Source organism: Nostoc sp. FACHB-133, from assembly GCF_014698055.1.
Taxonomy (GTDB): Bacteria; Cyanobacteriota; Cyanobacteriia; order Cyanobacteriales; family Nostocaceae; genus Nostoc.
The window spans coordinates 1-57,671 of record NZ_JACJSH010000002.1; the positions used below are offsets into that span (position 1 = coordinate 1).

Here is a 57,671-nt window from a genome sequence, read left to right on the forward strand (position 1 = left end):
ATACCCTTAAACGGCTGCCCATATACCTGTTACCGTGGTAGATACATTATGTGTATTTACTTATCTTTACACAATTTGGTTTTTTCACCCTGTCCTACTTATTACGAAAGATTAAGCTTTATAGTTGAATCTATTCCCTAATGCCAACAAGAAGAAGGGTAAAAATCTTGCCAATACTCCATAATCAATACTTAAACTACCTGCTCTAAAAATGGAAAAATTGCAGGACACAATTCAAAAATAATATTTAACGGTATTACAAGGAGTACTTTTTAGGTAAATGCAGGGAAATTTAAGTGAAATTGATATTTGCAGTATCCTGCAATTGATTGCGTTGGGACAGCGAACTGGGCAACTTTGGGTAGAAGCTCATAGCTCTCACCATAACAACAAGCTGAGTGGAGAGAGAGCAAACATTTATCGCCCAAAACAACAGTCTTGGTTCGTCTTTTTCCTCAATGGTCAAATTATCTATTGCCGAGAAGGTGAGAGTAATTTATCCAGAATTAATGATTATTTACGTCATTATCGAGTCGAGATCCGACTCACCGACAAACAGATTGCCTCTCTACCATCAACCGACTCACCAGAGTATGCCTATCTGTGGGCACTTTTGGAGCGGAATATTATCAACCCCAAGATAGCTGGTAGTATCATTCACGGCTTGGTGCATGAAACTCTCTTTGATCTGCTGAGTTTACACCAAGGAAACTTCATTTTCCATCAGGGTGCGGCACTTACCCCACAATTAAACACTTTCGAGATTGCTCCATTTGTTACAAAAATTATGAAGCAGGTGCAAGAGTGGAAGGAACTCTATCCGCACATTCAGTCTCCCGAACAATTGCCAGTACTATCTGACAAAGTTCAGCTACAATCATCGCTACCAGAAGCAACTGTAGAGAAATTACAACATTGGGCTGATGGTAAAACATCCTTGCGTCAACTGGCTCGCTATCTCAACCGAGATATTTTGACAGTTGCTAAGGCAATATATCCTTATGTACAACAGAGTTGGCTACAACTAGTATATTCAGTCACAACTAAACCAGATACCCACAATGACAACTGGGAATTCAAGGGAAAACACAGAGGGCGGATAGTATGTATTGACGATGCGATCGCCATCGGTGAGACTATAAATTCGATCTTACAACCACAAGGCTATGAAGCGATCGCTCTCACCAATCCCTTAGAAGCACTGAGTCTGGTTTTTCAACTCAAACCCGATTTAATTTTGTGCGATATAGCCATGTTGGAATTGGAAGGGTACGAGGTTTGCGCCATGTTGCGACATTCCACAGCATTTCGGCTCACACCGATTATCATGCTTACTGGTAAAGATGGATTTATTGATCGAGTCAAAGCTAGTATGGTCGGGGCAACAGATTATTTAACAAAACCATTTACAGACACTGAATTACTCATGATTGTAGAGAAATATCTCAAAATAGAATTCTATGAAAATGGCGAGTAGGGAATAGGGAGTAAGGGCTGGAGGAAAACATAACTTGTTGATCTACTAAAAGATCAGTTAAAAGATGTTATCACAGAGTCAGCTAACTCAGTGAAACCTCAATATCCAGGAAAATAGTGAGAACATACAATTAATTTATACAGTTAATAATTGCGGAGGAATCAGGGAATGTTCCAAATAGGAACGTCTACATCAGGAGGTAAATAGACATTTATGAGTACAGTTCTGATTGTGGAAGACAGTATCGCGCAAAGGGAGATGATTACAGACCTCCTAAAAGCAACTGGCCTAACAGTTACCCATGCCAGCGATGGATTAGAAGCATTGGAGGCAATCCAAATAGCACCTCCCGATTTAGTGGTGTTAGATATTGTCATGCCCCGGATGAACGGCTACGAAGTTTGTCGGCGGTTAAAATCCGATCCCAAAACCCAAAATGTCCCGGTGGTGATGTGTTCTTCCAAAGGCGAAGAATTTGATCGCTACTGGGGTATGAAGCAGGGTGCAGATGCCTACATAGCCAAACCGTTTCAACCAACCGAGTTGGTAGGAACAGTCAAACAACTGCTGCGAGGATAAGGATAAAAGCAATATGGTCAGCAAACCGGACTTTTTAAGTGGTAGCGGTCAAGACCACTTCCGACCAGAATTACAAGTGGAAAGTCCTGAAGGTGAGTTACATTTGAGATTTTACATTCCCTCGCATCAGGAGTTTGCACTACAAGCAACTGGCATCCGGGAGGTAATTGAACTAAGTCCTGATAGAATCACCCCGATTCCTAATGCTTCTCCTTTACTTTTGGGTACTCTAAATTTACGAGGTCGAGTTATTTGGGTGGCTGATTTGGGTCAATTTCTGGGGGAAGCAAGTGCATTAAACACGGATAGAGCGGAAATTTCGGTGATTGCCATTGAAGAGCAAGACACAATAGTGGGTTTAGCAGTAGAGGAAATCGGTGGTATGGACTGGTTGGATGTCCAGAATCTTATGCCACCAACTAGTGTTCCAGATACTATGGTTCCCTTTCTACGTGGAGAGTGGTTGCTAAGTGCTAAAAAAAATCAGTGTTTACGACTGCTCGATCAAATGGCAATTGTACGGAGTGCTAGGTGGGCAGGATGAAATTGGAGGAGGAAATGGCAGCAAGTATTGATAATTACGAACCAACATATCAACAGGCGATGACCGCCTATGTTCAAAGGAATTATGAGGTTGCCGCCACTTTAGTTGATCAAGTGGTGCAAAATCTACCAAATGACCCCAACACTCATTTGTTAAGGGGTCACATCTACTATGTTTTGCAACAGTACGATGTTGCAAAAGAAGAATATCAACAGGTATTAAGCTTGACTAACGAACAAGAAATTATTGGTTTTGCCAATAATGGAATTGAAAATATCAATCAATATTTACAGTCATTCGGTGGACAGATTGATACATCAGGAAGTCAAGAGCAGATAAATTCCTCAGAGATGTCCGATCCACTGGCATATAGCGAACCAGAATTAGAAGATTTGGGCGCTAGTGAGGAGTTTGACAGTAATAACCTTGATTTGAATTTTTTTGGAGAGCATCAAGAAAGTGTGGATGGGGTTACAGAACCATCTTCAAATAGTCCATTTGACATCCCCACAGAAGATAGTATTGGAATGGGAAAAATCTCAGATTCTTCTATAGCTTTTGGTGACGACCCTTTTGCTTTGGATGAAGAATCAGAGGAACAAAATTTAAATAGCAGTAGTTATGAGGAAAAAACAGAATTAGATTTGCCTGCTTTTTGGCAGGAAGATATTTCCGAAGAGAGCCATGAAGAGTCATTAGTAAATAATCAATTTTCAGAGAACGAGATAAATCGCGATCATGGAAATTCAGCTATTGACAATAATAATTCTTCATCTTTTAATTCACAAACTAGTGATAGCGAAAATAATTTCTCTGATTTGTTGAGTGAGCCAAAGTCTTCAGAGCCTAGGATTGAGAATTTAGAATATAATAAATCTAATTTTGGAGACGAGACTTTACTTATTGTTGTTGAAGAACAACTTATAAATAGTTCGACAACTACAAATAACAATAGTAGATATGATTTGCCTGAAACCGAAGCACATGATTGGTTGAAGTCACAAGATTTGGAAGCAGAGCAAGAGTTTCAACCAGAATCATCTGATAATTATTCATCTTTTAAGAGCGATATCCCTCTGAAAGAAAAGCAGATGAAATCAAGTGAAATCATCAGCAAAAATAGCTTTGATGATGAAAATTTTGATATGGAAGCATTTGAGTCTGCCTTTGGCTCAGATGGTTTAAGTTCTTATGAAGACTCAAACAATATACTGAATGGAGAAAGTTCTAAGAGCAATATTGACTTTTTAGATGACTTTGAGGAATTTGACGATTTAGGAAACATTCCAGGATTTGACCTGATCGAAGAAAATTCTAACTTCGGTGATGCAGCAATGTATTCTGCTCCAGCAGAAACTAGTGGCAGTGTACGTCAAAGCACGGATACTTCTGGAAGCAATGCAGCCGATCGCGAAGAGGAACTATTTTCGATGACTGGTTCCCATGAAGGAGTTCCAGTTTTTAGCCAAACAGATGTCTCGAAACTAGAACCCAACGTTAGCGTCGAGCAAGGCTGGTTAGCACCATTAGAAAATGCTTCCATAGAACGCAAACAATGGTTGATTGCTGGAAGTGTGGGCATTGTCTCAGCGCTAGTTGTAGCCACAGTTAGCTTTGTCGCCACCACATTTTCGCCAGCCCAACAACGTGAATCAGTACGAAACACAGGTTGGGCAATGTCCCTAGCAGCCGGGATTGCCGGTTTTACCACCGCAGGCTTTATGGGAAATCTTGCACTCAAACAAATTCGGCGTACAACCAATGATCTGCAAGCTCAGTTTGAAGCTGTACGCCAAGGAAATTTGAATGCTCAAGCCACAGTGTTTTCTGAAGATGAATTGGGGCATTTATCCACTGGCTTTAATGAAATGGCGCGGGTAATTTTCACAACGACAAGTGAAGCCCAACGGAAAGCCGATGAACAAGAGGAAGCCAAGGAAAACCTGCAACGTCAGGTGATTCGCCTTTTGGATGATGTGGAAGGAGCTGCTAGAGGCGATTTAACAGTCCAAGCTGAAGTGACAGCCGACGTACTAGGAGCCGTAGCCGATGCTTTTAACCTGACAATTCAAAACCTGCGAGATATTGTGCAACAGGTTAAAGTGGCAGCGAAGGATGTAACAAAAGGTGCAACCAACTCTGAAACCTTTGCTAGAGCCTTATCTAGTGATGCTTTGCGTCAAGCAGAAGAGTTAGCAGTAACGCTGAATTCTGTACAGGTAATGACCGACTCGATTCAGCGAGTTGCAGAGGCGGCGCGGGAAGCTGAAACCGTTGCTCGTGATGCTAGTACAATCGCTCTCCAAGGTGGTGAAGCGGTAGAAAATACCGTTGCAGGTATTTTAGAAATTCGAGAAACTGTTGCCGAAACCACTCGCAAAGTGAAGCGGTTGGCGGAATCTTCTCAAGAAATTTCTAAAATTGTGGCGTTGATTTCGCAGATTGCTTCCAGAACCAACTTGTTAGCACTCAATGCTAGTATTGAGGCGGCAAGAGCGGGAGAAGCTGGACGCGGGTTTGCGATCGTAGCAGACGAAGTGCGCCAGTTAGCAGATAAATCTGCCAAATCCCTCAAGGAAATTGAACAAATTGTGATGCAAATCCAAAGCGAAACAGGTTCTGTAATGACCGCGATGGAAGAAGGCACACAACAAGTAATTAAAGGGACAAAATTGGCAGAAGAAGCCAAGCGATCGCTCGAAAATATTATTCAAGTGGCGAATCGTATTGATATTCTTGTGCGCTCTATTACCAGTGATACTGTAGAACAGACTGAAACCTCCCGCGCTGTCGCTCACGTAATGCAATCAGTAGAACTAACTGCACAAGAAACTTCCCAGGAAGCACAGCGAGTTTCAGGTGCCCTACAACACTTAGTAGGTGTATCCCGTGACTTGATCGCCTCCGTTGAACGTTTCCGAGTGGAAACAATGGAAACCAGATAAAAAAGTTAGGAGTTAGGAGTGAGGAGTTAGAACTAAAAATCACAACTCACTACTTGAAATAAAGTTAGGAGTTAGGAGTAAAAAGTTAGCAATAAAAATTACAACTCATAACTCATAATTCATAACTCATAACTCATAACTCATAACTCACAACTAACAACTAACAACTCATAACTCATAACTTTTGCTATGCTGCCGGAACAACAACAGCGGATTTTGGGTTACTTTATCGAAGAAGCCAGGGATCACCTGAATACCATTGAGCAGGGGTTACTGAATCTAGAAGGTACCTTGAACGACCCGGAAATGATCAGTGAAGTCTTCCGGGCGGCTCACTCCATCAAAGGGGGAGCGGCGATGCTTGGATTGACTAGCATCCAGCATACCTCCCACCGTCTGGAAGATTGTTTTAAAGTTCTTAAAGATAATCCGGTTCAGATTGACCAAAAGTTAGAGTCTTTATTTCTTGGTGTATCTGATACCCTGAAATCGCTGTTAGAGCATTTGAGCGGGCCTTACGGTCTTTCTGAAGATGCAGCGAATACTTTGATGTCAGAAACGGAGCCAGTCTTTCAATGGCTGTATGAACATCTAGAATTACTGGTACAACAAGGAAAAAGTGGAGTATCTAGCAATCCTGACGCAACAGAGCTACACACAACCTCTGTAGAGAATGTCTCCACACTGACAGGACTTTTCCTGCAACGAGATATTCCTAGTTTGGTAGAAGACACTCATCAGGAATCTCCAGAAATATCTGTCTCAGTAGCACCTCAGCAGGTGCGAGACGCTCGCGGACTCGCTAACGCTGCGCTATCGCCAGTCACCGCTAAAGAACATAATAATTGGGGCGAATTTCAAGCCCAAGTGCTGCAAACACTGCGAGAAATGTTGCAACTGTTTAAGCAAACCACAACACCCTCAACTCGGCAAAACCTTCAACAATGCTGTTACCAGTTAGTCAAACTTGGTGTGACTTGGAATTTGTCCAAGTGGTGTGGTTTGTGTCAAGGAGCAGCCAGTGCGATCGGCAATCCTGAAAATAGTTATCTGACTTTAGCTAAAACTGTCATTACCGAAATCAAGCAAGCTCAAGAATTAGTCCTGCAAGGTAGAGAAGCCGAAATTGCAATTAGTCAGCAACTAGAAACACTTTTGAGCTTGGCAGAAATTGATCTGTTAGAAGTTACTCCTGATTTATTTGATGAACAGTCTGCGGCTTTGACAGAATCATCAATTACGTCAGAGCCAAGTTTATCTGACAACACCGAGCAGTTAGACCTAGCCCAAACAACCGAGGAACTTGATCTAGATAAGGATACTAGCGATAGTACAGCATTAGTGAGTGGCTACGCCAACGTCAAGGGCGATCGCCCCTATGTTCAACAAGGGACATCACTCAACGCTGCAACTCACACTAGTTTTTCTTTCACCACACATGACGAAGCACATCCAATAAGTAACAATCTTGACCCCAATGGGCCAGAGGTAGGAATAGCTGAGTTAAATACCCTTGCCGATTTATTTGCAGGTGAGACTCCCGAACTAGATGAAAGTTGGCATCAAGAAGAAACTTTAGATATTGTTGCCAGCGATGATTTTGGAATTGATTTCAGCAACACTGACGCTGAGGATGCTCATAGCGATTTATCTGATTTACTCTCCTTGGATCAAGTAGAAACTACAGCCACGACGGAAGATTTATCTTTGTTATTTGGCGACAATTTCCTAGAAAAAGAGAATTCAGAACCGCAACATCAAGAAACATCTGCTACGATTCCAGAGTTAAGTTCTATTAACGTACTTGATATAAATTTAGACTCTTCTTCCGAAGATTTACAAGAATTTATTGATATTCCTAGTGAGACAAATCAGCTTGCTAGTGTTAACAAAAACGATGTAGTTGAAGATTTATTGACACTGGCGCTAGATAATGATACAGAAATATTGCCTACAGACGAAGTGACTCAACCAGAAACTGAGGCATTTGCCAGTGTGGAACTATCGACCAATCAGCCAAATAGTTTTGATAACTTATTCTCAGAAACTAGAAATGCAAATTGGGTAGAAGAAATTACCCCTAGTGACTATATAGAATTACCCCAAGAAACAGGCTTCTCTTCAGACAATCTGTTTGCTGAAATGGAAGAAGAGACATTACTGCCTACAAGTGAATCAGAAATCGTTGATTTATTTGATATATCTACAGTGACAACACCTGAATTCTCTCAATCAGAAAATGATCTGAGTAGCTTCTGGAATCAGGAAATTACAGAGGAACAGGACGATTTCAATTCCTTAATTGAGCAGAATGTAGAAAGAGCGTTAGAGGAGAGTTTGTTTGCTACGACTGATGATATTTTTAGCGACAGTCAGCAGCCTATACCTTCTGATATGGCTAGTTTTGACTTGGAAGAATTGGATATCAATTTCCAGCAAGAAGAGCAGCTAGATTTGATATTCTCATCAGATTCTGGAGATGATTTATTTGGTAAATTAGCACAGAGTGACTCAAGTATTTCCTCGGTAATCAGCAATACCTCCACGCCGGAAACGCCTTTTTTCACACAGCATATAGGGGAAGAAACTCTCAGACCGCAACAACCAGAAGCTTTAGATTTTGCTCCAGAATTTACTCATCAGCCCCCAGAAATATCTGCTGTTGATCTGGAACTTGATTCATTCGGCTCTTTCGATGAAAATTCACAACTGCTATTTGAAGATGTAGCTACATCAACCTATATTCAGATGGAAACCACAGAGAATACTGTGGATGAACTATCTCTTACAGGAACTTTAGATTCAGCCCAAGCACAACCAGATGAATTGTTCAGCTCTTTCGATGAAAATTCACAACTGCTGTTTGAAGATGTAGCTATAGACTCAACCTATATTCAGATGGAAACCACAGAGAATACTGTGGATGAACTATCTTTTACAGGAACTTTAGATTCAGCCCAAGCACAACCAGATGAATTGTTCGGCTCTTTCGATGAAAATTCACAACTGCTGTTTGAAGATGTAGCTATAGACTCAAACTATATTCAGATGGAAACCACAGAGAATACTGTGGATGAACTATCTCTTACAGAAACTTTAGATTCAGCCCAAGCACAACCAGATGAATTGTTCGGCTCTTTCGATGAAAATTCACAACTGCTGTTTGAAGATGTAGCTATAGACTCAAACTATATTCAGATGGAAACCACAGAGAATACTGTGGATGAACTATCTCTTACAGAAACTTTAGATTCAGCCCAAGCACAACCAGATGAATTGTTCGGCTCTTTCGATGAAAATTCACAACTGCTGTTTGAAGATGTAGCTATAGACTCAACCTATATTCAGATGGAAACCACAGAGAATACTGTGGATGAACTATCTCTTACAGGAACTTCTTTAGATATTAGTTTTGGTGAAACTTCAGGTTCAGCCCAAACAAACTTAGAAAATTTAGGAACGGAAGAGAACAATAACTTAGAAACTGCTTTTGAATTACCAGAAAACCCGAATTTGGAAGAAGACACACATCTGGGTTTTGCAAATGCTTTATTTTTTACAGAAACTGCTCTATTAGAAGCAACAAACCAGGAACAATTAGAAGAAAACACGGCAACAATTGATTCGCAAAATGTCAATGATTTCACACAAACGATTATTCAGGAAGATGTAGAAACCGATTTATATGATTTAGGAGGAATATCTGAATCTGTAACAGGGTCAGAGGACGAAAATGCTATTGTTGCCTCAACTGAAGAATTGGTAACTACAGAAACCGTTGAAGTCGTTGCTCCAGAAGATGATTTTGCAGACTTGGAAGCATTACTAGGAGAGGAAGTAGCACTTAACCCCAAAGCTACCTCAATACCAGAAGTAGATTTTGCAGCCCTGGAAGAATTGCTCGGTACAGATAACGACAGCAATGTCCAAGACGGGCTACGCCAACGTCAACCCTTCAATACTCAACCAGTCTTGGCGAAAAATGACGTTCCATCACCAGCTATAGATGAATTTGGTGATTTGGAAAAGTTGTTGGCAGAAGCAGATCAAACAATATCCCATTCACCAACAGCAAAATCGAACACCAGCAAACCTCCCCGTCCCTCTACTCGTCGGGCTGCAAGATTTGAAGAAACGATGAAGGTTCCAGTTAAGCAACTGGACGATATGAGTAATTTAGTCGGGGAGTTGGTGGTAAATCGCAATACCTTAGAGCAAGATCATGAACGGCTACGGCAGTCATTAGATAACTTGCTGATTCAGGTACAACAACTCTCTGATGTGGGCGCAAGGATGCAAGAGTTGTACGAGCGATCGCTTCTAGAAGCTTCTCTATTAGCTGGACGCAAACAGAAAGACTCTGGCTTACAAGCGCCTGATTCCAATGCCGATAGGGGGTTTAGCGAGTTAGAAATGGATCGTTTTACTCCCTTCCATACACTCTCACAGCAGATGATCGAGCGCATTGTGCGAGTCCGTGAGTCGGCAAGTGATATTGATTTTGTCACCGAAGAAACCGAGCGAGTCGCAAGGCAGTTCCGCCAAGTAACCACCCAGCTACAAGAGGGATTAACAAGAGCGCGAATGGTTCCTTTTGCCCAAACTATTGATCGCTGGCGGCGAGGAGTGCGCGACAACGCCATCAAGTGTGGCAAACAAGTGGAGTTGGTAATCGAAGGTGGCGATACCTTAATTGACAAGATGATTTTGGATCATCTGACCGATCCATTAACTCACATGCTGAATAATGCGATCGCTCACGGTATTGAAACGCCAGAAGAACGACAAGCTGCTGGTAAACCACCTGTGGGAATCATTACTATCCGTGCCTTCTACCAAGGCAACCAAACGATCATTTCTGTAGGCGATGATGGCGCAGGTATCGATTCCGCCAAGGTTAAGGCTAAGGCGGTGAAGATTGGCATGATTACAGAAGCGCAAGCAAAAGCCATGTCTCGCCTGGAAGTCTACGATCTGCTATTCCAGTCTGGTTTTACAATCAAAGACCAAGCAGATGAAATTTCCGGTCGTGGTGTCGGTATGGACGTAGTGCGTTCTGAGATTAGCGAAATTCGGGGGACAGTGAACACCGATTCTGCGATCGGTAAGGGAACCACCTTCACGATTCGTCTACCACTGACTTTGAGTATTTGTAAAGCTCTCTGCTGCGTCTCCGATCGCTCCAGGATCGCCTTCCCGATGGATGGTGTAGAAGATACGCTGGATATACCAGTGAAAAATATTCAGCACGATGCCAATGGACAATCATTTATTTCCTGGCGCGATACGGTGCTGCCATTCCGACCCCTGAAGGAGCTTTTAACCTTCAATCGTCAAATCAGTCGCGGTAATGTCTATGGCGGTACGCGAGATGATGATATGGTTTCTGTGGTTGTGGTGCGATCGGCAAATACCTTGATTGCTCTACAGATTGACCTGGTGTTAAGCGAACAAGAAATTGTAATTAAGCAATTTGAAGGCCCAGCGCCTAAACCCATTGGTGTAGCTGGTGCTACAGTCTTGGGTGATGGTCGGATTATGCCTATTGCTGATGTGCTGGAAATAATTGACATCTTCCAGGGACGGATTTCTACACAAATGGGTGGCAATTCTTGGCAACAGAAAGGGGCTCCCATAGACACCTCTCCTGCGAAGATTGACCCGACAGTGCTGATCGTCGATGATTCGATTACAGTCCGAGAATTGTTATCCCTGACATTTAACAAAGCCGGTTATCGCGTAGAACAGGCGCGTGACGGACAGGAAGCTTGGGATAAACTCCGCTCCGGTCTGCCTTGCGATATCGTATTTTGCGACATCGAAATGCCCCGTTGCGATGGTCTGGAATTACTCTCTCGCATTCAGAAAGACTCTAACCTCAACCACCTACCGATCGCTATGCTCACCTCGCGGGGTGCAGACAAGCATAGACAAATTGCAGCTCAACTCGGTGCTAGTGGCTACTTTACCAAGCCCTATCTCGAAGAAGCTCTCCTCGAAGCGGCGGCGCGAATGTTAAAAGGGGAAAAACTTGTTAGCACTACGAGTAATGTTTAGTAAGTGATGAAAAACTCCACCTGCAAGGGGATTGAGTTTTGGGGCATGGGGAAGATTTACCAATGCCCCCGCCGACTTCCAATAAAAAATCATTACTCAGTTTGAGTAAATAATCAAAATATATTATACATACATTTTTTTTGGCAAAACCAAACTAAGATAATCATCTTTGCAAATTTCTGTGCTTTGCTTCCTACTACTTTTTGAGGATAATCCCAAAATAGCTGAAAATCTTGCCTAAATGGCAACATTGCTCTGCTGAGTTTAGATACTGTCAGTGTTAAGTTGATCCATTCTGGATTCTACACTCAGACTTGTCTATCTGTTACGTGAAGTTTGTATAAAGTACTATACTTAATCTGCTTTTAGTACTGAATATCAAATTTGCACTGTCATCTGCTCAACTTTATATATACGGGAGGAAGAAATTTGGTATACCTAATTATTGGTCTATACCAAAATCTACGTTAGAAAGAGAACAGATTAAACATCTAAGCAAGAGACACTATAACGATGCAAAACTACGTTATAGACTTAAATGACACTGAAATTGGCTGCACATCATCAGTAAAAATTAAATATGAAGCTTTTCTGTACTTGACTAGTGCTAGATTTAAGTTACTCTTAAAGCGGAATGCTTCATGTAAGAATCTACCCTGACAGAAGTGTATAAAGATATAGTTAAATTTAGCAATTCTGTCCGAGATTTTTAATTTGCAAACTGAATAGTTTGATACGGCGCTCAAAACCCTGATCTACTACCCTAAACAAGGTAGTCAATTAACGACTCAATATTATCTGTCTGGTAATTGTATTGAATAGTTTACAATACCAGTGGATGAGAAAATCTAAAGAAAATATAAAAGAAACTCAAATGACTGTGGTGTCTGGAGGACAAAAGTGTTTCTGAGACTAGCACATCAACATCGACAATTCGTCCAAGACTTGGTAATGAACCTGCAAGCCTTGGCAGTCGTATTAGAGCGGCGCGGGTATCCTGCTTCTTGTTATACCTGTGGCGACCAAATGAATAGTGCATCGTTTATGGTTAGCTTGGGTGATAACCACCTGATTCGGTTTTTGGTGTCCGATTACGGGATTACTTGGACGGAAATGCGGGATGACCGCGAATTAATGAAGCTAGAAGGCGCAGAGGCAATTAGCCAACTCGACGAACTGGCTGATCTTGTCAAGCAATCTATGCAAACCGATACAGACTCTAAAATTCTTGCCAAGAAATATTAAGGTTCCAAAGGTCGATCGCAAATTAGAAATCGATTATCGGTAATTGGTAATGATGGCTTAGTTAGCGATCGCTCTTAGTCTGTTCTCCATTACCATCAAGTGATTGGCTCGTAGCCCATCGCCTATTTTTTCTATCTGCTAAAACCTCACGAGCCTGATTTTGAGCTTTTAGCTGAAAGTTAAAACGCACTGTTAATCAGAATCAACATAATAATTAGTAATTACTAATTCATAATTCCTAACTAAAAAATAGGTTAAGAAAAATTGCAACTATCAAGCAACCAACATAATTATGCTTGGGTTCAAACCTGTTTACATAAAGAAATTATGAATTATAAGTCATGAATTATGAATTTTTAATGAATTTTCTCGGTGGCAATCAGCCACAAAGTTGAACAAGGCATCCTTTGACAGAGATGGGAAACGCTCAACACCTAAAGTCCATTGCCAATTAAAATAAAGGATGCCCAGTAGTACGGGTGACTAAAACTACTAACTGCTGCCACGGGTACATTGTGGCTTCTTATTTTCCAGTCTCCAGTAATTAATGAGATTTGAGCTTGTCGTAAGGTTTCAGCTTTAGTCAACTGCTCGGTGGTAAGTATACCATAAAAAGCACTCATAAGTGCTTGTGTCCCACCATCATCTACAGACCACAGCGAGGCGATCGCGGCTCTTGCGCCAGTTTGTTGCATCTGATAGCCAAAACCCAAAATTTCCTCACCGTTACCTAACTTACCTCCCAAGCCGGTTTCACAGGCGCTTAACACTACCAAATCTACATTGGGAAGTGACCAAGTAGCGACATTTCTGAAGTTAACGCGATCGCCATTTCCGAATAAAATAAACGAATCTTCTGGTTTACCGACCACAAAGGCTGCATGAGTAGCTAAATGGACAATTGTATAATCATCCATTTGGGGTACAGCGACTTTGGGGCTAAAAGCATCGTCTAAAAGCTTCGTAGTTTCAGGAACCGTAGCAGCTAAGTTTTCCACTTCTTGCGTTGCAAAGGGCAAACCAGCAAAAGCAACCTGTCGATTCCCAACTTTAATTTGATAATTACCTTTAGTAAAAGCACCAGCTAAAACCCGCAAAGTAGATTCTTGTGGGGTATTTAAGCTAGTCAGACTGGCAGATGTAATGTGATTGACACCCAAACGCTGTACTAGCCATTATTTGCCATCATATAAAGCAGTTAAAGGAATATAACGTAACTGCTCATCTGGAGCGTAAATCAGAGTTTGTATACCTGATTGCTTCAGGTCTTTTTCTATAGGTTTAATTAGCCAGTCATACAATTGGCGTGCAGGTGCTTTGATATTTCGGCTGGGATTGATTAAAGCTTGGCGGAAAGTAGCAATTGTTTGATGGAGATTTTCGCGTTTTACAGCAACGGTGCGATGAATCGGTGGGGATTCAGGAGTGACTAATACCAATTCCAAGCTATCTTTTAAAATCAGTGGATAGAGGATTGCAGATTTTTGAGGCAATCTCGCCAAATTATCCCGAAGTTCGTTGAGATTCTCCAAATCCAAATTTTGCCGCCTAGCTGTACGGCTAATTTGCTCTATCTGTGCTTTCACTGAAGGACTATTGATAAATTCGTTAAATTTATCCAAAAGTTGCTGTTGATTTAAGACTAATTGCTCAATGCGTTGTTTCTGTCCGAGCGATCGCTCCTTGGGAGAAATTTTCCGTAGTGTTGTCAGTTCTTTACCCAACACAACAGCACTATCCAAGGTTTGATCCAACTTTTGTTTAATTGGTTTTTCTGTAGCCGCTATATTAATACCTTTGACAGTACGTTTATTACCTGGCACAGTCTGGAGATATTCTTCTAGTTCTTCAACTTTGAGTAAATCCATTGTCCTTTGTGCTTCAGCAACACGTTCTTGTTTGAGCAATCGTTCACCCAAAATCCGATATGTCTGGCTAACAGTTATGCTGTAAGCATTTGGTTGTGGCGTACTCAGTGCTGATGGATTCAAACGAGCTTTTTCACGATTAATTAAGCAATGCTTGTAGAAAAAAATTGCTAACTCTGGTTGATTTTGGATATCAAATAAGTAACCAATGTTACTGTAGGTTTTGCCAAGTCGAACAAGATCCCCAAGTTCTCTATTTATTAATAGGGCTTACTGATAAGATTAAAGTGCTTCAGGATACTTTCTTTGACTTTGGTAGATTCTGCCGATGTTATTGAATGTTACCGCTTCCCAAGAGCGCTCTCCACGTTTTCTAGTAATAGCTAGTGCTTGTTGTAATCTCTGCAACGCTTTTTCCAATTGACCTTGCCGAGATTCCTTGATAGCTTCTTCATTGAGCCTTTCAATTTCTAAAAGCTGATTATTCTGGGGTAAAGCTTGAGCTTTTTCTCCAAAGTTATATTTCAACCTTGTATTTGTACTTACTTGGTTATTGTCTGGGTATGCCATCCCAAAACCGAGTAAACTAAGTATAGTTAAAGTAATAAGACTAACATACCGGAGATTAGGCTGCATAACAAAACACTCCCCATACTCGGAAATGTAAATATTAAATCAATTAAGTTATGGAACGCAATGAATTTTTATGCTATCCCATATTTGGAAAATTTATAGGTGCTTAGAAAAGTGAAAATGTCACAAGAAAAACCCAGCCAACCAAAATTACCACCCACCACCGCCCTTGACAATCCATCAAGTCATGAATTTGGGAATTGGTTTGAATATCCTCTAAGAGTGCAACCCCACCACACTGACTATTCTGGTGTTGTTTGGCACGGTTCTTATCTAGCTTGGATGGAAGAAGCACGGATTGAATGCTTGCGATCCATAGGGATTGCATTTGCTGATTTAGTTGCGATAGGTTGTGATTTACCAGTTGTAGAACTGTCGTTGCGTTATCATCGTTCAATTCAATTGGGTATGGCAGTGGTAGTAAAAACGCGTATGGCTGAGGTAACAGGTGTCCGAATTAATTGGGATTATGCCATTGTCTCAACTGATGGACAAGAATTATACGTTACTGCCAAGGTGACTTTAGTAGCTTTAGATCGCGAAAGAGGCAAGATTATGCGTCAGTTACCGCCAAGTTTTAAGGATGCATTAGCCAAGATTTCAGCATTAAATAATGATTGAGCAGTACGCTGTGTCAGAGTTTAACTATCCTTAATAAGTTGCTAAAGTAGGGGCAATTTATGAATTTCCCCTACTTATCTATTAATATAATTAATCTTACTTTTTACTTGCCGCTTTGGATATTTGATAAACTTTGAGTAAACTGCATGATGTGATGCCAAATATCTTGTGGAGTAATGCCAAAACTAATGTTTAATAAAATCAGAATTGCGGCAATGGTTAATGCATTCTTTAGAGTGGCTTTCAACAACTTCCACAATATTACGAAGACAATCCAAGCTACAATCAACGTAGCAATCATAATATATAAATTCCTTAACAATAGCCCTTAACTGAGAGGATATTTATTCAGAAAGGGTAATTTTGTCTGAACTAAAAATTACTAGTGCTAAAGCTATTAGACCTAATTTGGAATAGCTACTAAAGCCAAGATTTTTTGTCTAACTGTGCCAATGTTATATTATCTGAAAATGAGACAATAATTCAGATGAGAGGCAACTTATTTGGCAATTTGGCAGAATTTATGCAATATTTTTTACTGAGAAATTTGTATCAATAGTTACAATAGTATAATAGTTATATTTTTACAAGAATATATCCTGTTTGATTTCTAAGAATCAAAAGGCTCAAAGTAGAATGTATGACCGCAAAAATATATACCAAACTTGGAAAGTGGTACAGCCTAGTATATTTATTGTTGGTTGCCCTAGCTTGTGCAACTGGTGCAATGATAAGTTGGATTATAACTCGAAGTCAGACTGCTGGTAGTGAGACATCTTTTGCTACAACATTTTTTCTAGCGATCGCTTCTGTCATAGCAGTTGCCGCAATAGTTGGAATATTTCAAGAAAAAATGTGGGCAAAATGGATTACACTGGGAATCTATAGTTGGTATATTTTTGGTAATATTCATTCAATCATCCAGCCATCTTTATTAGGCTCATTGGAAACAGATGCAAGAGGCTTTAAAGTAATGCAGCTAATCGCTTTACTTTTCCCGGTTTTAGGAATTATTTTCTTATTAGAAAAGCCAAAGACAAATGTCTCTAGTTAATCAATAGGTTTTTCAGATAAAGAGTCTAGTAACACATGGTAGAGAATGGAAAAAAATGAATTTAGCAGTTAGCCTTCAGGCTAATGCCGAAGGCTAAACAAAAATTGGTCAAAAGCCAGAAAATCTGCCTTTTGGGTATCTGAGTGAGAGTTTTTATCGCAGAGAAATTATCCGCGAGTGAGTTTCTAATTTTTCAGTCGCTGTTAAAACTTCTTGTCTTGCCCATTTATCTGCTGCCAAAATGTCATCTAAAGAGGGATTTGCACGGTTATCATTTTGATGGCGATCGCACACCCATTCGATACACCGAGGAATATCTAAAAAGCGAATTTTTTCATCTAAAAATAAAGCTACAGCTTGCTCATTTGCAGCGTTTAACACAGCTGGCATCGAACCACCAGCTTTACCCACAGCATAAGCCAACTGCATACAAGGATACTTTTGGTGATCTGGTTCGCGGAAGGTTAAATTTCCAGCTTTGACTAAATCTAGTCGTTCCCAATCTGTATAGATGCGATCAGGCCAGGATAAAGCATACAGTAAAGGTAAGCGCATATCCGGCCAACCGAGTTGGGCTAAAACGGAAGTATCTTGCAATTCAATCAGCGAGTGAATAATGCTCTGGGGATGAATGACAATTTCGATATTGTCATAATCCAACCCAAACAGGAAGTGAGCCTCAATTACTTCCAGTCCTTTATTCATCAAAGTAGCAGAGTCTACTGTGATTTTCCGCCCCATCGACCAATTAGGATGCTTGAGAGCGTCAGCAACGGTTACATCTGCTAACCTTTCTACATCCCAGTCGCGGAAAGCTCCACCAGATGCAGTGAGCAAGATTTTCCGCAAGCCAGATTTTGGCACACCTTGGAGGCATTGAAAGATTGCGGAATGTTCGGAATCGGCTGGAAGTAATTTTACACCATGTTTTTCGACTAGGGGTAGAACCACAGGGGCCCCAGCAATCAGAGTTTCTTTGTTCGCTAAGGCAATATCTTTACCAGCTTCAATAGCTGCGATCGTGGGTAGCAAACCGGCACAACCAACGATCCCAGTGACAACAGTTTGAGCATCGCCATAGCGAGCTACTTCTATCACTCCAGCCTCGCCTGCTAGTAGAATCGGTTGGGGATCGAGGTCAATGATAGCTTCTTTGAGCGCTGGTAATTTATCTTCTGAGCAAATTGCTGCTATTTTCGGTCGAAACTGCCGAATTTGAGCAGCCAACATCTCAACATTGTTCCCAGCTGCCAATCCCACAATCCGAAACTGATCTGGGTACTGAGTGACAATATCTAAAGTCTGAGTACCAATAGAACCAGTGGAACCAACAAGAGTAATCGCTTTCACAATTGCTTAAGGATTTACAGACAACTCCCACTATAAATTGCTGGGGACTCTTTAATAACAGCAATGACTATAATCGATACACTGACGCAGACGAGTAGAGACGCGGGGATGGGGAGATCAGAGATACAAAGGGAAATTTATCCATGCTTTCCTGGCTGCGCCAACCCCAATCGGTTGATTTTAACTCGATAGACTGCTAGCCATAAAGTACTAAATTTGCTCAACTTTGATATAACTAGACAAAAAATGTACTTATAAATACTATATTTTTAAAGATAAACTCTGAGAGAATTGGCAAAAGTAACCAAATAGGAAATAATTTCAATTAATTGCTAATTTGTCCAGTTTGTTAATTATGTTGATGGAGGATTTAATATGCAAAATATTACTTATAAATTGCTGTGTTACAGCCATAGGTAAAAGAATGCCTAAAGGAGTTTGTTGAAGTACTCAACCCTATGGTCAAAGTTCAAATAGTTATAAAAAAAGTTTTATGGAAAAATGATTTCCTGTTTCCAGCAGCAATATGGCTTGCCAGTCGAATATTCATCTGGACTGCTATGTTGCTGGTTGCGCCAAAACTACCCTTACCAGCAGAAGAATTTTTGCCTCATTTTGGCTGGGGGGTTTTTGATGCCTGGGATAGTATGCATTATCGAGCGATCGCAACTTCTGGATATGAATTTGTGAATGACGGTAAGCAACACAATCTTGCCTTCTTTCCCCTGTTTCCCTTAAGCATCTGGGTTTTGATGAAGCTGGGCTTGCCGTTTGAATTAGCAGGGACGTTAGTCAACAACCTGGCATTTTTCGCAGCGCTTTACTGTTTGTATTTTTGGGTAAAGGAGCATTATGGCATCAATGCAGCGCACTGGACTACTGCTGTAGTTTCTTTATATCCATCATCCATGTTTACGGGGGTGGTTTACACAGAGGGGCTGTATTTGTTTTTGAGTACTTCGGCTTTGCGGGCATTTGATCAAAAGCAGTATGGCTGGACTGGGCTTTGGGGGGCGATGGCGACAGCAACACGTCCTACAGGTATGGCATTAATTCCAGCATTAGCGATCGCAGCGTGGAAAGAACGCCGACCACCCATAGCCTATATTGCTGGTTTTGTTACCGCTACTGGCATACTTCTATTCAGTTTGTATTGTGCGATTTATTTTGGCAACCCTTTAGCTTTTATCGAAGCACAACGAGGATGGCGGCCCAATCTGGGGTTTGATTGGCAGGGTTGGTTAAATATGCTGATGCAAATTATAGTTGGCACAAAAAACTGGCAATATGGTTGGATTCAAAAACCATCTGGCGGGATTGCAGACCCCTGGTATCTCTTGTTATTAGGCGTGATTGTTGCCAGTGGCTATCTTTTATGGCACTTCCGTCAACATTTGAATTTTGTGAAATTATTCTATAGCTTTTATGCTTTAGTCTTATCTCTGTTGCTCCTAGCAAGCGAAGAGTGGATCAATAACTTGCTCAACTTGTTCATGGTCTTGGGTGGTGGCTATGTGTTATGGCGCTTACGCACGCAACTGACCGCAGTTACCGTTATTTATGGCTTTTGCGGTATTGGTTTGCTGTTAGCTTCGGGAGGTACTATCTCCTTGAGCCGTCTCGCTTATGGTATTGTGCCTTTGAATATAGCCATTGGTGTACTGCTATCTCGCCATCCTCGTCAGGGATATTTAATCTTGGGTGCTTTTATGACACTACTAGCCAAAATAGCTGTAGGATTTGCCCAAGAACGTTGGGTTGGTTAGAGGTTTGATTCTTTATTGGTGAGAAGTTGAATTTAAATTCCCTAATGAATGTATCCAATCAAAGGAAGATAGCCCTAGCTGCATTATTTGTCGGTGTAGGTGCCATATCTTTTGGCTCTATTTTCGTGAAATTGAGCGAAACTCAACTCAGCCCCAATGCCACTGTATTTAATCGTTTGTGGCTTGCGAGTGTGTTCTTCTTGCTCTGGAACGGATACAAGGCTATACGTCAGCGACTTTCCTTAGACAAACCTGAAGAACAGCAATCGTACACCAGCCAGGATCTCTGGCTATTGGGAAGTGCTGGGATATTTTGGGCTGGCACTTTAGTCTCTTTGGCTTGGTCACTAACTGAAACTAGCGTTGCGATCTCTAGTGTTTTACATAATCTCGCCCCCATATTTACTAGCTTAGGGGTGTGGCTGTTATATCGTAAGAGTTTTGAGAGCCAATTCTTGATTGGGATGGTCATCGCCCTTGGGGGAGCAATCGCTATAGAATTTGAGGAGTTGCAAATCGCCACAGACGAAGTTCAAGGGGGCTTTGCTGCGATCGTTTCTGCAATTTTCTTGAGTGTATATCTGCTAATCGTAGAAAAATTACGAACTAAATTTTCTCCGGCCACAATCCAGTTGTGGATCAGTGCGATTAGTTCCCTAATTATCTTACCCATACTTTTGTTTACTCAAGATCAGCTTTTCCCTTCTACAGTCAGTGGGTGGCTGTGGGTCATTTCCTTGGCGCTGATCTGCCAAGTTTTAGGTCATGGGCTTTTGACCTATTGCCTTGCCAAGTTTTCCTCTGTAGTTGTCTCATTAGTGCATCTGTTAGAGCCAGTATTTAGCGGTATTTTCGCTCTGATCATATTTTCGGAAAAATTGACTTTCTCAAATTGGGTAGGTTTCGCTGTCGTTTTAATGGGTTTATACTTAGCCGTATCTAGCCAAGGTGTTGTTAATTTCCCGATCCAGAAATCAGTCACAAATATAGTTAACACTTTCGTTAAAAGTATGACGAGCAAACTGTCATTACTAAAGCAACAATTCTCTGAAACACCAGCTTTATTAGGAACTGCATCATTATTATTTGCCCTAATTCCTATATCTTTAGCACCATCTCTGACTAAATTATGTCAACAAGAAATTGGTGCAAATGCTGTAGTATTTCATCGCAGTTGGATCGCCACAATTGTATTTGCCCTGTGGAATTTACTTGAGGCTTTCCGTAGCCAACAATCTGAGAATGAACCTATAGAAAATGAGCCTTTTACAAGTCAAGAAGTGTGGCTATTGTTGGCAATGGGAACCTCTGCTGGAACCTACCTTCTTTTGTGGGCTTGGTCGCTGAGTCAAACGAGTGTTGCTAATGTTGCTTTACTCTCTAATTTGAACTCCTTATTTGTTGCTTTGGCTGGGTATGTGTTATTCGGTCGGCGCTTCGATAACAGATTCGTGATTGGACTGGTAATAGCCTTGGCGGGAGCGATCGCATTTGAACTCAATAAGGTGCAATTTGCAACTGACCAAATACTGGGTGATACCTTAGCATTGCTAACTGCCATTTTCATGGCTACATGTATGCTGCTGATAGAACGACTCCGAACCCGTTTTAGCACCGCAACTATCATGCTGTGGCGCTGTGGAGTGACCACGATGTTTCTAGTACCCGTACTCCCATTCCTCGAAGATCGACTGTTACCCTATTCCTGGACGGGTTGGTTTTTCATAATTTTCCAAGCCCTCTTCTGCCAAGTATTGGGTCAGGGACTTTTAGCTTATAGCCTCAGCAGAATCTCTTCCAGCGTCGTCGCCGTCACACTTCTCCTCGAACCAGCCTTAGCTTCTATTTTTGCTTGGTTCATTTTTTCAGAACAGGTAGGTTTGTTTGACTGGGCGACTTTCGCCGTAGTTTTAGTGGGTATCTATCTAGCGCAATCTAGCCAATCCACTGTTCAAATAACAAACGAAGGATCTTAGTATAGAGCCTCCGGCACGCTGACGCAAAAGCTAATACACACAAAGCACGAACAATCAAGAGTTTTAACCCCACGAGATGGGGAAATTTTGTGTAGCCGCGATTTCTAATCGCTTCCTCTTGATTTAATATTTCGACACCGCCAACTTGACTGATACAATTTATAACGAAAACTTCCGGCAATACATTATTAAAATTAGTGAAACATCAGTTCAATAGGCTGTTAAACTCTTTCCCATCGAAAGTTAATAGATACTTTACTATTGGTATTATCTTAGCAGTGGTAATTCGATTAGTTTTTGTTCCGAGTAAATCACTTGATTATAAATATTTTTTAGAGCCTTGGTATGATTTCATTGCATCTCATGGCGGCTTCAGCGCTCTAAAATATAGTTTTGCCGATTACACACCCCCTTACCTCTACTGGATTTTAATCTCTGCTACCTTGCTGTCTGGATTGCCGAAAATCTTCGCAATCAAGCTTTTTGCTATAACTGTTGATTTTCTTTGTGCCTTTTTAACTTACAAAATTGTCAAACTAAAATACCCAGAAGGGAAAATACCAATCTTTGCTTTTTTGGCAGTTATATTGAGTCCAAGTGTTATTTGTAATAGTGCCATCTGGGGACAATGTGATGTTATCTATACAACAGGATTGATTGCCTGTATTTATTTTTTATCACTTCAAAAACAAGTTTTAGCATTAATTAGCTTTGGCGTAGCAATTTCTTTTAAGTTTCAAGCTATGTTTTTAGCACCTTTATTATTAATAATGTTACTAAAAAAAAGAATTTATTGGTATTATTTACCATTGATTCCATTAGTATATGTAGTTTTAATATTGCCAGCTTGGTTTGCAGGCAGACCAATGTCAGAATTGTTGCTAATATACTTTAACCAAGCTAATAAATATAAAGAACTCACTAAAAATGCACCTAATATTTATCAATGGATTCCCAGTAATTTTTATAATATTGTTGTTCCTATAGGTTTAGCCTTAACTATATCTGCAATATTTTTGTTTGCATACATTGTTTATAAAAGTAGACTAGAAATTACTCAAGATAGACTGATACACTTAGCGACAATATCAGTTTTCTTTATGCCATATATCTTACCCAAGATGCACGACAGATATTTCTATCCTACCGATATATTTTCTCTTATCTTTGCCTTTTACTTTCCTCAATATCGTTGGGTAGCTATCGTAGTGCAAATGTCCTCATTTTTTGGCTATTTAGGAACTCCTATATATATACAGTTGTTTTCTATACCTTTAGGTTTTACACTCTGGTTCGTTGTACGAAAATGTGACATGATTTATCCAAAATTCAAAGCTGAATTTTTATAACGCATCAATCAAAAGTTAATGTATCTATTTAAAATAAATGAATATAGAGAAAAAAAATTTACCAGACGGCTTATTTTTTGTCGTAGTAATGTGGCTATCTAGTAGGCTTCTAATAGCTATCGCAATGTTACTGATTGCTCCATTATTTCCAGCCCCATCTAATAGCGTTGCTGCTACGTTTAGTTGGGATGTTTTCTATGCTTGGGATAGTGTTTGGTATGAGAAAATTATGACTTATGGTTATGATTTCTCTAGTGACGTAAAGGAAATACATACGGTTGCATTTTTTCCTTTATTTCCTTTATTAAGTCGTATAGTTATGTTGATTGGCTTTTCTCCTAAAGTAGCAGCTATATTAGTTAATAATTCGGCTTTTTTAGCTACCTTAATAATACTTTATCGTTGGGTACATGAGCATTACGGCACAAGGACAGCACGATGGGTAACAGCTACTTTAGTATGGTGTCCCTATTCTCTTTATGGAACCGTAATTTACACTGAAGGTCTATTTTTGTTATGTACCACATCTGCATTACGAGCTTTTGATAAAAAGCAATATATTTGGGCAGGATTTTGGGGAGCATTATCTACAGCCACACGATTACCTGGAGTTGCTCTCATCCCAGCTTTTCTGTTTGTTTCTTGGAAAGAACGTAGAGGTATAAAAGCCTATATTGCCAGTTTAAGTGTTGGTTTTGGTATATCTCTGTACAGCCTTTATTGTCAAATTAAATTTGGCGATGCTTTGGCTTTCATCCATGCACAAAAAGCGTGGCGTGGTGATGCAGCAGGATTTGCTTGGCAGGGTTGGTGGCAGATGCTGATGCAAATTACGATAGGTTACACTAATTTTAAAGCTGGCTATATTAAAGACCCTTTGCATCCGTTATTATTATTAATAATTATTGGTAGCGCCTGTTTATTATGGCGCTTTCGCTTACATCTGGGGATGGTTAAATTCCGCAATAGAGTATGTTTTTTATGGCTATTGTTGTGGTTATTGGCAGGAGATGAATTACTAAAAATCCCACTAGTTTTTGGTGGGATATATTTACTATGGTTATCACGCGCTAAAATTCCCCTTGTTACTGTTGTTTATGGGTTTTCTTCCTTGGCTTTAATTTTAAACACCGGGATTACAGCCTCGGCTGAACGCTACGCTTACGGTATTGTATCGCTGTCAATGGCATTTGGGTTATTACTTGCCCGTTATCCTCGTTGGGGATACCCAATCATGTACTTTTTTGGAATACTAATGTTGACATTCTCTATTCGATTTGCCCGCAATCTTTGGGTAGCTTAGGTTGATTAATATTATCTATTAGTGTTTTATCGATAAATAAGATATCTGACTTCTTTGGAAAGTCGGGTATCTGTAGCTTTTGGTATAATTAATTTTTAATAATTAGTGTGAATTCCTTAGTTGCTCCTAGAATTTTACTACCAGTTAAATTTATTTGCTGTAAAGCCCCATTATCTAACAGCAAATAAGATTTATTTGATAACATTTTTTGTAGAAGTGGCAACGTTGTAGCAGTTACCTTGCAATCGCTATAAAAATCTAAACTAGGACGACCATAAGCAAAAGAGGTGTAAATTTGTGTTCCTGGTGAAACATTTGCCCGAATTAATTCCGCTACTGGTTTAACTGGAAAAGCTTCATTCAATTCCCAAATCCATGATTGCGAACTCACCAACAGGGTTAATACTAAATACATACCTGTAAATAACACTGGAATAAAGTTGCGATCGCGCTGTTTAACTAGCCATGCTGCGATACCCATACTTATTACCAAAACAATGCTCATGACTATCAAAATAGGCTGTTTCTTAATAAAAAAGTAAACACAACCTCCTAAACCAGCAAGAGAAATAATAGCCAAAAATATTGTCCAACTTCGCACTCGAAAATGACGATTCTGCCAAACTTCGCTCAAATTAGCACCAATTGCCAAGGCTAAAAATGGATATACAGGCATGACATACCACGGAAGCTTAGTTCTCATAAAAGAAATAGTTCCTAAGTAAATAATTGTGACCAAAATAACTAGAGAACCCCAAGTTTCATAACGTTTTTTCCAAGCTAGATAAAGCCCTCCAGGCAAAAATAACAGCCAGGGAAAACCATATTTGAGTAATTCTAATAAATAGTACCAAACAGGCCCGCTATTACCTTCAACAGTTTGTGTAAGGCGGTCAAAAGCTTGTGCTTGAAAATGCACCTCTAAAAAAGTATTACCATAATGTTGCCATTGAGCAATATACCAAGCGATCGCAGCAGCATTCCCTAAAAAAATTCCTACCCATAAATAGGGACTTTTCAACAAAGCTAATTGCCGATCTGCAAGCAAGAATAAACAGGCGATCGCCCCCAATAGTAAAACTATCGTTCCCTTAGTCAGAATAATTAACCCCAGACAAAATCCCACGCCTAGAGCATATTTTCGGTTCTGACGTGCCTTTAAAAGACAAAATAACAATAATAAGAAAAAAGAAATAGTCATCCCATCTAACATTGCCAGTCGTCCATGACGCACCACAGGCAACATTGTCAAGTAAACTAAAGCAGCAAATAAAGCAGGTAAATTTTGTTTAAAAGCCAAACGCCCCACTAAATAAAGCAAAGGCACACCCAAGGCAGTTAAAATCGCACCAGGTAAGCGTGTGGTTAACTCTTGCACTCCTCCTAGTTGGTAGCACAAAGCAATTAACCATTGCATCAAAGGCGGTTTCAATAAAAATGGTTCTCCCTGAAGGGTGGGATAAAGCCAGTTACCAGTTCGGTAAATTTCTCTGGCGACTAGAGCATAAGTACCTTCATCCCAGTCTCGTAAAGGGGAGTTTCCCAAAAATATCAGCCAGAGAACTAGAGATATTACCAGCAAGCTAAATAACCATTTTTTTGGTGCGAAAGTTATAGTTCTTTTTGTGAATAGCTTTACAATATTTGGGCGATACATTTAAGGCTGATTAGGTTAGTGAATAATATTGCTAATTATGTATCTAAAATACTCACGATGAATACTTTTTTGATCCCTACAAGGAATAAAGCCTTTAGTAGGTGCTATTCCTTGTTTGGCACTCAACATTCTGGCTGATTACCAACCTCAAAAAGACTTGGTACATCAGTACTCTATTCCAGCAATGCCATTCCTGTTATTGGCGGTAATTTCTGCTCTCGCCGCAGGTAGGGGATGGCTACAAAATAGACGGGGGATTATCCTGTGGTCATTGGTGGCGTTTTTAAGTCTGGCAAAATTTACCCATTTTGGAGGTAAGTACTTGGTGTTTATAAATACTTATCAAGCTACATAAGAAGCGATCGCTCAGATTCAAACTACTTTGCGATCGCTCAAAATGCCAGCGTCAATCATGCGGTGATATTGTCAATTGTCCACTTCGTTACAATCACGTCATGACGATTGATTTTAATAATTCTTTATATTCTTCCATTTTAAAGGGACTTCAGGTCTGATCCAGAATCAATCGATTGATTGAAGATAAAGACACACTAGAAAGCATGTGATAAAACTGATATACAGGCTGGGGTTATAGCTTGGTAAGTATAAAATAGTCGAGTATGCAATTATGTTAAGAGAAATTTTGTTGGCGTTGGCGAAGCCCACCGTAGGCATCGCTACTTTTGTTGTTCTCTTGACTAGTTATACCCATAATCAAGTAACTGCTACCACTACTTACTATCAAATTTCTCAGAATACTAATAATCAATCAACAGGGATAACTATTGAACGTCTAGGAATAGGTGGAGTAAAACTTTCTATGTCCGAGGCACAAGTCAGAAAAATTTTAGGTAAACCTGTAAAAGTAGAAAATGGTTTTATACCTGCTATTGGTAAAGTTCGTACTCTTAAATATGCAGGCATCACACTTGATTTAGATGAAGGTGCTAAACCAGGTAACTTTACTGTTTATCAAATTAAAGCAACTAGTTCTAAATATTCGACCATAGATGGACTAAAAGTAGGTGATAGACAATCAAAAGTGATTAGAACCTATGGAAAAACTGAAATATCTCAAGATGGTAAAGTTACCAATTTAAATTATATAGTTGAAGAACCCAGCCCTGGAGGTTTAAATTTTTCTGTTGAAAAAGGTAAAATAACAGAAATTTTCTGTTTTTATCTGATGAATTAAGCAATTTTTACAATTAAGCACCAATGCAATTTTAATCGCCTCACTTCATCTACAGAAATCTCCCAATTCAATTTCATAACTTCTAAATAACTATCAAAACTGGATCAGGAAAGCTAAAACTCTTCAATTGTTACCAATCCACCCTCGATAATAGTGAACAATATACTACCGCAGACCAAATGCTACTAGATCCAAATTTGAAGTAGTTAATGAATATTTAGTGAATAAAAAACGGTAGAGCAATAAATACTCTACCGTTTTCTAATTTTTTATTTGAGATTTAATCCCAAACCCTAAATCTTACTCAACACCTTGGGGTAACAATTCCCGACGCTGTTGAGAACTAACTTGGACAATGCCATTTTCATCCACATCAACAAGGGCTGTATCGCCATCTTTGATACGACCAGACAGAATTTCTTCTGCTAGGCTATCTTCTAACAGGCGCATAATTGCCCGACGTAATGGCCTTGCGCCGTAGCTGGGACTGTAACCTTCTTGGATCAAACGATCCTTGAAGCGATCTGTGACTTCTAAGGTAATACCCTTTTCCGTCAGACGACCAAATACTTCCTTGAGCATAATTTCGGCGATTTGGGTCACTTCCGGCTTGTTCAACTGACGGAAGACGATAATTTCATCGAGTCGGTTGAGGAACTCTGGACGGAAGTACTGCTTGAGTTCTTCGTTGACTAAAGAGCGAATCCGGTTGTAAGTTGACTCGCTGGCATCTTCGGAGAATTCAAAGCCGATACCGCTACCGCCTTTTTCAATTACCTTAGAACCAATATTGGAAGTTAAAATCAGCAAGGTGTTCTTGAAGTCTACCGTGCGACCTTTGGCATCAGTTAACCGACCGTCTTCCAAAATTTGCAACAGCATGTTGAAGACATCGGGGTGCGCTTTTTCGATTTCGTCGAACAACACCACGGTGTAAGGTCGCCGCCGCACGGCTTCAGTCAGCTGACCACCTTCGTTATAGCCAACATAACCTGGAGGGGAACCAATCAGCTTGCTGACGGTGTGACGCTCCATGTATTCGGACATATCTAGGCGGATCATCGCTTCTTCGGAACCGAAGAAGTAAGCAGCTAAGGATTTCGCCAACTCGGTTTTACCTACACCAGTAGGCCCAGAGAAGACAAAGCTAGCTATGGGTCGGTTGGGATTTTTCAATCCGACACGAGCGCGACGAATTGCTCGTGAAACTGCTTTCACAGCTTCATCTTGACCAATTAAACGCTGATGCAAGGTGTCTTCCATGTGCAGCAGCTTTTCAGATTCAGATTCGGTGAGTTTGTTCACCGGTACCCCAGTCCAGGAAGCGACAATATGGGCAATGTCTTCTTCTGTAACTACAGGTTCTTCACCTTCTGTGCCAGTTGCATTGGTCTTGCTTTGAGCGATCGCTCGGATTTCGGCTTTGATTTCCATTTCGCGATCGCGCAGTTCTCCAGCTTTGTCAAAGTCTTGAGAGCGCACTGCATCATCTTTTTCTTTTAATATCTGACGCAGTTCTTTGTCTAACTCTTTGGCTGCGGGTGGCAGTTGGGAGTTAATCAAGCGCACTCTAGAACCAGCTTCATCAACTAAGTCGATGGCTTTATCTGGGAGGAAGCGATCGCTAATGTAACGGTCTGATAACTTCGCCGCCGCCACTAATGCTTCGTCGGAGATTTTCAGTTTATGGTGTTGCTCGTAGCGTTCGCGCAGACCATATAAAATTTCAATTGTTTCATCAACTGTAGGTTCGCCAACCATCACTGGTTGGAAACGCCGCTCTAGAGCTGCATCTCGCTCGATGTGCTTCCGGTATTCATCTAGGGTTGTAGCTCCGATGCACTGCAACTCACCTCTGGCCAAAGCTGGCTTGAGGATATTCGCTGCGTCAATAGCACCTTCTGCTGCACCTGCACCAATTAAGGTGTGTACCTCATCAATCACGAGAATGACATTACCCGCAGAGCGGATTTCATCCATGATTTTTTTCAAGCGCTCTTCAAATTCACCCCGGTACTTGGTTCCTGCTACGAGCAAACCAATATCCAACGTGACGACGCGTTTATCTTCCAGGATGTCAGGGACATCTTTGGTGGCAATGCGTGAAGCTAAACCTTCAGCGATCGCAGTTTTACCAACCCCTGGTTCCCCAATCAGCACTGGGTTATTTTTGGTTCGGCGACCCAATATCTGGATCACCCGCTCAATTTCCTTGGCGCGTCCCACCACTGGATCGAGCTTATTGTCTATCGCCATCTGGGTCAGGTTTGAGCCAAATTCATCCAGAGTTGGGGTTTTTGTGCGCCCGGATGAGCCGCCTGGTGAAACTTCGGCAGTTTCTCCCAACATGCGGATGACTTGGGTTCTTACCTTAGATAGATCCACACCGAGGTTTTCTAGCACCCTGGCTGCGACACCTTCCCCTTCGCGGATTAGGCCCAACAGCAGATGCTCGGTGCCAATGTAGTTATGCCCCAGTTGGCGTGCTTCTTCCAAGGAGAGTTCTAGAACTCGCTTTGCCCGTGGCGTAAACGGAATTTCCACGGCAACAAAGCCTGATCCCCGTCCTATAATTTTTTCAACTTCAATTCGGGCATCTTTAAGATTGACGCCCATTGATTTCAGCACCTTGGCAGCCACTCCAGTGCCTTCGCCAATCAGACCCAGGAGGATCTGCTCAGTTCCGACAAAGTTGTGACCTAAACGGCGGGCCTCTTCTTGGGCCAGCATGATTACCTTAATGGCTTTTTCTGTGAAGCGTTCAAACATGGCATTTTTCCCATCACCTGCGGTCGTGCCGGTATGCTGATTTTAGCACAGGCAAAGCTTTTGGATGCCTGTATAACAGATTATAGACATCCTGAAGCTATGACTTTAGTTGATGGGCTAATTGTTAACTATTGACTGCTTTTATTCGGCTAGTGTACTGAGGAGCTTTAGTTCACCAGCGTTTTTGGGACTTTTTGAGATTTATTACAAATAGCTGACTGCTTATATTGAGAGTTTATTCACTTAATCCCAAACATCTACATATACCACATACACTTGTAAATATCAAGCACAATAGCCTCGTATATGTTTTTTTTATAGTTTATTTATTATTTATAGAATATTTAAATCTAATTAAGCGCAGCAAAGTTGCTTTTCTTGCTGAAGCCGATCGCAAGCCCTTAATCCCCAACTATTTAAAAAGCAAATGCCAAGAGGATTTGCTGAGGCGATCGCTGATTGTGGAATACCACTGGTCTAAACTTGTTTGAAATTTGGAGTGTTGTAAATCGGGGAGCCAAAGGATTAGTGCATCCTCACCGTTATCTTGGTAGTAACCCCGCCGCCGTCCGGCTGTTTTGAAGCCAAATTTTTGATATAAAGATATTGCCGCCAAGTTGGAAGCTCGGACTTCGAGGGTAGCTCGCTCCATTCCGCGATCGCAAGCTGTCTTAAGGAGTGAATATAGTAAAGCCGCACCCAAACCTTGACGGTGATATTGGGGATGAACCGCCAAAATTGTAATGTGGGCTTCCTCTAAAATTGACCAAAAGCAACCCATTCCTAACAAACTAACATTGGAGAATGGGGAAAATAAACCGAGTAAATCGCTGTTAGGGCTATCCAATTCTCGTTTGTAGCCCTCAAGAGTCCAAAGTCCGCCAAAACAGGCTTGATCTAGTTCCAGAATTGCACTGAGATTATCTGGTGTCAGTAATTTAATTTCTAAGTCTAATGAGATCACATTTATTGAATAAGATTACAAACCCTTTGTAAACTGGGAATCGGGAGACGAACTCAAAGCCCGTAATTTGAACAAGGACAACTTTTATATTTATGGTATCGACTCACCCCACTGGGGTTCAACATTCTGGAAGTCAATATTTACCTCAAAGGCGCGACACTAACCCAAATCTCTCGCCTAATCAGGAACTTTTACCCCTAACTGCTAGAGTTCATAATCATGACTCCCTAGAAATTGGTGGATGTGATGTCACAACCCTAGTTAAGCAATTTGGTTCACCTTTATATATTTTAGATGAAGAAACCCTGCGTTCAGCTTGTCAGCAATACCGAGATGCTTTCAAGCAGTACTACAAGGGCGAATCTCAAGTATTGTACGCCTCAAAAGCTTGGAATTGTTTAGCAGTTTGTGCGATCGCGGCATCAGAGGGTTTAGGAATCGATGTAGTTTCTGGTGGCGAACTTTACACCGCCTTGCAAGCAGGTGTTAGTCCTGAGAAAATCTACCTTCATGGAAATAATAAATCTCGTGAAGAATTAATTTTAGCGATCGAGTCTGGTGTCACCATTGTGGCGGATAACTGGTATGAGTTGCGTACCCTTGTGGAAATAGCAGGGGAGCAGGGGAGCAGGGGAGCAGTGGGAGAAAATGTTACCTCATCCCCTCTCCATATACGTATCATGCTACGGCTAACTCCCGGTATTGAATGCCACACTCACGAATATATTCGCACGGGACACTTAGATAGCAAATTTGGCTTTGATCCCAACGATTTAGATGAAGTATTTACCTTTGTCAGTCAACAACCCACCCTTGACTGCGTAGGGGTACACGCTCATATTGGTTCCCAAATTTTTGAGCGCCAACCGCATCAAGATTTAGCTGCTGTCATGGTGCAATGGCTACGAGATGCCGGAAAGTATGGTTTAAATATTACAGAGTTAAATGTTGGCGGTGGTTTGGGGATTAAGTATACAGAATCAGACGATCCTCCCAGCATTGAAGAGTGGGTGAAGGCAATTTGTGAAGTTGTCCAAGAAGCCTGTGCGGTCGAAAATCTGCCTTTGCCGAAATTACTGAGTGAACCAGGGCGATCGCTAATTGCCACAGCTTGCGTCACTGCTTATACTATTGGTTCATCCAAAGTTATTCCAGAAATTCGTACCTACGTAGCGATCGATGGGGGAATGTCCGATAATCCTCGCCCGATTACTTACCAATCAGTTTATCGGGCAGTAGTTGCCAATAAAATGTCTTCTCCTTTAACTCAAACAGTCACAATTGCTGGTAAACATTGTGAATCAGGAGATATTCTGATTCACAATGCACTACTCCCAAAGACTGAACCAGGAGATATTCTCGTAGTTATGGGAACTGGTGCGTACAATTACAGTATGGCATCTAACTACAACCGCTTGCCCCGACCGGCAGCAGTTGTGGTGGCGAATGGCGAAGCGAATTTAATTTTGCAACGTGAAACTTATCAAGACTTAATTCGACAAGATAGCCTACCAGAAAGGCTGAAAATTTAGTCGTCATTTGTCCTTGGTCATTGGGAGCCACTGCGTTGCCGTGAGGCAGTCCGGTCTTCTCCCAAAGGGAGAGGCTAGCGCCTTCGCGGAGCGTCTCGTAGAGAAGGGGGTTTCCCCCATGAGGAACTGCCGTTAGCGCAGCGTTAGCGAGCCTGCGAGCGTCACCCGAAGGGGGGTTCGCCCCGTTAAAGCAAGTGGCGTTCATTAGCCAGGAAATAATAACAAATGACAAATGACAAATGACTAACTGTAATTAGAGGCAAAAGTGTAATCCAGATGTCATGAGAGATTGGTGGAAGCAATGGCTGATAAACCTGGGGTGGTCACAGTCCTTGCTGCTTGGGACTCTGGATATTGTGTTAGTGCTGGCGCTGACTTACATGATACTAGTTATTATTAGTGAGCGCCGAACACTGTGGATGGTGCGGGGATTCATTATCTTAATGCTAGCCTCAGCACTAAGTGGCAGATTAGGACTACCTCTTTTAAGTTTTGTACTAGAAAAGTTGGTGATTGGTTGTGCTGTAGCGATGGCAGTTGCTTTACAGTCAGAGTTTCGGCGGTTTTTGGAGCAATTGGGGCGTGGCGAATTTCGCCAGTTGTTTCAACCCGATCGGCTGGCAATCCCCAAATCTGATAGTGTAATTGATGAAATTGTTGAGGCTGTTAAAGAATTGTCAAAAAACCGGATTGGAGCTTTACTAATTGTGGAAACCACAGGGCCAATTGATGAGCGAGATTTTTCTGTGCCAGGAGTAAAGCTAAATGCGGAGGTTTCTAAAGAACTAATCCAGACAATTTTTCAGCCGAAAACTTTGTTACACGATGGAGCGACATTAATCCGTGGCTCACGGATCGTATCATCGGGTATAATTTTACCACTTTCGGGACGCACAGCCTCGCGCCAGTTGGGAACACGCCACCGGGCGGCAATGGGAATTACTGAGCGGGTCGAAAATTGCATTTGTGTCGTTGTATCTGAAGAAACGGGTTCCATTTCCTTAGCGGAACGGGGAACCCTAAATAGACCACTGACGATTAAAAAATTAAAAGAGTCATTAGAGGCTCTTTTGTCACCAACCGTGGATAGGGAAGCTGTTGCTCCTGGTCTGTTGAGTTTTGTTCGTCGGATAGGTGGGAAGACACTAGCACTGGTTTCACGTTTACTCGGATTACCATCGACCGCTTCTCGAGATAAAAAATGACAGCACAACAAACTAAACTGCAAGATTTGCCTACTGACTTAAAACGAGAACTATTGCCGCAGCACGTTGCGGTGATTATGGATGGCAATGGTCGATGGGCTAAACGTCAGGGTCTACCTCGAATTATGGGTCATAAGCGAGGAGTAGATGCTCTTAAGGATTTACTCCGTTGTTGTCAGGATTGGGGGATTCAGGCGCTGACAGCTTATGCTTTTTCAACGGAGAATTGGAAAAGACCGCAGGAAGAAGTGGATTTTTTGATGACTCTGTTTCAAAGAGTTTTGCGCCAAGAACTGCGAGAAATGGTCGAAGAGAATGTTCAAATTAAGTTTGTCGGAAATTTGCAGGCTCTGCCACGATCGCTCCAGCAAGAAATATCCCGTTCAATGGAAGAAACCAAGGATAATCGCGGTATCCGGTTTTCAGTGGCAACTAATTATGGCGGACGGCAGGAAATTTTACAAGCTTGTCAGGCGATCGCAAAACAAGTCCAGCAAGGTCTGCTACAACCCGATGAAATTAATGAACAGGTGTTTGAGAGCCACTTGTATACAGCCGGAATTACTGACCCAGATTTGTTAATTCGCACCAGTGGAGAAATGCGCCTCTCAAATTTCCTTCTCTGGCAAATGGCTTATGGAGAAATTTACATTACTGATGCTCTCTGGCCCGATTTTGACCGGGCCGAGTTTCACCGCGCCTTGTGTGCCTACCAACAACGCGAACGGCGATTTGGGAAAGTATAAATTTATAATAAAACCCAACCGCCAATTTCCGCCTCAGTGGGTTGGGTGGAGATAACCACGAGGCTTGTTAACCAAGGGATAGAATTAATGTTAACAAGGAGAAGGAGTATCAAGAATCAGAGTCATCGAATAGGGCTTTGATATCTCGATAGCCACTGACAATACGAAAAATCTCCACATCTTGCCCTATGGGCATGTAGAGGATGAGGTAATTGTCTATTGAGAGGCTACGGATACCGGGTAAAATTTCATCACGCAGTCGTCCGATACCAGGGAACTGAGCAATTTTGGCGAATTTCGCATCCAGCTTACTCAGAAAACCCTCAGACTGAGCCAAGCCAGATTGTCTAGCAATGTAATCCGCTATCTGCTCAATGTCTTGAATTGCGGGTTTGGTAAGGCGAAATTGTGAGGTCATGCTTTGTCTGAAACACCGTAGCGCGACCGCACATTGGCACGAATTTGATCTATTGCAGCCGAACCATCAACAACTTCGCCCCGCTCGGACGCTTCCCACCCAATCCGCGCTTCTTGTTGCAGGTCTTGCAATCGTCCTTGATAGATGTCTTCTTGCTGTTCCAGGAGTTTTATGCCTGCAAGAATAACTGCGATCGCGTTCTGATACTTACCGCTAGTGAGTTGGCGTTGAACTAGGGCTTCTACTTCAGGTGGCAGAACGATTTGCATGGGTTTTTGTCAGAGTAGGAGTAACTTTAATTGTAAGCGATCGCTTTTGGTGGGTGCTTTTGTCAGCTATACCTACTTTACAAGCTAGGCGAGCGCATTTAGCAGTCATAATGCGATCGACCAAACACAATCGCGTATCTCGATGATGGCAGCGATCGCATTTTGGTAGAATAAACGGGTTAAGTATTTGTAGACTATTTTATTAATGGCTGTGACCAACCCTGTGCCCAAGTATGGAGATTAGATTCCCATTTTCCTTGAGGCTGATGCTCCATAAATACCCAAGATTCAGTATCAAATTTTACATCTGCCAAGCTCTCAACCCCCAAATCCTTGAGCCGTTTCGCTAAGGGTCCACCGAGTTGTAGACCCCTTACACCCGGTATAATCTGTGTCTTAATCCAGGCTGCCCACAGATATAACTCTATCTTGACAGCGAGTGTCTGGGCACCTTCTAGCTTAGAGATATCACCTAACGCTACAGTGTCGAGATTCTTAAGAAGAGTACTGTACTCAGCCTCTTGAGTCTCCTTATTCCACTTGTCCCACTGATCCGGGGTCATGGCATCATACTGCGTCGCACGATTACTGAAGGCTGCCTCAAATTTTTGGGTATGTGTCTCGATTGCTTCCATGTTGGATGTCAGGAAGGAGAGCGGGTCGCCTCCTCCGGTTCCTCCTCCCCCACCAGCTGGCAGTGTTGCTGGCTGGGGGGCATTTGTAGCCCGATCTCCGGCTGCGCTCGTTGTTGCTATGTTTCCAGTCCCCGATGCTGCGGCGTTAATCGGGTTTTCCAGTTTCTCTACAACTTTAGCAATATCAACCTTGGCGATCGTCTGACTAGCTTTGCCAAGTAGATTTTGTAGTTTGCCAAGACCACTGTTGAGGAAGGGTTCGAGAACTGCCGCTCCTGCAACCACGACCAGAGTCGCGACTATTTGGTCGATAACAGCGTCTCGAGCCGCCTGTTTACCGTGAGCGCCCTGGTATCCGCTCAGAGCGCTTTGGAATGCTCCTGTGAGTCGATAAACGATTTGTTTGTAAGTTGAGGTTTTTTCACCAAACAAGGCTCGATACTTGAGATCGAGTTGAGTTGCAGCTGTTTTCTTCTCCAATACCTTGGTTCGTGTTTCAAGATCCTTGAGTTTATCTGATGTTGTGTCACGCTGCACGAGGGTAGTCGTCGCCCGTTGCATAGATTTTTGATTGACTATCCCAGATTGCTGTACTACATGGGTCAACTCATGGGCAGTTAACGCGTCCTTAGCTGGAGATTTCCCCGCACCAAAATAAACATCCTGCTGGTGGGTAAATGCCTGAGCATTCAAATCTCGATTCATCTGCACCGCTTCGCTGTCGGTATGCACTCGCACCTGACTAAAATCAGCCCCAAAGCGGGGTTCCATGAATGATCGCACTTCATCCGCCAATGGATCTCCATCACCCTTGCTGCTATTCAATCGACTCTCGATCGAACTATCTGCTTGTAAACGGCCATCGGTGGAACGCTGCAAAGTGGGTTTAGTCTGTACATCTTCTTCATCTGGCATTTCTTCTCTTTGAATAGAGGCGATCACCTTAGCTTGCACCTCTTCCTCTTCCGATATTTCTTCTCGCTGTACTATAGGCGTAATGGATGCTGCTAAAGGTTTGGTTTGTACCTCATCTTCTTCTAGCATCGCTTCTCGTTGAATAGGCTGCACGGCTGCATTTGGCATACTCATTACTTGAGCGGCTGTGCGATCGGCCTCCTGCTCATACTTATCCCCTGGTTCTCCCACCGTTAGTTTTGCCTGGGGACGACGCAACGATATACGACTAATATCATGACCAAAAGACTGTTGCTGAATGGTTTCTGATAACAAGGATTGCTCGTCAGCAGTCTGCACTTCTTGAAGGTTGATTGATTCCTCAGTTACTGTTTGGATGACATTATTCGTTGTTAAACCAAAGCCTCGTGTTGGGTTCGCCAGTGTCGGAGTTGTTGGTGAGACAAGGGACGGATTTGAAAAAGTTGATGTATCTGCTTTCTTGTGCCCAAACGTGCGATCGCTCATCTCACTCTTCCTTCATCTATGGGTAAAGCCGTGATCCTTGCCGCCAAGCGAATTTTACAGTTTATCGAAATGCGCTCGCTAGAGACTTTGGTCTAAATTTACGATGAACTGTATTCAACACTTTACCTATGGCCCAGAAAACACAGCTTGTTCTACGTCATCCCGACTAAGAGAATACTTGAATGAACGTTGGATATCTTGCCCATTTTCCCCAGATTGGACATATCGCACTACGATTTGCTCAACATCGAGCCATAGTTCAGCTTTCCAACTAGGCCGCTGCACATGCCAGCAATGCCTCTGGGTGTCGTCTTGTTGACAGCCTTGGTCTTTTAGCCACTGTTCAATTTGTGGCAGGGGATGATTATATAGGGGCGTATCAGAGGGAAGAAGAGGCATAGGAATTTGGGATTTTGGATTAGGAAATTTTTTAATTTTTAATTACCATAAGGGTAATTAGTTGCGATACATGGTTAATTTGCTGTTGTACAGATGGAGTTGACTGTAGCAAACGGGTTTGAAAAGCAGCATCACCACGAGTTAAGCCAATGGCAACTGCTAACAACAAACAACCTACAAATGTTAACACCAGCATAAATAAAGCAAAAATTTCGCCAGATGATAAGGGGCGATCACTTGGGTCGAGGTAAGCTGATTTTGACCAGTCATGAGAACGCGAGACCGGATGATTCAAGTCAGGGGGTGGTTGAATCACTCCAAAGCGGGAATAGCCAATTTTTAAATCGTAGTTTAATCGCCGTTCTGGATGGCTAAGGGTGGCGTAGGCTTCATTGATTTGCTGAAATTTGGGAGTGGCGATCGCAGTAGGCAAGTCTGTAGTATCAGGATGATAGCGTTTGCTCAGTTCTCGATAAGCGCGACGAATATCAATTACTGATGCCGAGGGATGCAGTCCTAGCAGGGAGTAATAAGTTGGTTTACTGCTTTGTGGCATTGCCCCGTTCTGATTCACGGCTGTTTGAGTCACTTTGCTCAAAGATATTTTTTATATTTTAAATCTTTTGTGAATTGGGGAAGTGCGAAGTTTTCCAGTAAAAAATTATTTAATTTTTTATCGTCTAATAGACGAAGGCATAGAAATTGTACCTATCTTGCACGGTTTACAAGATATAGAAACTGTTTTTCAAGATGAAGACTGAAGTTAAAATAAGTAAGTGAGCGGAAATAATTTTCGTTGGCAATAGGCAATAGGCAATAAGTATAAGGGTTTTATGCCTATTTCATTTTTCTTTACATAGTTTGAGTTTATTGTGCCAACTTACTTAAGTCGTAATTAGTAGTTAAGTCCCCACTAAAAATCAGGGACTTGGAATATTGACTACATTTTTATCCATTGATAAATTAAGTTGCTCTGTAAATGAATTATGGATTATGAGTTAGTAATTATTTTGATCAATAGCTTGATATACTATCTCACTCCTAACCCAATAAATCAGCACGAGGTTTAAAAGTTTCAATTTGCCGCAATTTTTCGTAAAGTTCCCGTTCTTCTTGACTAATATTTTTCGGTGTAACTATTTGAATTTCTACTAATTGATCGCCACGTTTACCGTCATCGCCGGGGTAGCCTTTATTCCCTAGTCGGAATTTTTGACCAGACCTAACTCCTGGAGGAATGGTCATTTTCACTGGGCCATCCAAAGTTGGTGCTTCTACCTGTCCTCCTAAAACTGCTTCGCTGGGAGTAACTGGTACTTGGCAAAGAATATTTAAACCTTCTAGCTTAAATAATGGATGAGGCTCAACGGTAATTTTTAAGTATAGATCGCCACCACCAACACCTTGGTTTCGCAAACGAATGGTTTGACCTGTCACCATCCCTAGTGGCATATTAACTTCTAGCGATCGCCCATCTTCCAAACGAATGCGTTCATTACCACCTTGATAAGCTTTTTCTAGTGGTAGCGTTAATCTGGCTTCTATATCCCGACGCGTTGTCCGAGGTGGAGTGTTAACTGTATAGGCAACTTTTGTTCTGGGGGAACGAAACGGATCGCTAGTATTGCCATTACTACTAGACTTACTGGCCCCACTCTTATTTTTGACACCGATAACTTGATTAATAAAGCTTTCAAAGTCGGAGAATTGACTTGGATCTACGTCTTGATTGCCATTGCGATCGCTAGCACCACTCTGCCAAGTTTTAGCCTTTGGTGTTTGTTTGTTGCCTGCAAAGCCTTTTTGCTTCCAGTAGCGGCTAAACTGGTCGTATTGCGATCGCTTGGCTGAGTCTGAAAGGACTTCATAAGCCTCGCCGATATCTTTAAATTTTTCCTCAGATTCTTTGTTACCCGGATTCAGATCGGGGTGATATTGTCTTGCTAACCGCCGATAAACCTTTTTAATTTCCTCACCAGAAGCGTCTTTAGATACTCCTAAAATTTCGTAGTAATCGCGGAAATTCGGCAAATTTTGCATAGTCAGTTATTTAAATTTTAGATTTTAGATTTTGGATTAATTAGAAGTTAGGAGTTAGGAGGTGAAAAATTAATTTTTTAGCTTTTAACTTCTACTTCTCACTCTTATCAGAAGTACTAATTAGGTAGACATAATTAAATGTAAATGCCAACCACTTAAATCAGCTTTCTGAGCAGCTTCTGCCTCTTGCCGACGCTCGCGGACTCGCTAACGCTGCGCTATCCTGCCTCCTGCCTTCTACTTACAACCAATCATTGTCATCTTCATCATCCCAGTTATCTTGGTAGCTGGGACGAGATTTGCGTGGAGGACGGCTTTCATAAGAGGAAGAACGACTGTCTCGGCTATTGTCTCGGCCATAGTCTCGGCTATTGTCTCGGCTATTGTCTCGGCCATAGTCTTTACCGTAATCTCTGCCATAGTCCTTACCGAATGAATCGCGTTCCCGATATGTATCTCTAGGAAATTCGCGTTCTTTATCCTTATCACCGCCAGTAAAGATGTCACGGATAGTACCTAACAAATCGTCATCTTCATCTTCAGCATAAGTCTGGCGGACTTCCCGATTTAGCTCATAGAGAGCATCTTGCAAATCGGCGTAGGCTTGATCGATACCGCGATCGCTATTTTCCTTCAGACTCTCTTTTAAGTCTCGGCAAATATTATCAATTCTTTGGCGACGGCTGCGGGCAAACTGCATACCAAATTCAAGTGCAACTTCTCTAAGTTGCCGTTCTGCTTGGAAAATTAATGCCTCAGAACGAGTCCGCTTTTCTACCCTTTCTTTACGTTCGCGATCGACATCGGCGTATTTCTGTGCATCTTGAATCATCCGATTCACTTCTGACTCGTTCAAGGTGGAAGCGCCTTGAACGGTAATACTCTGCTCTCGCCCAGTGGTTCTATCTAAGGCTGTTACCTGTAAAATACCATTAGCATCGATATCAAATGACACCTGAACTTGAGGAATTCCTCGTGGCGCTGGCGGGATACCATACAGCTTGAAACGTCCTAAAGACTTATTGTTTCCTGCCATTTCTCGTTCGCCCTGAACTACATGAATTTCCACAGTATTTTGGTTATTTTCAGACGTGGAAAAAATGTCAGAACGGCGGACTGGAATGGTAGTGTTGCGGGGAATGAGTTTTTTCATCACGCCACCGATGGTTTCCAATCCCAAAGAAAGGGGTGTGACATCCAAAAGCAGCACATCTTTGAGTTCACCTGCAAGAATTCCGGCTTGAATTGCTGCACCCACTCCCACTACTTCATCAGGATTGACGTTTTCGTTAGGTTCTGTACCAATCAAGTCCCGCACTAGCTGCTTCACCATTGGCATCCGTGTAGAACCGCCAACTAACACCACTTCTTCAATATCTCTAGGTGAAAGTCCGGCATCTTTGAGGGCGCGTTTCACTGGTGTCCGCAATCGCCCTACCAAATCACCACACAAACCTTCAAACTGGGAACGAGTTAAACGAGTTTCTAGATGTTTCGGGCCATCTTCCGTGGCGGTGATGAAGGGTAAGTTAATATCAGTAACGCTGACAGCAGAAAGCTCAATTTTGGCTTTTTCCGCAGCTTCCATCAGACGTTGCAAAGCTTGGCGATCGCGTCTTAAGTCTATTTCTTCAGTTTCCAGAAATTGCTCTGCTAACCAATCTACGATTACTTTGTCAAAGTCATTACCACCAAGTTGCGTATCTCCACTGGTAGCTTTGACCTCAAATATCCCATCGCCCACTTCTAAAATCGACACGTCAAAAGTACCGCCACCCAAGTCAAAGACTAAGATAGTTTCCGTGTCACCCCGATCTAATCCATAAGCTAAAGATGCAGCAGTCGGTTCATTGAGAATCCGCAGCACCTCTAAACCAGCAATTCTGCCAGCATCGCGGGTTGCCTGCCGTTGAGAATCGTTAAAATAAGCGGGGACTGTAATCACTGCCCCTGTGACTGGTTCACCCAAATAGCGACTAGCATCGTCTGCCAATTTCTTCAGCACCATTGCCGAAATTTCTTCTGGGGCGAAATCTTTATTGAGACGGGGACAAGCAATTTTAATATTACCTACTTCATCTTTGCGGATGGTGTAGGGTACACGCTTAGAATCTGGACTAAGTTCGGCATATTTGCGCCCAATGAAGCGTTTCACTGCAAAAAAGGTATTTTGGGGATTGAGGACGGTTTGGCGGCGTGCCATTTGCCCAACTACCCTTTCGCCTTCTTTGCTAAAGCCAACTACGGAGGGGGTTGTTCGCATTCCTTCTGCATTGGCAATCACCACCGGCTTGCCACCCTCCATAACGGCGACTACTGAGTTGGTTGTACCCAAGTCGATGCCGACTACCTTGCCCATGCGTTACTCTTCTCCTAAAGTGTCTTATACATTTATTATGATTGGGCGGAACTACCTCTAGCTTTGTGCTATGGGATGAAAACACCTCAATAAAGAGGCAGGGGGAGGGGGCAGGGGAGCAGGGGAAAATAACTGCTAACTCATGCAGAGCGGAAGATGGGTTTTAGCCTTTCACTTCTAATAAGTGGTTCTCCTACCTGCGGTAAGCTAACGCAACAAATGGGGAATCCCATTCTTTTCTATCCCCCTTGCTCCCTGCTCCCTGCCCCCTTGCCTCTTTCTCAATGGTATAATAGTCATCATTAAGGCAATGAGCTAAGAAGTTCAGCTAGAGGAGATAGTTGCAAGACTAGGATAGCATTGACGATGATTGCTGTGTCTAAGCAGCCTCAATTCTTGTTATCCGGTTACTTCTATGCACTGAATCTGTAAGTTGCTAAATGCACCTTAAATAAGAAATTTCTGCTTCTTCGAGTGCCTGAAAACCTTAATATTACCGCTATTTTAAACATTTGAATTTAACAAAGCGATTACAAACTTCCCTGAGTGCGATCGCGCGAGAACGCGATCCTTACATGGCAACAGCTGGACATTTTTTCGTCCAAGAATACATCCGCCAGGAATTTTCCCAATGGGGGAGTGTGGAAATCCACACCTTTGAAGTCAGGGGTAAAGCTTGTAAGAACTTGATATTAAATTTACCCTCCCAAGCTAGAGGGCATAAAAAGGATTTGCCACCGATTTTAATTGGCGCTCATTATGATGGCGTTCCGGGAACACCTGCGGCTGATGATAATGCCACAGGTGTGGCAGTTTTGCTGGAATTGGCGAGAAAGTTTGCTGCCCAAGCTATAAGATATCCATTAAGGCTGGTTGCTTTCGATATGGAAGAATACGGCTTACTAGGTAGCGCTGATTATGCAGCTCTGTTGCACCAACAAAAGCAACAGCTACGCTTAATGATCTCCCTAGAAATGCTGGGCTATAAGGATTCTACGCCTGGTTCTCAAAATTATCCCCCTCCTCTGGAACGCTTCTATCCTGATACAGGTGATTTTATTGCTTTAATTGGCAATTTGCGTACATTGCCTGATTTAATTGGTATGAGCCGTAATATTCGCAAAGCTGGCGTAGCTAGTCAATGGCTACCCGTGCCGAATCGAGGTTTAATAGTTCCCCAAACCAGACTTAGCGATCATGCACCTTTCTGGGATTTGGGTTATCCGGCAATGATGGTGACAGATACGGCATTTTTGCGAAATCCCCATTATCACAAACCTAGTGATGCGATCGCTACTTTAGATTTAGATTTTCTTAGTGGTGTATGTGAAGGGTTAGAAATTGCGATTCGGCGGTTATGAAAAATATTGGACATATCCAGAAATTAAATATGCGTTATCCAGAACCCTTGTAGAGACGTAGCAGTGCTACGTCTCTACATTATTTTTGACCAGATGTACTATGCCCAATACCCCATTCCCAATGCAGTTGTTACCAATTACCACTTTGTGACTATGAGGATTGTACGAATTGACACGAAACAATGAGGCTAATGAATGCCAAGATCAAAAAAAGAATGCCCCAAGGATATTAAAAGTACTATGCCAGAATTACACCAATCAATTGCCCAGCATTACCACGAACGGACTAAATACAACCCTGAGACTCTTGCCTCCAAAAGTCAGCAGTTAGACTGGACTAAACAGCCAGTGCCTTTCAAAGAATACAAAATTGGCTCTAATATTGATCTCAAACCCTATATCCAAGAAAAATCAGAGGGATTTGCCAACAACCCAGATGCTCAATGGTGGCAAAGACTTTCACGGTTGCTGTTTCGCAGCTATGGATTGACAGCAAGAATGCCTTCTATGGGTAGTGCGGTATATTTACGCGCTGCTCCCAGTGCCGGCGGATTATACCCTGCTGAAGTCTATGTGGTTTCCCGTGGCACGTCGTTATTGCCACCTGGTCTGTATAACTACCAGTGTCGGACTCATTCACTGATGCATTATTGGGAAAGTGATGTTTGGCAAACTCTCCAAGCAGCTTGTTTCTGGCATCCTTCTTTAGAAAACACCCAATTAGCAATTATTGTCACTGCGGTATTTTATCGTTCTGCCTGGCGCTATGAAGATCGGGCTTATCGCCGGATTTTTCTAGATACGGGACATCTATTGGGTAATATCGAATTGGCTGGCGCGATTACTGACTTTCGTCCTCATTTAATCGGCGGCTTTGTGGATGAATCGGTAAACGATCTGCTTTATATCGATCCGCAACAAGAAGGTGCGATCGCTGTCTTACCTCTGGCAGACTTGTTAGATGTTAATCAAAATTTGCCATTGGGATGTACTGCTTTACCTTCCGCCACCGAAACCAATTATCCCCAAATACCCGATGGTGAATTGCTGACATATTTCCATCGACACACCCAGATTCAATCAGGTATAACTGGCAATCTCAATCTACCAGTTATCAAACAAGAAAAATCTTTGGAGGATAAATATAACTTTCCTTTCTGTTTGAAAATCCCCACCACCACTACACCTATAGACTGGGGACAAAAGCTGTCAGAACTAGAAAATACAATGTATAAGCGGCGCTCTACCCGCGCTTACAATGGTGATGATTTAACTTTCGATCAATTAAAAAGTCTCCTCGATTTCACTTACCAACCGCAAAATTACATCGACCAAAGTTTAGATATTTCTCCAGACTACTTTGATTTGAATTTAATAGAAACATTTATTGCTGTTTGTGGAGTTAAAGGACTGGAGGCAGGTTGTTACTATTACGCGCCCAAAGCCCAAGAATTACGCCAAATTCGGTTTAAAAATTTCCGGCGAGAGTTACATTTTCTCTGTTTGGGGCAAGAATTAGGGCGGGATGCAGCAGCAGTATTATTTCATACAGCCGATCTGAAAGCTGCGATCGCTCAATATGGCGATCGCGTTTACCGTTATTTACATCTGGATGCCGGTCATTTGGGACAGCGCCTGAATTTAGCCGCAATGCACCTAAATGTAGGTGTTAGCGGTATCGGTGGATTCTTTGATGACCAAGTAAATGAAGTTTTGGGTATTCCTGCTGATGAAGCTGCTCTATATATTACTACATTGGGACACCCAAGATAAAACGTAGATGTGCATAAGCTTACCGCAGGCTACCGCAAATTACCTGAAACACATCTAAATTAGATATAACAAGGGTCTTAAGCCCAAGTCTTACCAAAATTGACTGATTTTGTGCAGTTTCACAAAAAATTGGTATAAACTCATCTATCAATTATGTTGCAAAAAGTGTCCATAATTTGATAAGAATACTGATGGGGAATATGAACTTTTTTGAAACTCATACTAATTATAGGTAAGGCTACGCTTTATTTACATAGGGGTAATTCATAAATTGCCCCTATAGGCTGTAGTTTTGCATCACTTTTCTTGGCGCATTTTCATATTACCTTTAAGCAACCTCAAGTGCCTATTGAGATGGAATAAATTATTCCAAGAAAATATAAATATTTTAACAATGTTGTGGAGTAAAAACTTTGATTAAGGAATTTTCAATAAGTAAGTACATTATCCAATTTTATGGAATGTGTAATATGAACGCCTGTAATCGATGGCGCTCATATTACACATTCCAGAATAAATAGTTAGTTTTTTGGTTAGAAATTTTTAATAAAATTATTTTTTAATGTGAACATGGATTTAGCTAATTTAATATCCCATTACTAACATTAGAAAAAACACGATTTTAATTTGCAAGTTTTAGAAACATTTAATTAATATTTAGAGGATGTGTTAAAACTCATTTTGTTTGTATCAAAAAAAAGGGAACTACTGCGGTCTTCTCCCATAGGGAGATACTAAAAGCATTAGAGATCCTGCGAACGTCTGGGGTATCCTCAAGTAGAGCAAGTGGCGTGGCTTAAGAGATATCTGGATTTCAGATTTTTAATACGTAAGTTCTGTTAATTTTATTTTGAGATTGAAGCCAATTAAATCTAGTATTTTACAAAACTTTTTCACACAACCACTAATGCTATTTCCTGAAAATGAAAGCCAACGGCTAGAAGTACTTCTTTTCTCTAAAAATCCTAACCCAATGTGGATATATAACCAGAATAATCTGCAATTTTTGGATGTCAATGAAGCTGCTGTTATCCACTACGGTTACTCACGAGAAGAATTTTTGCAAATGCAAATAACTGATATTTTTCCTCCAGAAAATGTACCTATATTCAGAGAATATTTAGGAAAAAAGCATACTGATTTGCACTTTTCTAGACAATGGCTACATCGGCGAAAAGACGGACAAATTCTTGATGTTGAAGTTGTCACGCATACAATAAACTATGCCAATTATAATGCTCGGTTAGTTAATATCCAAGACATTACAGAACACAAACGAATAGAAAGAAAACTTCAAGAGCAAAATGAATTTTTGCGGAGAATTTTTGAGAGTATACCATTGATGATTGCACTTATTGATACCAATGGTAAACTTCAGTGGGTAAATCAAGAGTGGGAAAGTGTTTTAGGCTGGAAATTTAAAGACTTCCAAGCTGGTGATGTTTTGGAAGCATTATATCCTAATGCTGAATATCGACAGGATGTGATTAATTTTATGCAGTCTGCACAACACAATTGGGCTGACTTCAGAACTCAGGTTCGAGATGGTGATTTGCTAGATACGTCTTGGACAAACGTTAAACTTGCAAATGGTCAAATTATTACTATTGGTCAAGATATCACGGAGCGCAAGCGAACTGAACTGGCTCTAAAAGGTCAAGCCGAACGGGAGCAATTGATGCGAACTGTTGCTCAACGAATTCGTCAATCTTTGAATCTCCAAGATATTTTGAATGCAACAGTTCAAGAAGTGCGAGATTTACTTGGGGTTGATCGAGTAGTAGTTTATCAGTTTGACTCAGAAATGATCGGCACAATCATGGCGGAGTCAGTAGAACCTGGATGGAGAGTTTCTTTGGGGGTAGAGATTTATGATACGTGTTTTCAAACAGGCAAAGGAGCGGAATATTACCAAGTAAACAAACGAGCGATCGCTAATATTTATGAAGCTGGACTAACTGATTGTCATATTCGCTTATTAGAACAATTTGAAGTCAAAGCAAATTTAGTCGTACCCATTTTACTAGAAGTAAGTTCTCAAAACCCTGGCTCTCACCTCTGGGGTTTACTGGTTGCTCACCAATGCTCTGGTTTTCGTGAGTGGGAAAAAAATCAATTAGATTTGCTCGATCAAGTTACAGTCCAATTAGCGATCGCAATTCAACAATCCAGCATCTTTGAGCAAGCTCAGACTGAACTTATTCAAAGACAAAAGGCTCAAGTCAAATTAAAGAATGCCTTGGCTGAGAAAGAAGTTCTGTTAAAGGAAGTTCATCATCGAGTTAAGAATAATTTGCAAATTGTCTCCAGTTTATTACAACTTCAGTCTCAAACACTCAAAGATCCTGAAGCCATCAAAGTTCTTCGAGAAAGTCAAAACCGAATTGAGTCAATATCTTTAATTCATAAAAATTTGTATACTTCTGCTAATATTGGGCAGATTGATGTTGCCGATTATATAAGTAATTTAGCAGCAAGCTTGCTAATTTCTTATCAAATATTGCCTGATAGAATTACTCTAGAAACTGATATAGATTCAGTGAATTTGAATGTCGATCAAGCTATTGCCTGCGGATTGGTTATTAACGAATTAATCTCCAATGCTCTCAAGCACGCTTTTCCAAATCAACAAGTAGGTACAATCAGTATTGCTCTACGCAATATCAATAATAGTATCGAGATGACTATCCAAGATAATGGAATTGGTTTACCAGATAATTTAGATTGGACAAATACTGATTCTTTGGGTCTGTCATTAGTATATGACTTGGTTACAGAACAGCTAGAAGGCAACATCACCCTAGAACGTAATCATGGAACAGGATTCAAAATCAAATTTAAGCAGTTAACTTTGCATCAGTAAATATCAAATGGGTCAAGCTAGGATTTTAGTTGTTGAAGATGAAGTGATTGTGGCTAGGGCTATTGCTAGCCAACTTAGTCAACTAGGTTACGTTGTTACGGGAACAGCTTCATCTGGAAAAGTTGCCATTGCTAAGGCATTGGAAACTCAACCAGAGTTAGTATTAATGGATATTATTCTTAAAGGTGAAATGGATGGTATTGCTACTGCCAGCCATATTCGCGAGCAGTTAGATGTTCCTGTAATATTTTTAACTGCTTATGGTGATAATAATACTTTAGAAAGAGCCAAAATTACCCAACCTTTTGGATACATTGTTAAACCATTTACTACAAAAGATTTAAAGATAGCAATTGAAATCGGTCTTTTAAAACACCAGTTAGAGCGTGAACTACGGCAGAATCGAGATCAGTTGGCAACCCTTTTAAACTCAATAAGCGATGCTGTAATCGCTACAAATGAGCAGGGGAATGTGACATTTATGAATCCCGCAGCTGAGGCACTGACTGGCTGGCAGCAAAAAGATGCTTTAGGAAATGAGGCGGCAAATATTTTTCATATTGTCGATGAATCCACAGATACTATATTAGAAAACCCAGTGACAAAAGTGCTGCGCGAACAGCAGGTTGTTTATTTAAAGGAATTCACATCTCTGATTAGAAGAGACGGAAAAAGAGTTCCAATTGGTGATAGTGCTTCGCCACTGAAGGGAGGGCGAGATAAAATAAATGGTGTAGTAGTTGTTTTCTGGGATCTTAGCGATCACCGCCAAACAAAAGTGCTAGAGAAAGCATTAGAAAAAGAGCAAGAACTTAACCGTCTCAAATCCTTATTTATCTCTACCGTATCTCATGAGTTCCGTAATCCTTTGACTGTTATTCAAACGGCAGTAGAGCTTATAGAGATGAAAGGAGGAAATTTGACAGATGAAAAAAGAGGAATTTATTTAAAGCGAATTCAAGGTGCTGTGGAGTCTATGGAAAAACTCATGGAAGAAGTGCTGTTTGTGGGTCGAGCGGAGGCAAAAAAACTTGTATATAACCCTGCTCCACTTAACTTAGAGCAATTCTGTCTAGAGTTAATCAAAGATTTTTCTATTGTTGAAAGTAGCGTGTGTGAAGTTGTTTTTACCTGTCATAGCGATCGCACTGACGCTGTAATGGATGAAGGACTATTAAATTATATGTTCGGAAATCTGCTCTCAAATGCGATTAAATATTCTCCAAGAGGTGGCAAAATTGAGTTTAATTTAATATGCGATCCAATTGGGAAAGTAGCAATTATTTATATTCAAGATCAAGGTATGGGCATTCCAGAAGCAGATCAAGGTAGACTTTTTGAATCATTTTACCGAGGCTCAAATGTCCAATCAATTAAGGGTACTGGGTTAGGGTTAGTAATCGTTAAAAGGTGCGTTGATGCTCACAGTGGTCAAATTAGTTTTACAAGTCAAATTGGGGTTGGTACAAAATTTACAGTAATTTTGCCCTTAAATTCCGATAGCTCAAGCGAAAGCTAGAGGTAGTTTTATTTTGAGAATCAAATTGATTATTAAATTGCTTTTTTTCAAGTAATACAAATTACACTCCTGCTCAAAAAGTTGTGTTAACGATGAAATGGCGATCGCATCTTTTTCGCTAAAATTTCTCTGTAAAAAGAAGAACATCAGTGTTTTTGCGAAGAATATTTCCAGATGCTAGTATTGTTAATCGGGTTTATGTACGGGTATTCAGTATGCTTCCCATAGAGACTGTTCTCAAAGATTCAGAGCAAGTCACTCGGTTGTTTTCTCATCTTGAATTTGATGGAAAAAAGCTTAATCATCAACCGGGTAGTGTATTGGGGAGTACTGCATTGATTGCGGGAACCACTGTTGGGGCTGGAATTCTCGCCCTACCAGCCGTTACTCTGCCGTCTGGTATTGTACCATCCACATCTGGACTGATTGCTGTTTGGCTTTACGCTTTAGTTGCAGGGTTATTGGTTGCAGAAGTTACCTTAAACACGATGCGAACAGAAGGGCGTGTAAGCATAGGTTTTTTGGGAGTTGTTGAGAAAATTCTTGGTAAGGTGGGAGCGCAAATGGCTGGCGGTGCATATTTATTTATGCATTATGCTCTCTTGGTAGCATACATCACCCAAGGTGGAGAGATTTTAGGATATGCGGCGGCAAAAATTTGGAGTGTGCAGATATTACCGACATGGATGGGCACAACGACTTTCACACTGTTATTTGGTGGCATTATGTATCTTGGGCGAGAAAAGTTTATTGAGAAATTAAACAGTGCCTTTGTTGGAATTGTCATCGTGTCTTTTTTGGGATTATTGTTTTTCGCAGGAAGGCACATTCATAGTGCCCAACTCTTATTTCAGAACTGGAGTGCCCTTGGTAGTGCTATTTCAGTGATGTCTGTGGCGCTATTTTTCCAAAACGTTGTGCCGTTAGTTGTAACGCAACTCGAAGGGGATGTCGGCAAAATTCGTCAGTCTATCTTAATTGGTTCTGTGATTCCTCTAATTATGTTCTTGGCGTGGAATGCCGTAATTTTAGGAAGCGTCAGTCCTGATATGCAATATGGCACATCTGATGGTAGAACTGTTTTTGACCCACTGCAAATTCTCCAAGCAGGCGGTGCAGGAGAATGGTTAGGAGTTCTAGTATCTATTTTTTCAGAGTTTGCGATCGTCACATCATTCATTGGATTTGTATATGGATTGCTGGATTTGTTCGAAGATATTTTTCTTGCACAGAGCAAGCTTTCTAACCGTTTTCCCCTCTATTCACTGGTTCTTTTCCCGCCGATGACTCTTGGAACGCTCAATCCCAGCATCTTTTTTACTGCTCTAGATTACACTGGAACGTTCAGTATCTCAGTTTTGGGTGGAATTATTCCGGCGTTAATGAGTTGGAAGCAACGTCAAGAACAAGAAAACTCAGATAGCACAAATCAACTACTTGTTCCTGGTGGAAAGGTGACACTCATTGTGATGATTGGAGTGGCATTAACCATGATGGGAAGACAAATTTTAGTAATTTACACAGAGTAAAACCATAGTAGAATCCAAGGTACTATTGACCATCTACAACGTAAAAAGCGATCGCACTAGCAACCAGCCAAATCGCATCTTCAGTTTGAACTGCTCAATACCCACCCAACAGCAAAAAATCATTTTTTGTCACAACAGCCTTTTTGTGAAGCATTATTACTGGAATGCTAACCAGTATAATAACCTGGATATTCTTTATAAAAATTCGCCGCTAATCACTTTTGGCTTTGCGTCCTTCTCTGACGAGACGCTGCGCGAATGCGTCCTTTGCGGTTCGATATCCTAAACCATGTCCACTCAACCCATAATCCAAAGCATATATACTGATGGTGCTTGCACCGGGAACCCTGGCCCTGGCGGTTGGGGAGTTGTCATCTACTTTAGCGATGGCTCAATCCACGAAATGGGCGATGCATCGCCTCATACCACCAATAATAAAATGGAAATGCAAGCTGCGATCGCAGCCCTCCAATTTCTGCAAACATCTCAACAAGCCCAACCAATCACCCTTCATACCGATAGCGAATACCTGATTAACTGCGTTACCAAGTGGGTGAAAGGCTGGAAAAAGAAAGGCTGGAAAAAATCAGATGGTAAACCCGTCCAAAACCAAGAGCTTTTGGAAACTCTTGATGAACTCAATACTCAACAGGTAAAATGGCAACACGTCAGGGGACATTCTGGTAACATAGGTAACGAACGTTGTGATGCGATCGCTCGCACTTATGCTAGTGGCAAAATCCCTTCGCTACAACAATTCACTTCTACAAATTTTTATAAATCTTTACCTTCCACAAATGAACTAAATGTAGCAAAAGTAGCTGATTATGAAAAAAACTCTCGAATAATTAACCAAAGTCCGCAAGAAATCAGTACTTCTGCACTAGAAAGAACCGTTATGGAACCATCAACTGGGCCTACTGCGGCCACTATCGATGAAAAACCGGCAGAAATCAGGGTTTCGCAACTCCGCAGCTTGGTTGAAACTCTGCGTATCGCTGACGAAATTTCAGAAAAAGGCTACTTAATCACCAGTTCTGAGTTAGCAGACTTGATGGATGTCCACGCCAGCGCTGTTACCAGTCGGGGAGATCAATGGCGCTGGCGAAACTGGATAGTGTCACGGGTACGCCGTGAAGGAAATCAAATTCTTTGGGAACTGGAACGCGGGGATCAAGTAGGAGGTGAAGAGGAGTAGGGAATGGGCAGGGAGTAGGGGAGGCAGGGGGAGCAGGGGAGGCAGGGGGAGCAGAGGAGAATATTTAATAATCAATGCCAATTCCCCATTCCCAATGCCCCATTCCCAATTCCCCATTCCCAATTCCCCATTCCCAATCCCCCACTATATATATTTGCGTCCTCGCCACTCACGTGGCTTGTGGAACGCAGATAAGAAGATTCGCAGCACAGCTAGGGGATCGGCTAAAGGGGAAAGCCAGAATAACCAGCCGCCTTTAGCACTTTTGCGATCGTAGGAAGGTGCGATCGCAATTAGCATCGCAAAGCGAATCACCACCAAGAATAAATTTAGTCCCAGTAGAAAAAGTAGGGGAGTGGGTAGAGACGCGATTAATCGCGTCTGTAGCGAGTACGAGATTGAGGGAGAAATCAATAAAAAACTGAGGACAATTAAAAGGGGTAGACCTTGGACAGATGTGAGTAGCCATAAATCTCCCCACAACTGAGAACGAGAAGTTGCATCTTTAAGGTCTAGACTCCGCCCCCATTCTTTCCACGTCTCCATCGCCCCCTCATACATTCGTACTTTCAGTACCTTTGCGCCATCTAAAAAGCCTACTTTATACCCAAGAGTTGCAATATTTCGTGCCAAGGTGACATCATCACAAAAAGAACTACTCGCGCTGCTGTAACCACCCACAGCAGCTAAAACGGAGCGACGACACAAAAAACACTGCCCATTTGCCATTACCCGTTCAGGCTGCTCTGCATTGATCCCAGCAGGGTCAAATCGGTAAAGCAGAGTCATCAGCAAAGCTGGTTGTAGCCAGCATTCCCCTGGATATTTGAGGATAAACTGGGGCGAAAGGGAAACTAAGTCATAGCCTTGTGCTTCGGCCGTCTTCACTAAACCCGCAACCAAACCAGGATGTGGTTGAATATCAGCATCCAGCCCCAAAAACCACTGACTACCCTCAGAACTATATAGAAAACCGTTATGCAACGCCCAAGGCCGCCCCACCCAACCAGAGGGTAAGGGATCATCTGTCATCACGCGAAAGCGCGGATCTTTTTGCTGTGTGGCTTTTACTAAGTCGGGTGTACCATCACTAGAGTTGCTATCTACAACAAGAATTTCCCGAACTTCGTAGCTTTGCTGACTTAAACCAGCTAACAGAGGGCTAATGCGAAGCGCTTCGTTCAGTGTGGGAACTACGACACTAACCTTACCTAAAAGCTCTGGCGTTGGCTGTTGCGGTTTTATTGGTGGCAGCCTTCTTGGCCCCTTTAGCAAGCGCGAAAAGAGAATCGCCGTTGCTGGTACTTGAATAAGTAGCAATAAAAAGGATATGGCACTTTCTACTATTAAAGCGTTATCTACTGTTGTCAAAATACTTATCAATTAAAAGTGCGACTATACAAAATAAATGGGCATTGGGAATTGGGAATTGGGAATTGGGAATTGGGAATTGCTAATCGCTGTTACTCTATTCCCTATTCTCCATTCCCCACTCCGCAATTTCTAGGCTATTTTAAAGCAACTTCAACCTTTGCTACTGATACTTCTTTGCTTATTGGTTCAACAGCAACTTGAGCGGGTGTGGTTGAACTCCTTAACCACAGAGCCACGGCGGGAACCACACCAAGGAATAGACCGAGCAATACAGGGATGGAGAACCCAGCAGCCAAACTTAGTCCGGCGGCGAAGGCAAAATTAGTCAAATAAACGACTAAGGGTAGATTGAGTTGCGATCGCTCTAATTTAATCGAGGTGTTTCTCCACAACAAGCCTGCCACACTCATAAACAGGGCGCTAGTACCAAACCAACCTGCATAGTTCTGGTAAGGTGTGCCAAAGAAAGCTCCTGGTTGTTCCCAATACCAAAAAGGCAGAGAAGTTTGACTCATAGCTGGCTCAAGGGCAAAATCCCAGCAAGTGAAGAGTAAAGCACCAACAGCTATAGCCGCAATATGGCGACCCCAACTGGGTTTTTGAGCCACTTTCAAACCAATTCTTGCAATCAAATAAGATGACAGCCCAACATAGAACCAAGACAAAGGAATTGTGAAAGGAACTAGCCCTGCAATCTTATAACCCAAGCCACTCAAGTAGCTATAATCTCCAAATGGAAAACCTGTGCTGGTTCCCAGTAGTTCACTTCCCAAAGAGATAAGCATAGCCGGCAGCATAAATGCTAGCCAAGTTCCCAATCCCAGCGTCCGGTAGGCATAAATAGAGACAGCTATTGTCCCCAGAATGATATCAACTACACCACCGCCTGCCATACTTAACTGTACGGCAGTTTCTCCAACCTGCGATAAGTTGAAAATTATGTCGGCATTAGGTATGACCAGTAGCATCCCTACCAGTCCGAAGGCTTTTGACACGATATGACCAATCAGGCATACGCGCTCAACGATAACAAGTTGTCTCATGATAATTCCTTAACAAGATGTGACACGCGGCTACTCGGCTGCTAACAGTTTACAAATGTTTAACAACATATTTAAATACTTTGTGCCGCAATTCTCTACAAACTTGTTTGGCTTTCTTGGGAAGAGCATAACAGCCGATTGATTGAAGCTATAAAAAATATGATGATAAACCTACTAGTTTAAGCTATATATTCAAAATCTACATAATTCCATCTGCAAAAAATTCTGGTTTCTTGTCCTACTGATACCCGTATGATAAAAAATTCCTTCCATGCAGGGATCTCATTGAGTGAAGAAAACTATTATAAATTAACTAAGCTCTAAAGTGAAGAATGATACATTGATGCCAGAAAATTAGGCCAGGGAATACAAAGTATACCGTAATCTAGAAGTTGTCGATGAATAACTTCTAACTTAATGGCTAACAGACGGCAATTTTTAAAAGGGGTAGCAGCACTTTCTAGCTTATCTTTAGCTGGTTGTGGCTGGAGACTGGCTGAAGTCCGTGCTAATTCTAATACGAATGGTCAACGTGACCAACTTTATGTATTCACCTGGACACAATATACTGACAACCAATTACTGAGAACTTTTAGCACCCAAACTGGAATGAAAGTGCTGGCGGATGTGTATGATTCCAATGATGTCATGCTGGCCAAGTTGCAAGCTGGAGGTGGTGGCATTTACAGCATCATCAATCCATCTGATTACATGGTGCAGAAGATGGTAAACAAAGGTTTGTTAACAGAGATAAATCATGATCGCTTAATCGGTTTAGAGAATTTATTCCCCCGATTTCAGAATCCTAGCTATGACCCCAATAACCGATATAGCATCCCTTTTAACTGGGGGACAACAGGTTTGCTTTACAATTCCGAAAAAATCAAAGATGCACCACAAGACTGGGATTACCTTTGGCAGAACCAAGAAAAACTTAATCAACGGATGACCTTGCTTAATGATGTTCGAGAAGTTATGGGTGCAACCTTACGGATGTTGGGTTATTCTTACAACTCAAAAAACGAACAAGAAATCAAACAAGCTTATGAAAAGTTGAAGGTGCTAAAACCTGCGATCGCACGTTTTGACACTGACGCTTGGCAAAATCAAATTCTGGCAGGAGATTTACTCCTAGCAATGTGCTATTCAGCAGATGCAGTAAAAATTGCTCAAGAAAACCCTAAGCTCAAATATGTGATTCCTCGTAGTGGTTCTTCATTATGGACAGACACTATTGTTATTCCGAAAACAGCCCCTAATTTAGCTGGAGCTTATGCTTGGATCAACATGATTTTGCAACCGGAATTAGCCGCCCAAATCAGTCAACGCTTGAGTATTTCTACGCCTAATAGGGCTGGATTTGAGCAATTGCCAAAAACAATCCAAGATAATGCTAATTTATTTCCCGCAGAATCACTTTTAGCAAACTGTGAACGTGTTACTCCTGTAGGAGACTTTGAAGAGGTTTACGATCGCTATTGGACTCAATTAACTAGCAGTTAAAATAGTTAGGAGTTAGGTTTATAAGTAATGAATATTGAAAAAAATGGGATTTCCCAAATAGAAAAATTGCCTCGCCTGCGAGGAAATTGGCTGCAACCTTTGATATTACTTGCACCATCGGGGATTTGGTTATTACTTTTGTTGGTACTGCCAGCTTTGATAATTTTCGAGTTAAGTTTAGTTGCAGACATTCGTCCGGGAGATTTGGTTAATCCCAACGGCATCCAAAACTACATCCGAATATTCGACCCCCTTTACTTACAAGTAATTGTGCGATCGCTATTTTTTGCGTTAGGCACTACAATAATTTGTTTAATTTTAGGCTTCCCTGTTGCCTATTGGATTGCTCAAATAGCGCCGCTACGTTGGCGTAATTTGTTGCTATTAGGCTTTGTTTTGCCTTTGTGGACTTCCTCACTACTTCGTTCTTATGCTTGGATTACAATTCTTCGTCCTACTGGTTTGTTAAACAGTTTACTCAGCACTTTAGGCTTGCCTACTTTGCAATTACTTAACCAGAGTCAAGCTGTATTTATTGGCATGAGTTACAGCTTGTTACCCTATATGGTTTTGATTTTATATGCTTCTCTCGAAAAGCTAGACAAGCGGTTGTTAGAAGCGGCAGCTGATTTAGGTGCAAATCCGGTGGAAACTTTTTTCCAGGTAACTGTACCGCAAATTCTGCCTGGAATTACGGCCGCTTCTATGCTTGTATTCATCACAGGCTTGGGGGATTTTGTCGATCCAGAATTACTTGGTGGTGCTTCTAGTATGACGGCAGCGCGGTTAGTTTATAACCAGTTCCTGGGAGCCACGCAAAATTGGGGATTTGGTTCTGCTTTAAGTATGACGTTAATTTTGCTTGTTAGTATTGCGATCGCACTTTTAATTAAGTTTGGCGAACCTGCACCCAAACGCTAAACTTTTGGTCGCTCATTTATAATAAGGGCATCAAACGCCAGCGAGACAACGGTTATGCTCTCACCTGATCTCAAAAATGCGTTACCAACTACTGATGAACTTCCCTGTTCAGACGATACGCCAGTGGATAACGAGGATCAAAATTTTTTGCCAAATATTTTACTCTTCTTACTCAACTCCATTTGGGCAAATCGCCTGGATTGGTACTTT

43 protein-coding genes and 2 pseudogenes (1 of these 45 running past the window's edge) are annotated in these 57,671 nt (G+C 41.6%); 28 read left to right on the forward strand and 17 right to left on the reverse strand.

What is annotated here, in order from left to right; translation table 11 throughout:
• The first annotated feature begins 280 nt into the window (after nt 1–280).
• The 6 genes from H6G86_RS02240 (at nt 281) to H6G86_RS02265 (ending at nt 12,847) form a co-directional block, all read left to right on the forward strand.
• Complete coding sequence (locus H6G86_RS02240) at nt 281–1,477, forward strand: response regulator (RefSeq protein WP_190932919.1); 1,197 nt, start codon at nt 281–283, stop codon at nt 1,475–1,477.
• Nucleotides 1,478–1,690: 213 nt separating this feature from the next.
• Entirely contained in the window at nt 1,691–2,056 is a 366-nt protein-coding gene (locus H6G86_RS02245) for a response regulator transcription factor (RefSeq protein WP_069073698.1), read from the forward strand.
• A 13-nt stretch (nt 2,057–2,069) separates the two neighbouring features.
• A complete protein-coding gene (locus tag H6G86_RS02250; protein ID WP_190932920.1) occupies nt 2,070–2,600 on the forward strand; it encodes a chemotaxis protein CheW in 531 nt (176 codons plus the stop codon).
• A gap of 14 nt (nt 2,601–2,614) precedes the next feature.
• Nucleotides 2,615–5,545 (forward strand): methyl-accepting chemotaxis protein, encoded by a 2,931-nt coding sequence (locus H6G86_RS02255; protein WP_190932921.1) that lies wholly within the window; start codon nt 2,615–2,617, stop codon nt 5,543–5,545.
• A gap of 189 nt (nt 5,546–5,734) precedes the next feature.
• Nucleotides 5,735–11,602, forward strand: coding sequence for a hybrid sensor histidine kinase/response regulator (locus tag H6G86_RS02260; RefSeq protein WP_190932922.1), 5,868 nt, complete (start codon nt 5,735–5,737; stop codon nt 11,600–11,602).
• 900 nt (nt 11,603–12,502) lie between these two features.
• Entirely contained in the window at nt 12,503–12,847 is a 345-nt protein-coding gene (locus tag H6G86_RS02265) for a DUF1815 family protein (RefSeq protein ID WP_012412199.1), read from the forward strand.
• 61 nt (nt 12,848–12,908) lie between these two features.
• Here H6G86_RS02265 and H6G86_RS39390 read toward each other — a convergent pair whose 3' ends face one another.
• Nucleotides 12,909–13,037 carry a hypothetical protein gene (locus tag H6G86_RS39390; protein WP_277883522.1) on the reverse strand — a complete coding sequence of 43 codons (129 nt, stop codon included), beginning with the start codon at nt 13,035–13,037 and terminating at the stop codon, nt 12,909–12,911.
• Nucleotides 13,038–13,281: 244 nt separating this feature from the next.
• Nucleotides 13,282–15,351 (reverse strand): annotated as a pseudogene (locus tag H6G86_RS02270) (CHAT domain-containing protein).
• A gap of 117 nt (nt 15,352–15,468) precedes the next feature.
• Between H6G86_RS02270 and H6G86_RS02275 the strand changes: the two are divergent.
• Nucleotides 15,469–15,969, forward strand: a complete 501-nt coding sequence (locus tag H6G86_RS02275; RefSeq protein WP_190932923.1) for an acyl-CoA thioesterase — start codon at nt 15,469–15,471, stop codon at nt 15,967–15,969.
• A gap of 103 nt (nt 15,970–16,072) precedes the next feature.
• Here the strand turns inward: H6G86_RS02275 and H6G86_RS02280 are convergent, their stop codons facing one another.
• Nucleotides 16,073–16,270: a hypothetical protein gene (locus tag H6G86_RS02280; protein WP_114083805.1), complete on the reverse strand. Its 198-nt coding sequence runs from the start codon at nt 16,268–16,270 to the stop codon at nt 16,073–16,075.
• A 339-nt stretch (nt 16,271–16,609) separates the two neighbouring features.
• Between H6G86_RS02280 and H6G86_RS02285 the strand changes: the two genes are divergently transcribed.
• A complete protein-coding gene (locus H6G86_RS02285; protein WP_190932924.1) occupies nt 16,610–17,023 on the forward strand; it encodes a hypothetical protein in 414 nt (137 codons plus the stop codon).
• A 153-nt stretch (nt 17,024–17,176) separates the two neighbouring features.
• Here H6G86_RS02285 and dxr read toward each other — a convergent pair whose 3' ends face one another.
• Nucleotides 17,177–18,373 (reverse strand): 1-deoxy-D-xylulose-5-phosphate reductoisomerase, encoded by a 1,197-nt coding sequence (gene dxr / locus H6G86_RS02290; RefSeq protein WP_190932925.1) that lies wholly within the window; start codon nt 18,371–18,373, stop codon nt 17,177–17,179.
• A gap of 458 nt (nt 18,374–18,831) precedes the next feature.
• Between dxr and H6G86_RS02295 the strand changes: the two genes are divergently transcribed.
• The 4 genes from H6G86_RS02295 to H6G86_RS02315 all read left to right on the forward strand — a co-directional run bounded on the left by H6G86_RS02295 (nt 18,832) and on the right by H6G86_RS02315 (nt 24,767).
• Nucleotides 18,832–20,139 (forward strand): mannosyltransferase family protein, encoded by a 1,308-nt coding sequence (locus H6G86_RS02295; RefSeq protein WP_190932926.1) that lies wholly within the window; start codon nt 18,832–18,834, stop codon nt 20,137–20,139.
• Between the two features lie 44 nt (nt 20,140–20,183).
• Nucleotides 20,184–22,115, forward strand: a complete 1,932-nt coding sequence (locus H6G86_RS38105) for a DMT family transporter (protein WP_199338135.1) — start codon at nt 20,184–20,186, stop codon at nt 22,113–22,115.
• A 278-nt stretch (nt 22,116–22,393) separates the two neighbouring features.
• Nucleotides 22,394–23,464 (forward strand): putative hexosyltransferase, encoded by a 1,071-nt coding sequence (locus tag H6G86_RS02310; RefSeq protein ID WP_313930346.1) that lies wholly within the window; start codon nt 22,394–22,396, stop codon nt 23,462–23,464.
• A gap of 37 nt (nt 23,465–23,501) precedes the next feature.
• A complete protein-coding gene (locus H6G86_RS02315; protein ID WP_190932927.1) occupies nt 23,502–24,767 on the forward strand; it encodes a putative hexosyltransferase in 1,266 nt (421 codons plus the stop codon).
• Nucleotides 24,768–24,855: 88 nt separating this feature from the next.
• Here the strand turns inward: H6G86_RS02315 and H6G86_RS02320 are convergent, their stop codons facing one another.
• Complete coding sequence (locus H6G86_RS02320) at nt 24,856–26,424, reverse strand: ArnT family glycosyltransferase (RefSeq protein ID WP_190932928.1); 1,569 nt, start codon at nt 26,422–26,424, stop codon at nt 24,856–24,858.
• Nucleotides 26,425–26,497: 73 nt separating this feature from the next.
• Between H6G86_RS02320 and H6G86_RS02325 the strand changes: the two are divergent.
• Both H6G86_RS02325 and H6G86_RS02330 read left to right on the forward strand, forming a co-directional pair.
• Nucleotides 26,498–26,776 (forward strand): annotated as a pseudogene (locus H6G86_RS02325) (DUF2079 domain-containing protein); the annotation flags it as partial.
• 276 nt (nt 26,777–27,052) lie between these two features.
• A complete protein-coding gene (locus H6G86_RS02330) occupies nt 27,053–27,619 on the forward strand; it encodes a hypothetical protein (RefSeq protein WP_190932929.1) in 567 nt (188 codons plus the stop codon).
• 300 nt (nt 27,620–27,919) lie between these two features.
• Here the strand turns inward: H6G86_RS02330 and H6G86_RS02335 are convergent, their stop codons facing one another.
• Together H6G86_RS02335 and rimI are read right to left on the reverse strand one after the other, a co-directional pair.
• Complete coding sequence (locus tag H6G86_RS02335) at nt 27,920–30,388, reverse strand: ATP-dependent Clp protease ATP-binding subunit (protein ID WP_069071487.1); 2,469 nt, start codon at nt 30,386–30,388, stop codon at nt 27,920–27,922.
• 412 nt (nt 30,389–30,800) lie between these two features.
• Nucleotides 30,801–31,352: a ribosomal protein S18-alanine N-acetyltransferase gene (gene rimI / locus H6G86_RS02340; protein WP_190932930.1), complete on the reverse strand. Its 552-nt coding sequence runs from the start codon at nt 31,350–31,352 to the stop codon at nt 30,801–30,803.
• 92 nt (nt 31,353–31,444) lie between these two features.
• Between rimI and lysA the strand changes: the two genes are divergently transcribed.
• From lysA to uppS, 3 genes are all read left to right on the forward strand, one after another.
• A complete protein-coding gene (gene lysA, locus H6G86_RS02345; RefSeq protein ID WP_190932931.1) occupies nt 31,445–32,884 on the forward strand; it encodes a diaminopimelate decarboxylase in 1,440 nt (479 codons plus the stop codon).
• A gap of 281 nt (nt 32,885–33,165) precedes the next feature.
• The gene (gene cdaA / locus H6G86_RS02350) at nt 33,166–34,089 is read left to right on the forward strand and encodes a diadenylate cyclase CdaA (protein ID WP_114083815.1); all 924 of its coding nucleotides are present in this window, start codon (nt 33,166–33,168) and stop codon (nt 34,087–34,089) included.
• On the forward strand, nt 34,086–34,835 hold the full coding sequence (gene uppS / locus H6G86_RS02355; protein ID WP_012412222.1) for an undecaprenyl pyrophosphate synthase: 750 nt from the start codon (nt 34,086–34,088) through the stop codon (nt 34,833–34,835). The genes cdaA and uppS overlap by 4 nt, the downstream gene beginning before the upstream one ends.
• 109 nt (nt 34,836–34,944) lie before the next feature.
• On the opposite strand, the gene H6G86_RS02360 is transcribed toward uppS, so the two are convergent.
• From H6G86_RS02360 to H6G86_RS02380, 6 genes are all read right to left on the reverse strand, one after another.
• Nucleotides 34,945–35,253 carry a type II toxin-antitoxin system RelE/ParE family toxin gene (locus H6G86_RS02360; RefSeq protein ID WP_190932932.1) on the reverse strand — a complete coding sequence of 103 codons (309 nt, stop codon included), beginning with the start codon at nt 35,251–35,253 and terminating at the stop codon, nt 34,945–34,947.
• Nucleotides 35,250–35,522 carry a ribbon-helix-helix domain-containing protein gene (locus H6G86_RS02365; RefSeq protein WP_190932933.1) on the reverse strand — a complete coding sequence of 91 codons (273 nt, stop codon included), beginning with the start codon at nt 35,520–35,522 and terminating at the stop codon, nt 35,250–35,252. Before H6G86_RS02365 ends, H6G86_RS02360 begins: the two co-directional genes overlap by 4 nt.
• Nucleotides 35,500–35,631 (reverse strand): hypothetical protein, encoded by a 132-nt coding sequence (locus H6G86_RS39395; protein WP_277883523.1) that lies wholly within the window; start codon nt 35,629–35,631, stop codon nt 35,500–35,502. The genes H6G86_RS02365 and H6G86_RS39395 overlap by 23 nt, the downstream gene beginning before the upstream one ends.
• A gap of 85 nt (nt 35,632–35,716) precedes the next feature.
• Entirely contained in the window at nt 35,717–37,579 is a 1,863-nt protein-coding gene (locus H6G86_RS02370; protein ID WP_190932934.1) for an eCIS core domain-containing protein, read from the reverse strand.
• A 126-nt stretch (nt 37,580–37,705) separates the two neighbouring features.
• Nucleotides 37,706–37,978, reverse strand: coding sequence for a DUF3143 domain-containing protein (locus tag H6G86_RS02375; RefSeq protein ID WP_069071493.1), 273 nt, complete (start codon nt 37,976–37,978; stop codon nt 37,706–37,708).
• Nucleotides 37,979–38,009: 31 nt separating this feature from the next.
• Nucleotides 38,010–38,534: a J domain-containing protein gene (locus H6G86_RS02380; RefSeq protein ID WP_190933116.1), complete on the reverse strand. Its 525-nt coding sequence runs from the start codon at nt 38,532–38,534 to the stop codon at nt 38,010–38,012.
• Between the two features lie 82 nt (nt 38,535–38,616).
• Here H6G86_RS02380 and H6G86_RS38490 point away from each other — a divergent pair, with 82 nt between their 5' ends.
• Nucleotides 38,617–38,739 carry a type II toxin-antitoxin system RelE/ParE family toxin gene (locus H6G86_RS38490; protein ID WP_313930357.1) on the forward strand — a complete coding sequence of 41 codons (123 nt, stop codon included), beginning with the start codon at nt 38,617–38,619 and terminating at the stop codon, nt 38,737–38,739.
• A gap of 280 nt (nt 38,740–39,019) precedes the next feature.
• On the opposite strand, the gene H6G86_RS02390 is transcribed toward H6G86_RS38490, so the two are convergent.
• Both H6G86_RS02390 and dnaK read right to left on the reverse strand, forming a co-directional pair.
• Nucleotides 39,020–40,018, reverse strand: coding sequence for a DnaJ C-terminal domain-containing protein (locus H6G86_RS02390; protein ID WP_190932935.1), 999 nt, complete (start codon nt 40,016–40,018; stop codon nt 39,020–39,022).
• Between the two features lie 241 nt (nt 40,019–40,259).
• Entirely contained in the window at nt 40,260–42,377 is a 2,118-nt protein-coding gene (gene dnaK / locus H6G86_RS02395) for a molecular chaperone DnaK (RefSeq protein ID WP_190932936.1), read from the reverse strand.
• A gap of 512 nt (nt 42,378–42,889) precedes the next feature.
• Between dnaK and H6G86_RS02400 the strand changes: the two genes are divergently transcribed.
• The 7 genes from H6G86_RS02400 to rnhA all read left to right on the forward strand — a co-directional run bounded on the left by H6G86_RS02400 (nt 42,890) and on the right by rnhA (nt 52,620).
• Entirely contained in the window at nt 42,890–43,738 is an 849-nt protein-coding gene (locus H6G86_RS02400; protein ID WP_190932937.1) for a M28 family peptidase, read from the forward strand.
• 240 nt (nt 43,739–43,978) lie between these two features.
• Nucleotides 43,979–45,511, forward strand: coding sequence for a SagB/ThcOx family dehydrogenase (locus H6G86_RS02405; RefSeq protein WP_179075501.1), 1,533 nt, complete (start codon nt 43,979–43,981; stop codon nt 45,509–45,511).
• Between the two features lie 907 nt (nt 45,512–46,418).
• Nucleotides 46,419–48,374, forward strand: coding sequence for a PAS domain-containing sensor histidine kinase (locus H6G86_RS02410; protein ID WP_190932938.1), 1,956 nt, complete (start codon nt 46,419–46,421; stop codon nt 48,372–48,374).
• Between the two features lie 7 nt (nt 48,375–48,381).
• The gene (locus tag H6G86_RS02415; protein WP_190932939.1) at nt 48,382–49,893 is read left to right on the forward strand and encodes a hybrid sensor histidine kinase/response regulator; all 1,512 of its coding nucleotides are present in this window, start codon (nt 48,382–48,384) and stop codon (nt 49,891–49,893) included.
• Between the two features lie 215 nt (nt 49,894–50,108).
• Complete coding sequence (locus H6G86_RS02420) at nt 50,109–51,422, forward strand: amino acid permease (RefSeq protein ID WP_190933118.1); 1,314 nt, start codon at nt 50,109–50,111, stop codon at nt 51,420–51,422.
• Nucleotides 51,423–51,447: 25 nt separating this feature from the next.
• A complete protein-coding gene (locus H6G86_RS02425) occupies nt 51,448–51,708 on the forward strand; it encodes a hypothetical protein (protein WP_190932940.1) in 261 nt (86 codons plus the stop codon).
• A gap of 3 nt (nt 51,709–51,711) precedes the next feature.
• Nucleotides 51,712–52,620 (forward strand): ribonuclease HI, encoded by a 909-nt coding sequence (gene rnhA / locus H6G86_RS02430; protein WP_190932941.1) that lies wholly within the window; start codon nt 51,712–51,714, stop codon nt 52,618–52,620.
• Between the two features lie 144 nt (nt 52,621–52,764).
• Here the strand turns inward: rnhA and cruG are convergent, their stop codons facing one another.
• Both cruG and cruF read right to left on the reverse strand, forming a co-directional pair.
• Nucleotides 52,765–53,991 (reverse strand): 2'-O-glycosyltransferase CruG, encoded by a 1,227-nt coding sequence (cruG, locus tag H6G86_RS02435; protein WP_242064657.1) that lies wholly within the window; start codon nt 53,989–53,991, stop codon nt 52,765–52,767.
• A 137-nt stretch (nt 53,992–54,128) separates the two neighbouring features.
• A complete protein-coding gene (gene cruF, locus H6G86_RS02440; RefSeq protein ID WP_190932943.1) occupies nt 54,129–55,037 on the reverse strand; it encodes a gamma-carotene 1'-hydroxylase CruF in 909 nt (302 codons plus the stop codon).
• A gap of 417 nt (nt 55,038–55,454) precedes the next feature.
• Between cruF and H6G86_RS02445 the strand changes: the two genes are divergently transcribed.
• The 3 genes in view from H6G86_RS02445 to H6G86_RS02455 are tightly spaced (at most 54 nt apart) and all read left to right on the forward strand, a layout consistent with a single transcriptional unit that may run on beyond the window.
• Nucleotides 55,455–56,540, forward strand: a complete 1,086-nt coding sequence (locus H6G86_RS02445; RefSeq protein WP_190932944.1) for an ABC transporter substrate-binding protein — start codon at nt 55,455–55,457, stop codon at nt 56,538–56,540.
• Nucleotides 56,541–56,567: 27 nt separating this feature from the next.
• On the forward strand, nt 56,568–57,461 hold the full coding sequence (locus H6G86_RS02450) for an ABC transporter permease (RefSeq protein ID WP_190932945.1): 894 nt from the start codon (nt 56,568–56,570) through the stop codon (nt 57,459–57,461).
• Between the two features lie 54 nt (nt 57,462–57,515).
• A protein-coding gene (locus H6G86_RS02455) for a Uma2 family endonuclease (protein WP_190932946.1) crosses the window boundary here: on the forward strand, nt 57,516–57,671 show its 5' portion. The gene runs 552 nt beyond the window's last position; only the first 156 of its 708 coding nucleotides appear in the window; it begins with the start codon at nt 57,516–57,518; its stop codon lies beyond the right edge, outside the window.

Bases quoted from the DNA above. Each gene is read 5' to 3' on its own strand.
- H6G86_RS02240 (WP_190932919.1), top strand. From the start codon at position 281: ATGCAGGGAAATTTAAGTGAAATTGATATTTGCAGTATCCTGCAATTG.
- H6G86_RS02245 (WP_069073698.1), top strand. From the start codon at position 1,691: ATGAGTACAGTTCTGATTGTGGAAGACAGTATCGCGCAAAGGGAGATG.
- H6G86_RS02250 (WP_190932920.1), top strand. From the start codon at position 2,070: ATGGTCAGCAAACCGGACTTTTTAAGTGGTAGCGGTCAAGACCACTTC.
- H6G86_RS02255 (WP_190932921.1), top strand. From the start codon at position 2,615: ATGGCAGCAAGTATTGATAATTACGAACCAACATATCAACAGGCGATG.
- H6G86_RS02260 (WP_190932922.1), top strand. From the start codon at position 5,735: ATGCTGCCGGAACAACAACAGCGGATTTTGGGTTACTTTATCGAAGAA.
- H6G86_RS02275 (WP_190932923.1), top strand. From the start codon at position 15,469: ATGTCACAAGAAAAACCCAGCCAACCAAAATTACCACCCACCACCGCC.
- H6G86_RS02280 (WP_114083805.1), bottom strand. From the start codon at position 16,270: ATGATTGCTACGTTGATTGTAGCTTGGATTGTCTTCGTAATATTGTGG.
- H6G86_RS02285 (WP_190932924.1), top strand. From the start codon at position 16,610: ATGACCGCAAAAATATATACCAAACTTGGAAAGTGGTACAGCCTAGTA.
- H6G86_RS02295 (WP_190932926.1), top strand. From the start codon at position 18,832: ATGGTCAAAGTTCAAATAGTTATAAAAAAAGTTTTATGGAAAAATGAT.
- H6G86_RS38105 (WP_199338135.1), top strand. From the start codon at position 20,184: ATGAATGTATCCAATCAAAGGAAGATAGCCCTAGCTGCATTATTTGTC.
- H6G86_RS02315 (WP_190932927.1), top strand. From the start codon at position 23,502: ATGAATATAGAGAAAAAAAATTTACCAGACGGCTTATTTTTTGTCGTA.
- H6G86_RS02320 (WP_190932928.1), bottom strand. From the start codon at position 26,424: ATGTATCGCCCAAATATTGTAAAGCTATTCACAAAAAGAACTATAACT.
- H6G86_RS02330 (WP_190932929.1), top strand. From the start codon at position 27,053: ATGTTAAGAGAAATTTTGTTGGCGTTGGCGAAGCCCACCGTAGGCATC.
- H6G86_RS02335 (WP_069071487.1), bottom strand. From the start codon at position 30,388: ATGTTTGAACGCTTCACAGAAAAAGCCATTAAGGTAATCATGCTGGCC.
- lysA (WP_190932931.1), top strand. From the start codon at position 31,445: ATGGTATCGACTCACCCCACTGGGGTTCAACATTCTGGAAGTCAATAT.
- cdaA (WP_114083815.1), top strand. From the start codon at position 33,166: ATGAGAGATTGGTGGAAGCAATGGCTGATAAACCTGGGGTGGTCACAG.
- uppS (WP_012412222.1), top strand. From the start codon at position 34,086: ATGACAGCACAACAAACTAAACTGCAAGATTTGCCTACTGACTTAAAA.
- H6G86_RS02360 (WP_190932932.1), bottom strand. From the start codon at position 35,253: ATGACCTCACAATTTCGCCTTACCAAACCCGCAATTCAAGACATTGAG.
- H6G86_RS02365 (WP_190932933.1), bottom strand. From the start codon at position 35,522: ATGCAAATCGTTCTGCCACCTGAAGTAGAAGCCCTAGTTCAACGCCAA.
- H6G86_RS39395 (WP_277883523.1), bottom strand. From the start codon at position 35,631: ATGACTGCTAAATGCGCTCGCCTAGCTTGTAAAGTAGGTATAGCTGAC.
- H6G86_RS02370 (WP_190932934.1), bottom strand. From the start codon at position 37,579: ATGAGCGATCGCACGTTTGGGCACAAGAAAGCAGATACATCAACTTTT.
- H6G86_RS02375 (WP_069071493.1), bottom strand. From the start codon at position 37,978: ATGCCTCTTCTTCCCTCTGATACGCCCCTATATAATCATCCCCTGCCA.
- H6G86_RS02380 (WP_190933116.1), bottom strand. From the start codon at position 38,534: ATGCCACAAAGCAGTAAACCAACTTATTACTCCCTGCTAGGACTGCAT.
- H6G86_RS02390 (WP_190932935.1), bottom strand. From the start codon at position 40,018: ATGCAAAATTTGCCGAATTTCCGCGATTACTACGAAATTTTAGGAGTA.
- dnaK (WP_190932936.1), bottom strand. From the start codon at position 42,377: ATGGGCAAGGTAGTCGGCATCGACTTGGGTACAACCAACTCAGTAGTC.
- H6G86_RS02405 (WP_179075501.1), top strand. From the start codon at position 43,979: ATGCCAGAATTACACCAATCAATTGCCCAGCATTACCACGAACGGACT.
- H6G86_RS02410 (WP_190932938.1), top strand. From the start codon at position 46,419: ATGCTATTTCCTGAAAATGAAAGCCAACGGCTAGAAGTACTTCTTTTC.
- H6G86_RS02415 (WP_190932939.1), top strand. From the start codon at position 48,382: ATGGGTCAAGCTAGGATTTTAGTTGTTGAAGATGAAGTGATTGTGGCT.
- H6G86_RS02420 (WP_190933118.1), top strand. From the start codon at position 50,109: ATGCTTCCCATAGAGACTGTTCTCAAAGATTCAGAGCAAGTCACTCGG.
- rnhA (WP_190932941.1), top strand. From the start codon at position 51,712: ATGTCCACTCAACCCATAATCCAAAGCATATATACTGATGGTGCTTGC.
- cruF (WP_190932943.1), bottom strand. From the start codon at position 55,037: ATGAGACAACTTGTTATCGTTGAGCGCGTATGCCTGATTGGTCATATC.
- H6G86_RS02445 (WP_190932944.1), top strand. From the start codon at position 55,455: ATGGCTAACAGACGGCAATTTTTAAAAGGGGTAGCAGCACTTTCTAGC.
- H6G86_RS02450 (WP_190932945.1), top strand. From the start codon at position 56,568: ATGAATATTGAAAAAAATGGGATTTCCCAAATAGAAAAATTGCCTCGC.